Annotated in this window: 57 protein-coding genes and 1 pseudogene (1 of these 58 cut by a window edge); 42 read left to right on the top strand and 16 right to left on the bottom strand. The window is 56.5% G+C overall.

The window, feature by feature from the left end; all coding sequences use genetic code 11:
- The 7 genes in view from argH to INT33_RS12495 are tightly spaced (at most 23 nt apart) and all read left to right on the top strand, a layout consistent with a single transcriptional unit that may run on beyond the window.
- Window positions 1–516 carry the end of an argininosuccinate lyase gene (gene argH / locus INT33_RS12525; RefSeq protein ID WP_018918551.1) on the top strand. It extends 888 nt beyond the left edge of the window, so only the last 516 of its 1,404 coding nucleotides appear in the window; its start codon lies off the left edge, out of view; it ends in the stop codon at window positions 514–516.
- Entirely contained in the window at window positions 513–635 is a 123-nt protein-coding gene (lptM, locus tag INT33_RS12520; RefSeq protein ID WP_018918552.1) for an LPS translocon maturation chaperone LptM, read from the top strand. Before argH ends, lptM begins: the two co-directional genes overlap by 4 nt.
- Before the next feature lie 23 nt (window positions 636–658).
- Entirely contained in the window at window positions 659–1,930 is a 1,272-nt protein-coding gene (gene lysA / locus INT33_RS12515) for a diaminopimelate decarboxylase (protein ID WP_192537480.1), read from the top strand.
- On the top strand, window positions 1,930–2,778 hold the full coding sequence (gene dapF / locus INT33_RS12510) for a diaminopimelate epimerase (RefSeq protein WP_192537481.1): 849 nt from the start codon (window positions 1,930–1,932) through the stop codon (window positions 2,776–2,778). The genes lysA and dapF overlap by 1 nt, the downstream gene beginning before the upstream one ends.
- Window positions 2,779–2,798: 20 nt before the next feature.
- A complete protein-coding gene (locus INT33_RS12505) occupies window positions 2,799–3,509 on the top strand; it encodes a DUF484 family protein (RefSeq protein ID WP_192537482.1) in 711 nt (236 codons plus the stop codon).
- Window positions 3,502–4,413, top strand: a complete 912-nt coding sequence (locus INT33_RS12500; protein WP_192537483.1) for a tyrosine recombinase XerC — start codon at window positions 3,502–3,504, stop codon at window positions 4,411–4,413. Before INT33_RS12505 ends, INT33_RS12500 begins: the two co-directional genes overlap by 8 nt.
- Complete coding sequence (locus tag INT33_RS12495) at window positions 4,410–5,150, top strand: HAD family hydrolase (protein ID WP_192537484.1); 741 nt, start codon at window positions 4,410–4,412, stop codon at window positions 5,148–5,150. Before INT33_RS12500 ends, INT33_RS12495 begins: the two co-directional genes overlap by 4 nt.
- Here the strand turns inward: INT33_RS12495 and yihA are convergent.
- A complete protein-coding gene (gene yihA, locus INT33_RS12490) occupies window positions 5,139–5,792 on the bottom strand; it encodes a ribosome biogenesis GTP-binding protein YihA/YsxC (protein ID WP_192537485.1) in 654 nt (217 codons plus the stop codon). The genes INT33_RS12495 and yihA overlap by 12 nt on opposite strands.
- A 359-nt stretch (window positions 5,793–6,151) precedes the next feature.
- On the opposite strand from yihA, the gene INT33_RS12485 reads away from it, so the two are divergent.
- The 8 genes from INT33_RS12485 (at window position 6,152) to dtd (ending at window position 12,767) form a co-directional block, all read left to right on the top strand.
- A complete protein-coding gene (locus INT33_RS12485) occupies window positions 6,152–6,769 on the top strand; it encodes a c-type cytochrome (RefSeq protein WP_192537486.1) in 618 nt (205 codons plus the stop codon).
- A gap of 98 nt (window positions 6,770–6,867) precedes the next feature.
- On the top strand, window positions 6,868–7,500 hold the full coding sequence (locus tag INT33_RS12480) for a thiol:disulfide interchange protein DsbA/DsbL (RefSeq protein WP_192537487.1): 633 nt from the start codon (window positions 6,868–6,870) through the stop codon (window positions 7,498–7,500).
- Window positions 7,501–7,535: 35 nt separating this feature from the next.
- Window positions 7,536–8,372 (top strand): endonuclease/exonuclease/phosphatase family protein, encoded by an 837-nt coding sequence (locus INT33_RS12475; RefSeq protein WP_192537488.1) that lies wholly within the window; start codon window positions 7,536–7,538, stop codon window positions 8,370–8,372.
- A 104-nt stretch (window positions 8,373–8,476) separates the two neighbouring features.
- Entirely contained in the window at window positions 8,477–9,025 is a 549-nt protein-coding gene (locus INT33_RS12470) for a TRAP transporter small permease subunit (protein ID WP_192537489.1), read from the top strand.
- Window positions 9,025–10,440 (top strand): TRAP transporter large permease, encoded by a 1,416-nt coding sequence (locus tag INT33_RS12465; protein ID WP_318782742.1) that lies wholly within the window; start codon window positions 9,025–9,027, stop codon window positions 10,438–10,440. Before INT33_RS12470 ends, INT33_RS12465 begins: the two co-directional genes overlap by 1 nt.
- Before the next feature lie 8 nt (window positions 10,441–10,448).
- Entirely contained in the window at window positions 10,449–11,270 is an 822-nt protein-coding gene (gene thiD / locus INT33_RS12460) for a bifunctional hydroxymethylpyrimidine kinase/phosphomethylpyrimidine kinase (RefSeq protein ID WP_192537490.1), read from the top strand.
- Between the two features lie 156 nt (window positions 11,271–11,426).
- On the top strand, window positions 11,427–12,272 hold the full coding sequence (locus INT33_RS12455) for a universal stress protein (protein ID WP_193092014.1): 846 nt from the start codon (window positions 11,427–11,429) through the stop codon (window positions 12,270–12,272).
- A gap of 57 nt (window positions 12,273–12,329) precedes the next feature.
- A complete protein-coding gene (gene dtd / locus INT33_RS12450) occupies window positions 12,330–12,767 on the top strand; it encodes a D-aminoacyl-tRNA deacylase (protein WP_193092013.1) in 438 nt (145 codons plus the stop codon).
- 22 nt (window positions 12,768–12,789) lie between these two features.
- On the opposite strand, the gene INT33_RS12445 is transcribed toward dtd, so the two are convergent.
- Entirely contained in the window at window positions 12,790–14,748 is a 1,959-nt protein-coding gene (locus INT33_RS12445; RefSeq protein ID WP_193092012.1) for an ATP-binding cassette domain-containing protein, read from the bottom strand.
- 28 nt (window positions 14,749–14,776) lie between these two features.
- Here INT33_RS12445 and INT33_RS12440 point away from each other — a divergent pair, with 28 nt between their 5' ends.
- The 7 genes from INT33_RS12440 (at window position 14,777) to INT33_RS12410 (ending at window position 21,082) form a co-directional block, all read left to right on the top strand.
- Window positions 14,777–15,340 carry a TIGR02444 family protein gene (locus INT33_RS12440; RefSeq protein WP_192537494.1) on the top strand — a complete coding sequence of 188 codons (564 nt, stop codon included), beginning with the start codon at window positions 14,777–14,779 and terminating at the stop codon, window positions 15,338–15,340.
- 191 nt (window positions 15,341–15,531) lie between these two features.
- Entirely contained in the window at window positions 15,532–16,548 is a 1,017-nt protein-coding gene (locus INT33_RS12435) for a TRAP transporter substrate-binding protein (RefSeq protein WP_192537495.1), read from the top strand.
- 323 nt (window positions 16,549–16,871) lie between these two features.
- Entirely contained in the window at window positions 16,872–17,450 is a 579-nt protein-coding gene (locus INT33_RS12430) for a TRAP transporter small permease (protein ID WP_192537496.1), read from the top strand.
- Window positions 17,451–17,480: 30 nt separating this feature from the next.
- On the top strand, window positions 17,481–18,764 hold the full coding sequence (locus INT33_RS12425; RefSeq protein WP_192537497.1) for a TRAP transporter large permease: 1,284 nt from the start codon (window positions 17,481–17,483) through the stop codon (window positions 18,762–18,764).
- Window positions 18,765–18,784: 20 nt separating this feature from the next.
- Window positions 18,785–19,228 carry a universal stress protein gene (locus INT33_RS12420; RefSeq protein ID WP_192537498.1) on the top strand — a complete coding sequence of 148 codons (444 nt, stop codon included), beginning with the start codon at window positions 18,785–18,787 and terminating at the stop codon, window positions 19,226–19,228.
- A 111-nt stretch (window positions 19,229–19,339) separates the two neighbouring features.
- The gene (locus INT33_RS12415; RefSeq protein WP_192537499.1) at window positions 19,340–20,020 is read left to right on the top strand and encodes an FKBP-type peptidyl-prolyl cis-trans isomerase; all 681 of its coding nucleotides are present in this window, start codon (window positions 19,340–19,342) and stop codon (window positions 20,018–20,020) included.
- 3 nt (window positions 20,021–20,023) lie between these two features.
- Complete coding sequence (locus INT33_RS12410) at window positions 20,024–21,082, top strand: alpha/beta hydrolase family protein (protein ID WP_192537500.1); 1,059 nt, start codon at window positions 20,024–20,026, stop codon at window positions 21,080–21,082.
- A gap of 53 nt (window positions 21,083–21,135) precedes the next feature.
- On the opposite strand, the gene INT33_RS12405 is transcribed toward INT33_RS12410, so the two are convergent.
- A complete protein-coding gene (locus tag INT33_RS12405; protein WP_192537501.1) occupies window positions 21,136–21,429 on the bottom strand; it encodes a hypothetical protein in 294 nt (97 codons plus the stop codon).
- A 105-nt stretch (window positions 21,430–21,534) separates the two neighbouring features.
- Here INT33_RS12405 and INT33_RS12400 point away from each other — a divergent pair, with 105 nt between their 5' ends.
- On the top strand, window positions 21,535–22,449 hold the full coding sequence (locus INT33_RS12400; protein ID WP_192537502.1) for an AEC family transporter: 915 nt from the start codon (window positions 21,535–21,537) through the stop codon (window positions 22,447–22,449).
- Between the two features lie 283 nt (window positions 22,450–22,732).
- Here INT33_RS12400 and argE read toward each other — a convergent pair whose 3' ends face one another.
- From argE to INT33_RS12380, 4 genes are read right to left on the bottom strand one after another with little or no spacing between them, the layout of a single operon-like run.
- Window positions 22,733–23,920 (bottom strand): acetylornithine deacetylase, encoded by a 1,188-nt coding sequence (gene argE, locus INT33_RS12395; protein WP_192537503.1) that lies wholly within the window; start codon window positions 23,918–23,920, stop codon window positions 22,733–22,735.
- Window positions 23,921–23,952: 32 nt separating this feature from the next.
- Window positions 23,953–25,425 carry a tripartite tricarboxylate transporter permease gene (locus INT33_RS12390; protein WP_192537504.1) on the bottom strand — a complete coding sequence of 491 codons (1,473 nt, stop codon included), beginning with the start codon at window positions 25,423–25,425 and terminating at the stop codon, window positions 23,953–23,955.
- 24 nt (window positions 25,426–25,449) lie between these two features.
- Window positions 25,450–25,953 carry a tripartite tricarboxylate transporter TctB family protein gene (locus INT33_RS12385; RefSeq protein ID WP_192537505.1) on the bottom strand — a complete coding sequence of 168 codons (504 nt, stop codon included), beginning with the start codon at window positions 25,951–25,953 and terminating at the stop codon, window positions 25,450–25,452.
- A gap of 56 nt (window positions 25,954–26,009) precedes the next feature.
- Window positions 26,010–26,975, bottom strand: coding sequence for a Bug family tripartite tricarboxylate transporter substrate binding protein (locus INT33_RS12380; RefSeq protein ID WP_192537506.1), 966 nt, complete (start codon window positions 26,973–26,975; stop codon window positions 26,010–26,012).
- A 224-nt stretch (window positions 26,976–27,199) separates the two neighbouring features.
- On the opposite strand from INT33_RS12380, the gene INT33_RS12375 reads away from it, so the two are divergent.
- Window positions 27,200–28,126, top strand: coding sequence for a LysR family transcriptional regulator (locus INT33_RS12375; protein WP_192537507.1), 927 nt, complete (start codon window positions 27,200–27,202; stop codon window positions 28,124–28,126).
- 133 nt (window positions 28,127–28,259) lie between these two features.
- Here the strand turns inward: INT33_RS12375 and trmB are convergent, their stop codons facing one another.
- The 3 genes from trmB to thiS form a co-directional block, all read right to left on the bottom strand.
- Window positions 28,260–29,003, bottom strand: a complete 744-nt coding sequence (gene trmB, locus INT33_RS12370; protein ID WP_192537508.1) for a tRNA (guanosine(46)-N7)-methyltransferase TrmB — start codon at window positions 29,001–29,003, stop codon at window positions 28,260–28,262.
- Window positions 29,004–29,011: 8 nt separating this feature from the next.
- Complete coding sequence (locus INT33_RS12365) at window positions 29,012–29,803, bottom strand: thiazole synthase (RefSeq protein ID WP_192537509.1); 792 nt, start codon at window positions 29,801–29,803, stop codon at window positions 29,012–29,014.
- A 79-nt stretch (window positions 29,804–29,882) separates the two neighbouring features.
- Window positions 29,883–30,083, bottom strand: coding sequence for a sulfur carrier protein ThiS (gene thiS / locus INT33_RS12360; protein ID WP_018916817.1), 201 nt, complete (start codon window positions 30,081–30,083; stop codon window positions 29,883–29,885).
- Between the two features lie 160 nt (window positions 30,084–30,243).
- Between thiS and INT33_RS12355 the strand changes: the two genes are divergently transcribed.
- On the top strand, window positions 30,244–30,621 hold the full coding sequence (locus INT33_RS12355; protein ID WP_192537510.1) for a DUF423 domain-containing protein: 378 nt from the start codon (window positions 30,244–30,246) through the stop codon (window positions 30,619–30,621).
- A 26-nt stretch (window positions 30,622–30,647) separates the two neighbouring features.
- Here INT33_RS12355 and INT33_RS12350 read toward each other — a convergent pair whose 3' ends face one another.
- Both INT33_RS12350 and INT33_RS12345 read right to left on the bottom strand, forming a co-directional pair.
- A complete protein-coding gene (locus INT33_RS12350) occupies window positions 30,648–31,253 on the bottom strand; it encodes a nucleotidyltransferase family protein (RefSeq protein WP_192537511.1) in 606 nt (201 codons plus the stop codon).
- Window positions 31,243–32,217, bottom strand: a complete 975-nt coding sequence (locus INT33_RS12345) for an XdhC family protein (RefSeq protein ID WP_192537512.1) — start codon at window positions 32,215–32,217, stop codon at window positions 31,243–31,245. The genes INT33_RS12350 and INT33_RS12345 overlap by 11 nt, the downstream gene beginning before the upstream one ends.
- 188 nt (window positions 32,218–32,405) lie before the next feature.
- Between INT33_RS12345 and INT33_RS12340 the strand changes: the two genes are divergently transcribed.
- Genes INT33_RS12340 through paoC form a run of 3 tightly spaced genes read left to right on the top strand, consistent with a single transcriptional unit; the run spans window position 32,406 to window position 36,109 of the window.
- Window positions 32,406–32,978, top strand: coding sequence for a 2Fe-2S iron-sulfur cluster-binding protein (locus INT33_RS12340; protein WP_193092011.1), 573 nt, complete (start codon window positions 32,406–32,408; stop codon window positions 32,976–32,978).
- The gene (locus tag INT33_RS12335; protein WP_193092010.1) at window positions 32,975–33,925 is read left to right on the top strand and encodes an FAD binding domain-containing protein; all 951 of its coding nucleotides are present in this window, start codon (window positions 32,975–32,977) and stop codon (window positions 33,923–33,925) included. The genes INT33_RS12340 and INT33_RS12335 overlap by 4 nt, the downstream gene beginning before the upstream one ends.
- A gap of 3 nt (window positions 33,926–33,928) precedes the next feature.
- Window positions 33,929–36,109, top strand: coding sequence for an aldehyde oxidoreductase molybdenum-binding subunit PaoC (gene paoC, locus INT33_RS12330; RefSeq protein WP_193092009.1), 2,181 nt, complete (start codon window positions 33,929–33,931; stop codon window positions 36,107–36,109).
- A 77-nt stretch (window positions 36,110–36,186) separates the two neighbouring features.
- Here paoC and INT33_RS12325 read toward each other — a convergent pair whose 3' ends face one another.
- Window positions 36,187–37,230, bottom strand: coding sequence for a LacI family DNA-binding transcriptional regulator (locus INT33_RS12325; protein ID WP_226940174.1), 1,044 nt, complete (start codon window positions 37,228–37,230; stop codon window positions 36,187–36,189).
- Between the two features lie 378 nt (window positions 37,231–37,608).
- Here INT33_RS12325 and INT33_RS12320 point away from each other — a divergent pair, with 378 nt between their 5' ends.
- The 5 genes from INT33_RS12320 (at window position 37,609) to INT33_RS12300 (ending at window position 43,468) form a co-directional block, all read left to right on the top strand.
- Window positions 37,609–38,664, top strand: coding sequence for a sugar phosphate isomerase/epimerase family protein (locus INT33_RS12320; protein WP_193092008.1), 1,056 nt, complete (start codon window positions 37,609–37,611; stop codon window positions 38,662–38,664).
- Window positions 38,665–38,685: 21 nt separating this feature from the next.
- Entirely contained in the window at window positions 38,686–39,864 is a 1,179-nt protein-coding gene (locus INT33_RS12315) for a Gfo/Idh/MocA family protein (RefSeq protein ID WP_193092007.1), read from the top strand.
- Entirely contained in the window at window positions 39,861–41,402 is a 1,542-nt protein-coding gene (locus tag INT33_RS12310; protein ID WP_193092006.1) for a sugar ABC transporter ATP-binding protein, read from the top strand. The genes INT33_RS12315 and INT33_RS12310 overlap by 4 nt, the downstream gene beginning before the upstream one ends.
- Window positions 41,386–42,378, top strand: a complete 993-nt coding sequence (locus tag INT33_RS12305; RefSeq protein WP_193092005.1) for an ABC transporter permease — start codon at window positions 41,386–41,388, stop codon at window positions 42,376–42,378. The genes INT33_RS12310 and INT33_RS12305 overlap by 17 nt, the downstream gene beginning before the upstream one ends.
- Window positions 42,379–42,499: 121 nt before the next feature.
- Complete coding sequence (locus tag INT33_RS12300; RefSeq protein ID WP_193092004.1) at window positions 42,500–43,468, top strand: substrate-binding domain-containing protein; 969 nt, start codon at window positions 42,500–42,502, stop codon at window positions 43,466–43,468.
- Between the two features lie 84 nt (window positions 43,469–43,552).
- Here the strand turns inward: INT33_RS12300 and INT33_RS12295 are convergent, their stop codons facing one another.
- Window positions 43,553–43,978, bottom strand: a complete 426-nt coding sequence (locus tag INT33_RS12295) for a PaaI family thioesterase (protein WP_193092003.1) — start codon at window positions 43,976–43,978, stop codon at window positions 43,553–43,555.
- Between the two features lie 67 nt (window positions 43,979–44,045).
- On the bottom strand, window positions 44,046–46,220 hold the full coding sequence (locus INT33_RS12290; protein ID WP_193092002.1) for a malate synthase G: 2,175 nt from the start codon (window positions 46,218–46,220) through the stop codon (window positions 44,046–44,048).
- Between the two features lie 206 nt (window positions 46,221–46,426).
- On the opposite strand from INT33_RS12290, the gene INT33_RS12285 reads away from it, so the two are divergent.
- From INT33_RS12285 to INT33_RS12275, 3 genes are all read left to right on the top strand, one after another.
- Window positions 46,427–47,422 (top strand): alpha/beta hydrolase, encoded by a 996-nt coding sequence (locus INT33_RS12285; RefSeq protein WP_193092001.1) that lies wholly within the window; start codon window positions 46,427–46,429, stop codon window positions 47,420–47,422.
- Window positions 47,423–47,450: 28 nt separating this feature from the next.
- The gene (locus INT33_RS12280) at window positions 47,451–48,029 is read left to right on the top strand and encodes an NADPH-dependent FMN reductase (protein WP_193092000.1); all 579 of its coding nucleotides are present in this window, start codon (window positions 47,451–47,453) and stop codon (window positions 48,027–48,029) included.
- An 89-nt stretch (window positions 48,030–48,118) separates the two neighbouring features.
- Complete coding sequence (locus INT33_RS12275) at window positions 48,119–48,949, top strand: sulfurtransferase (RefSeq protein WP_193091999.1); 831 nt, start codon at window positions 48,119–48,121, stop codon at window positions 48,947–48,949.
- A gap of 24 nt (window positions 48,950–48,973) precedes the next feature.
- On the opposite strand, the pseudogene INT33_RS12270 reads toward INT33_RS12275, so the two are convergent.
- Window positions 48,974–49,636, bottom strand: a pseudogene (locus INT33_RS12270) (ATP-binding protein); the annotation flags it as partial.
- 141 nt (window positions 49,637–49,777) lie between these two features.
- On the opposite strand from INT33_RS12270, the gene INT33_RS12265 reads away from it, so the two are divergent.
- The 6 genes from INT33_RS12265 to INT33_RS12240 form a co-directional block, all read left to right on the top strand.
- Window positions 49,778–50,458 carry a TnsA endonuclease N-terminal domain-containing protein gene (locus INT33_RS12265; protein WP_193091998.1) on the top strand — a complete coding sequence of 227 codons (681 nt, stop codon included), beginning with the start codon at window positions 49,778–49,780 and terminating at the stop codon, window positions 50,456–50,458.
- Window positions 50,451–52,379, top strand: coding sequence for a Mu transposase C-terminal domain-containing protein (locus INT33_RS12260; RefSeq protein WP_193091997.1), 1,929 nt, complete (start codon window positions 50,451–50,453; stop codon window positions 52,377–52,379). Before INT33_RS12265 ends, INT33_RS12260 begins: the two co-directional genes overlap by 8 nt.
- A complete protein-coding gene (locus INT33_RS12255) occupies window positions 52,376–53,260 on the top strand; it encodes a TniB family NTP-binding protein (protein WP_089691204.1) in 885 nt (294 codons plus the stop codon). The genes INT33_RS12260 and INT33_RS12255 overlap by 4 nt, the downstream gene beginning before the upstream one ends.
- Entirely contained in the window at window positions 53,260–54,348 is a 1,089-nt protein-coding gene (locus INT33_RS21570; protein WP_193091996.1) for a TniQ family protein, read from the top strand. The genes INT33_RS12255 and INT33_RS21570 overlap by 1 nt, the downstream gene beginning before the upstream one ends.
- Window positions 54,349–54,866: 518 nt before the next feature.
- Complete coding sequence (locus INT33_RS12245; protein ID WP_193091995.1) at window positions 54,867–55,763, top strand: hypothetical protein; 897 nt, start codon at window positions 54,867–54,869, stop codon at window positions 55,761–55,763.
- A gap of 189 nt (window positions 55,764–55,952) precedes the next feature.
- The coding region (locus INT33_RS12240) for a transposase (protein WP_193091994.1) at window positions 55,953–56,353 on the top strand (401 nt) is incomplete at its 3' end.

Below are 56,353 nucleotides of genomic sequence, written 5' to 3'. Positions count from 1 at the left end.
CGCGGTAAAACGGGCCGGGTATATGGTCATCTGATGGGCCTTTTGACGCTGATGAAATCGCAGCCGTTGGCCTACAACAAGGATAACCAGGAAGATAAAGAGCCGCTGTTTGATGCGGTGGACACGGTGCGTGACTGCCTGAAGGCGTTTGCGGATATGATCCCTGCCATCGAGCCGAAAAAAGACAGCATGTATGAAGCGGCGCGGCGCGGTTTCTCGACCGCGACCGACCTTGCCGACTACCTGGTCCGTCGTGGCGTTGCCTTCCGCGATGCCCATGAAATCGTCGGTCAGTCGGTTGCCTACGGCTTGAAGACTCAAAAGGATCTGTCAGAAATGAGCCTGGAAGAGCTGCAGCAGTTCTCCACTATCATCGAGCAGGATGTCTTTGACGTGTTGACGCTTGAAGGCTCGGTTGCTGCGCGTAACCATATCGGCGGGACTGCACCGGATCAGGTGCGTGCCGCGGCTCAGCGTGCCCGCGAAGCGCTTTCTTTACTGCAGGGGCAGGCATGAAAACGCTGGCATGTATCGCGATCATCGCGCTATTAGTCGCAGGCTGCGGTCAGAAAGGACCGCTTTACCTGCCCGAGGATACTTCGCCCGATAACGGTGCTGCCGAGCAGGCTGGGTAAGCGGCTGCAGGAGAAACGAGTTCATGGATCACTTTAACTATCGCGACGGCGTACTCTACGCCGAAGACGTACCGCTCTCACAGATTGCCCAAGAGCATGGTACGCCTTGTTACGTATACTCCAAGGCCACGTTTGAGCGCCATTTTCGCGCTTACACCGAGGCCCTGGGCAGCCATCCGCACCTGATTTGCTACGCGGTTAAAGCTAACTCCAACTTGGCCGTATTGGGTGTATTAGCCAAACTGGGTGCCGGGTTTGATATTGTTTCGGCTGGTGAGCTTGAGCGCGTATTAACCGCTGGCGGCGACCCTGCAAAAGTGGTGTTCTCCGGCGTTGCCAAGCAGCCCCATGAGATGGCCCGCGCGCTTGAGGTGGGTATCAAGTGCTTTAACGTCGAGTCGCGCCCGGAGCTTGAGCGCTTGAACGCCGTGGCAGGCGAGCTGGGTAAAGTCGCCCCGGTGTCGCTGCGTGTGAACCCAGATGTAGATGCGGGTACCCACCCGTATATTTCCACCGGGCTTAAGGACAACAAGTTCGGCATCGCGGTGGACGACGCGCTTGAGGTCTATGAGCTGGCGGCCAGCCTGCCGAATCTTCAGGTTAAAGGGCTTGATTGCCATATCGGCTCGCAGCTAACCGAAACCGCGCCGTTCCTGGATGCTCTGGAGCGCCTGCTGGTGCTTATGGAGCGTCTGCGCGAGCAAGGCATCGAGCTTGATCATCTCGATTTAGGCGGTGGCTTGGGCGTGCCTTACCGGGATGAAAAGCCCCCGCAGCCGTTTGATTACGCAAGCCAGCTTCTGGCTCGCCTGTCGCGCTGGGAAGGCGGCGAGAATCTGATGCTGCTGTTTGAACCGGGCCGCTCGATTGCCGCCAACGCAGGGGTTATGCTGACCCGCGTGGAGTTCTTAAAGCCCGGTGAAACCAAAAACTTCGCAATTGTCGACGCGGCCATGAATGACCTGATTCGCCCGGCGCTTTATCAGGCGTGGCAGGCCATTGTTGCGGTGGATACACGCAACACCCGGCAAACGGCCACTTACGATGTGGTTGGCCCGGTGTGCGAAACCGGCGATTTCCTGGGTAAAGAGCGTGAACTGGCGATTGCCGAAGGCGATCTTTTGGCGGTGCGCTCGGCGGGCGCTTACGGTTTTGTGATGGCCTCGAACTACAACAGCCGCCCACGTCCGGCGGAGCTGATGGTCGATGGCGATACCTGTCACGTGGTACGGCGTCGGGAAACCATGGAAAGCCTTTGGGCGGGCGAGGCGTTGCTACCCGAAGGAGCACGCTGATGCTTTTACACTTCACCAAAATGCACGGCCTGGGGAACGACTTTATGGTCGTGGACCTGGTGACCCAGCGTGCCCGGCTGCGTGAAGATCAGATTCGCCAGCTCGCTGATCGCCGCTTTGGGATTGGCTTTGATCAGCTTTTGATCGTTGAGCCGCCGCGCGACCCGGAAATGGATTTTCGTTACCGCATTTTCAATGCTGACGGCAGCGAAGTGGAAAATTGTGGCAACGGCGCGCGCTGCTTCGCGCGCTTTGTGCGCGACCAGCGCCTGACCCACAAGCATGAAATTCATGTGGAAACCGCCGGTGGTCCGCTGGTATTGAAAGTGCAGCACGATGGCATGGTACGCGTAGACATGGGCCGTCCCCGCTTCAGCCCGGCGGCACTGCCCTTTGAAGCCCCGGGCGACCAGCCGTTGCACGCGCTTGACGTAGCCGGTGAAACGCTGCAGGTCGGCGTGGTATCCATGGGTAACCCGCATGCCGTACTGCAGGTCGAAAGCGTTGAGCAGGCCCCGGTTGAACGCCTTGGGCCGTTGGTAGAAGCCCACCCCCGTTTCCCCAAGCGTGTTAACGTGGGCTTTATGCAGGTCCTTTCGCCCAACCAGATTCGTCTGCGGGTATTTGAACGTGGCAGCGGCGAAACCTTGGCCTGCGGCACTGGCGCGTGTGCCGCCGTTGCCAGCGGTATTCGTCAGGGCTTATTGAAAAGCCCGGTGAGCGTCCATCTACCCGGTGGCGAATTGACCATCGAGTGGCCTGACCCGGAAGCATCTCTGGTCATGGTCGGGCCTGCTACGCGCGTCTTTGATGGCCGCGTCGCGCTAATCAATGATGGTCGCGCTTAACTGATTCAAGGAGAACGGTGATGTCTCAAGCCCCTGAACCGCGCAAGACGCTCGATCCAGATCAAGTAGCATTTTGGCTTGCTCGTCATCCCGATTTTTTTGTAGGCCGTGAAGGACTGCTTCAGCAGCTTAAAGTCCCCCATCCGCATATTGATGGCGCAGTGTCGCTGCTTGAGCGCCTGGTGCTGGATTTACGCAAACGCGCGGAAACCGCAGAAGACCGCCTTGAGCACCTGCTGGAAACGGCGAGGCACAACGAGGCGCAGTATCGGCGCCTGCGGGAAACCCTGATGGTGCTGGTAGAGGCTGATGACCGCGACGCGTTGGCACAGGCCCTGGCCACGCAGTTAAGCGAGCGCTTTGATACTCCGGCAATGGCGCTGTGGTGCCCGGCCACGCTAAGCGATAATGAGCCAGCGATGCCCCAGCCGCCGCGGCATGTGCTGGACCAGCATGCCAGCGCGCGATTAGCCGCATTGTTAGACGGTAAAACCAGCCGCTGTGCCAAGCTGAGTGTCAGCGACTGGAAATGCTTGTTGCCGCATATCAAAGCGCCGCGCAAGGCGGGTTCCTGCGCTATTTCACGCCTTTCGGCAGGGGAGCCGCTAGGCTACCTGCTGTTGGCAAGCCCTAACCCCGAGTGCTATCGCGCCAGCATGGATACCCTGTTTACCGAGTATCTGGGCGATATCGTGGCACGCTTGTTGATCCGCCTGGGTCAGCATGGCTGAGTCGCCTATTGCGGTCGCCGTAACGAGCTACCTGGAAGGGTTAGCTCGTCACGCAAGCCCGGCCACGGTGGCGGCCTATCAGCAGGATTTGCGCGCCCTGTGCCGGTTTGCCGAGCAGCGTGAAATTGATGACCCAGCCACGCTGGACACTGCGCTACTGCGCGCTTTTCTAGGCACCGAGCGTAGCCGTGGGCTGGGAGCCCGCAGCCTTGCCCGGCGCCGTGCAGCACTGTCGCGCTTTGCCGATTATCTGGTTAAACAGGGCATTTTGGCCGATAACCCGGTCGGCCTGCTGCGTACTCCCAAACAGCCTAGCCATCTGCCGCGCCCGGTCGATGTCGATGCCCTCGCGCATTTTCTGGATAGCCCCCACGATGGCTCGCCTTTGGCGGTGCGCGATCAGGCGATGCTGGAGCTTTTTTACTCCAGCGGCTTGCGCCTGGCTGAGCTTGCGGCGCTTGATCTTCATGACCTGCAGGCCAGCCGTGTTCGGGTAATCGGTAAGGGAGGCAAGCCACGCCAGGTGCCCGTGGGACAGCGTGCCCAGCATGCCTTGGCTGACTGGCTAAGCTGCCGGGCAGCGATGGCGCCGGAAGGTGAAACGGCGCTGTTTGTCGGCAAGCAGGGCGCGCGGCTGGGGCACCGGGCGATTCAGAAACGCCTGGCCCAGCTCTCTGTCAGCCGCGGCTTGCCTGAGCATCTGCATCCTCACCGGCTGCGCCACTCGTTTGCCAGCCATCTGCTCGAATCAAGTCAGGATCTGCGCGCGGTTCAGGAGCTTTTAGGCCACGCTAATCTCTCCACCACCCAGGTATATACCCGACTCGACTGGCAGCATCTGGCGACCAGTTACGATTCCGCCCACCCACGCGCCAAGCGTCGCCCTTCTGGAAGTAAACCATGACCGCATTGCAAGCCATCACGTTTGATTTAGACGATACGCTTTGGGATAACCACGGGGTGATGCTGCGTACGGAGGAGGGGCACTACGCCTGGCTGCTTGAGGCGCTGAGCATATGGCGCGCCACGCGTCATGAGGCGCCGTTACCGCTGGGTTATGAAGAAGGCATCGCGGATTATTTACAGCGCCGTCAGCAGTTCGCCAAGGATGTGCCCGAGCGGCGCGGCGACTTTACCTGGCTGCGCCTGCGCGCGTTGGAAGCCCAGCTGGAAGCCGAAGACCTGCCGCGTAGTGCAGCTATTTTATGGGCGGCGGCGGCGATGAATGAGTTTCATCGCCTGCGCGTGCAGGTATCACCGCATCCAGAAGCGGCGGGGTTGCTGTCGGCGTTAAGCGAGCGCTACCAGCTTGCCGCTATCACCAATGGCAATATCCACCTCAAGCGTCAGCCGTTGGCGGCCTACTTTCCGGTGGCCATTGCCGCCGGCGAGCTTTTGGCCCCCAAACCTGATCACACGCCTTTTCTGACCGCACTCTCAAAGCTTAACGTCTCGCCAGAATGCGCCATGCATGTGGGTGACTCCTGGTCGGAAGACATTCTGCCTGCCCAGCAGCTGGGTATGCATGCGGTGTGGGTTTCAAGTGATACCGACCAGCCTTTGCCGCCCAGAGTGCACCGCATTGCGCATATTAAGGAACTGCCGGACGTGCTTGACCGGGTGGAAAGCTCACTGGCCTGAGGTGTCTTCCTCGGGCGTGTACAGCCACTGGTCGAGTTTCTGGGACAGCGTATCGACGCCATCACGCTTAAGCGACGAGAAAAGCTGCACTGACACTAAGTCTTCCCACTCTTTAAGCCGCGAGCGGACCTTTTGCAGCGCGGCGCTGGCGGGGCCTTTTTTCAGCTTGTCGGCTTTGGTCAGCAGAATATGCACCGGCATATTGCGTTGGTCGGCATAGCTCAGCATCATTTGGTCAAATTCGGTCAGCGGATGGCGAACATCCATTAACAGCACCAGGCCGCGCAGGCTGAAACGCCCGCGAAGGTAGTCAGACAGGTGCTTTTGCCATTCGATTTTGACGGCCTCGGGCACTTTCGCGTAGCCATAGCCGGGTAAATCGACTAAGCGTAGCGATTCATTGTTCATTACGCTGAAAAAGTTGATCAGCTGGGTGCGACCCGGCGTGCGCGAGGTACGTGCCAGGCCGTTTTGCTGGGTTAGCGCATTGATCGCGCTGGATTTACCTGCGTTCGAGCGTCCCGCAAACGCCACTTCAGCACCCGTGTCGTCCGGGCAGGTCGCCAGCGTCGGCGCGCTGATGACAAAGCTGGCGGTGTGGTAGTTCAGCCGAACGACGGGGCTATCTTGGGGGGTGGACATGAAATGAATCCTGAAATCGAACCTATAAAACAGTTTGCGTTAACCACGCGTATAATGGCGCGGCACGCTGCGCTGCGACGAATGACCCCGTCAGGCAGGTCAAGCGTTCTGCCAAAGCGGTGATACCTGTGGCCTGGGGCGCTAGTGTACCACCGCGCTTAAGCCAACCGCGACTAATCGGCATGCTGTTGGTTTGGCTTGAATCGGGATGGGTAAACGGTGCCTACCCAGGCGGCGCGAGAACCCTCCATCATTCAACAGGCTAGTGAGTTTGTATGCTAGTTCTCATGCGAGTTGTGATGAGGGTTGTGATGAACGTTTTTATGAAAGTATTTATGAAAGTATTTATGAAGGTTTTTATGAAAGTATTGTCGGCGGGTTTAGTGGCTATCTTGAGTAGTGCGGCAAGCGCCTATGCCCAGCCCGAGGCCGACCCAGTTGCGGGTCAGCAAAAAGCCCAGACGTGTGCGGCTTGCCATGGCCCAGCCGGTATCAGCCCTGTTGAAATCTTTCCTCACCTGGCGGGCCAACAAATGTCCTATCTGGCCAAGCAAATCATGGATATTCGTGATGGCGAGCGCATCGTGCCTCAGATGATGGGCATGGTGGATGATTTTTCCGATCAGGATGCCTGGGATGTGGCGGCCTATTACGCCGAGCAGCAAGCCAACCTGGGCCATGCCAAGGCCGATGATGCGGCTCTGTTGGCACGCGGAGAAGCGCTTTACCGCGCAGGCGACAGCCGCCTGGGTATCCCTGCCTGTAGCGCGTGCCATACGCCTACCGGGGCGGGCATCGGTAGCGCCGTTTATCCAGCCATTGCCGGGCAGTATCCTGCCTATACCATTGCCACGTTACGCGCCTTTGCCTCAGGCGATAGGACTAACGATCCTAATGACAGCATGCACGATATTGCTACAAAACTAAGCGATGCTGACATGCAGGCCTTGGCTAACTATCTCTTGGGTCTGCATTAAGGTTTGTTTACTTAATTAATCCGGTTTCCTATCAGCAGGGGAACCTGATAGCGTTATTAGTAGTCCCAGCTTTCGCTTACCCTTGGAGAATTGTCGCTATGATCAAAACGTTATTGGTTGCCCTGACGGGTTTAAGTCTTTCGGCGGCCGTCAGTGCTCAGGAATTGGTAGAAGGCAAAGACTACACGCTGCTGGAATCACCGGTCGCGACCCAGGCCGATGAAGATCAGATCGAAGTTACCGAAGTTTTCTGGTTTGGCTGCCCGCACTGCTACCGCCTGCAAACACCCGTCAACGAGTGGTATGACACATTGGAAGACGATATCAGCGTAGTCCATATGCCGGCGACCATGGGCGGCAACTGGAACACTCACGCCACGGCTTTTTACGCGGCGGAGTCGTTAGGCATTGAAGAAGACCTGCATGCTGATTTTTTTGATGCGATCCATCAGGATGGCCGCAAGCTGACCGATTCCGACGAGATTGCCGAGTTCTTTTCCGACTACGGGGTAAGTGAAGAGGACGCTAAAAAGGCGTTAACGTCTTTTAGCGTACGTAGCGACGTCAACAAGGCCAATAGCCGCATGCGCGAAATGCGCCTGATGGGCGTGCCTGCGCTGGTGGTTGATGGCCGCTTTGTGGTAACGCCAAGCTCAGCCGGTAGCCTTGAGAACATGCCGCAAGTCGCTGAAGCGCTTATCGAGCGTGTACGCACGGAGCGCGAGCAATAAGGTTTTTTTAAACCAGGGAGTCAGGTGATAAGCAGATGGTCGATATGACAGCGATGAACCAGGGAGCCGGGCCATTGCCTCTGCGAGAGCGGGGGCATCTTCGCCTGCTGACCTTTAATTTACAGGTCGGTATTCAGACGTCTGCTTATCATCACTATTTCACTCGTAGCTGGCAGCACTTCTTGCCTAATCCTCAGCGGGTAAAACGCTTGGATATCATGGGGGATGTGCTGGGTCAGTTTGATGTGGTGGGCCTTCAGGAAGCCGATGGCGGCAGCTTTCGCTCCAGCCGTATTAACCAGGTAGAGTATCTGGCAGCCAAAGCCGGATTTCCCCACCACTTTCAGCAGTTGAATCGCAATTTGGGGCGTATTGCCCAGCACAGTAACGGGCTGCTTTCGCGTCTGGTGCCCTCCAAAATTGAAGAGCATCGCTTGCCTGGTATGCTGCCTGGCCGCGGGGCGATACATGTGCGGTTTGGCAACGGCCCCGATGCGCTGCATATCTTTATTGCGCATCTGGCACTTAGCCACCGGGGACGGGTACTCCAGCTTAACTACTTAAGCGAGATTATTGAGCCACTTCGTCATGTGGTCGTCATGGGGGATCTCAACTGTACTCCGGATCAGTTGCATGCCCATGAGCGATTCAGCACCTCGCTGCCGTTGCACCCGGTCAAGCCGCTGCTCAGCTACCCCTCCTGGCAGCCCCGGCGTGCGCTTGACCATATTCTGCTCTCGCAAACTCTGGAAGCGGCGGAAGTGCGGGTGATGGATCATCTATTTTCCGACCACTTGCCTATCGCCGTGGATTTACCGCTTCCAGCGGCCTGTTTGCTGGCTATTGAACAGGCCGCGCCTTCGGTTTCATAAGTCGCTTAGCGGTAATAAAAGGTCGCACAAGCGCGCTTGGGGGATGACGTTCGGCCCAGAATCAGCGATGATTCTGGGCCGTTTTCTTTTCCAGGACATTTAACATGCTCGTCAATGCCCATGAGCCGCGCCTGCTACGCTGGCTCGACTGCGTGACTGAGGGAGTGGGTCGGGCCATTGCCTGGCTGGTTGTGATCATGATGCTTGTGCAGTTCGCCATCGTCGTGCTGCGCTATATCTTCGGTATCAACAGTATCGTGATGCAGGAATCCGTGATGTACATGCACGCCGCTGTGTTTATGCTCGGTGCGGGATGGACGCTACGCCACGATGGTCATGTACGGGTGGATATCTTTTACCGCAAGATGTCAGACCGGGGCCGTGCATGGGTCGACCTGCTCGGCACGCTGTTCTTGCTGATTCCGGTCATGTCGTTTATTGCCATTTCAAGCTTCCACTATGTGATTACCAGCTGGGCCATTATGGAGCGCTCGGGGGATGGCGGCATTCCGGCCGTGTTTCTGCTTAAAACGCTGATTCTGGTCATGGTGGGACTGCTGCTGTTACAGGCGGTCGCGCAGCTTATTCGTCAGGTACTGATTATTCGCGGCAAGCTATCCGGTTCTGCCCCTGTGCATGAGGAGATGGTCTAGTGCTGGCGACTCTATTGGAAGGTATGCCGCTGTTGCTGTTTGCCACGGTATGCGGCGTCTTGATGCTGGGTTATCCGGTGGCGCTTTCACTGGCAGGAACGGCGCTGGCCTTCGCCGGATTAGGCTTTCTGCTCCAGTCGATGGGTGTGCCGGTGCACTTTGAGGCGCGCTGGATGGGCTCTATGCCTAATCGGATTTACGGCATCATGACGAATAACACCTTGCTGGCGGTGCCTTTATTCGTGCTGATGGGCGTGCTGCTTGAGAAGTCACGGGTGGCAGAAACCCTGCTGGACGCGATGACCATGGCGTTTGGTGCCCTGCGCGGCGGCTTGGGTATTGCCGTGGTATTGGTGGGCATGCTGCTGGCGGCGTCTACCGGTATTGTGGGGGCCACAGTCGTTACCATGGGCCTGCTCTCGCTACCTACCATGCTCAAGCGCGGCTACTCGCCGTCACTGGCGACTGGCACTATCTGCGCGACGGGCACCCTAGGCCAGATCATTCCGCCCTCCATCGCCCTGGTGCTGCTGGGTGACGTACTAAACAATGCCTACCAGCAGGCCCAGCTCTCCATGGGTACCTGGAGCCCCAAGACACTCTCTGTGGGCGATTTGTTTATCGGCGCGCTGGTGCCCGGCCTGCTGCTAGTGGTCGCCTATATTATCTATCTGCTTGTGGTGGCGTGGCTAAAACCCAGCACGGCTCCGGCGGCGGATCGAGAAGCGTTGATGGAAGAGCTTGGGCATACCGGCAGCATCTGGCCGCTACTGTTGAAGGGGCTTTTACCGCCCGTGCTGCTGATTATAGCCGTGCTGGGCTCGATCTTGGGCGGCTTTGCAACGCCCACGGAAGCTTCGGCAGTGGGCGCATTCGGTGCGTTGGTGCTGGCTGCGGCCAACCGGAGGTTAAGCTTTTCAATGCTGGGCGAAGTGGTGCGTTCCACCGCTCAGGTGACCAGCATGGTGTTTTTGATCCTGATTGGTGCGGCGCTATTTTCGCTGGTGTTCCGGGCGTTTGGCGGCGAAGAGCTGGTCAACCATATGTTTGATTCCATGCCGGGTGGCGTTTTGGGCGCGACCATTGTGGTGATGCTAGTGATCTTCTTACTCGGGTTTATTCTCGACTTTATCGAGATCACCTTTGTGGTGGTGCCAATTGTCGGCCCGGTGCTGCTCGCCATGGGGCTTGATCCTATCTGGCTAGGCATCATGATCGCCGTTAACCTGCAAACGTCGTTTTTGACCCCGCCGTTTGGGTTTGCGCTTTTCTATCTGCGCGGCGTTACTCCGCAAAGCGTGCCTACTTCGGCCATCTACCGTGGGGTTATTCCGTTTATCGTCATGCAGCTGGCAATGCTGCTGGCGCTGGCGCTATTCCCAGGGCTCGCCACCTGGCTTCCGTCGGTTATTTAGGAGACCCCATGACAAATAGTGTCAATGTATTGACGATTGCGGGCTCCGACCCTTCGGGAGGTGCCGGACTGCAAGGGGATCTAAAGACATTTTCGGCGCTCGGTGTCTATGGTACGAATGTTATTACCGCCGTGATTGCGCAAAATACCTGTGGTGTTGCTTCAGTGTATCCGGTGTCGCCTCAGGCAATCCGCGAACAGCTCGAGACGCTGCTCAATGACGTTAAGCTGGATGCAGTTAAGATCGGTATGGTGGCCAGCCGTGAAGTGGCTGAGGTAATTGCCGAGGTACTAGGCCAACGCCGTCCGCGCTGGATTGTGCTCGACCCAGTCATGGTCGCCAAAAGCGGTGATATTTTGGTCGATGATGCGGGGATTCATGCGGTGCGCGATATCCTGGTGCCGCTTGCCGATGTCATCACGCCTAATCTGCCGGAAGCGGCGGTGCTGCTGGATACCCCCTCTCCCGAGAGCCTTGAGGCCATGGAGTTGATGTTGCCGGGCCTGACTCGCTTGGGTGCGCCCTATGTCGTACTCAAGGGCGGGCACCTGCGCGGCGAAACCTGCCCCGATCTGCTAGCGACACCGACTAGCCATGAATGGCTGCCTGCCTCACGCATTCAGACCGATAACCTGCATGGCACCGGCTGTGCACTGTCGTCTGCGATTGCCGCCTGTTTGGCAAAGTTGCCGGCTGACGCCCCTGACGATGCGACTGTCGCCGCCATTGGTGATGCCAAGCGGTGGCTGCATGCCGCGCTTGAAGCCAGCGTGCGTCTTAGCGTGGGTAAAGGCCGTGGGCCGGTACATCACTTTCATGCCTGGTGGTAATGCGCTTCAAGTGCGCTTTAAAAACTAAATGCACTTTAAAACGTACTTTGAAACGTACTTAGCTTGCGGGATATGGCTTCGCCCACCATGCTGAGGGGTGTCTGTGTGACGACGACTGCCTAACGGTTTGGATGCTTGTTCGAGGAGCGTTATGCCATGACCCGCACGTTTGTGTTTGCCACCGACCTCTCCGCTGATAATCGCGCTGGCTTCGCCCGCGCACTGCGCCTTGCGTATGCCCAGCACGCCCAGCTAGACGTACTGCACGTACTCGACCCCTATCTACCGGCCCATCTGCTTCAGGCGCTGGAGCAGGCGGTAAACGAGCATATTGGCGCCACACTGACCGATATCCGCGAAGACTATGCGCTTGAAGCGCCCAAAACCGTAGTGCAAACCGTGATTGGTGAGCCCCATGTGGAAATTGTGCGTAAGGCCCATGAGCAGCAGGCAGAACTCATTGTGCTGGGCATGCACCGTAAGCGGGGCCAGCCAGAACTGCTGGCGGGCACCACGCTGATGCGCGTATTGCGCAGCGCGCCATGCCCGGTGGTGGTAGTGCGCCACGTACCTACCCAACCCTGGCAGCACATCCTGATTCCGGTAGATTCCTATTTGGCCGCACGCCAGACCCTGATCGAGGCGTTAAACCGCTTCCCCGAAGCCAAGTTGACGTTGCTCCACGCCTGGACGCTGCCGGGTGAAGGCGAGCTTGGCTCAGAGGTCTATTACGCTCAGTGGCGCGAGCAGGAAGTGGCGCGCTTGCGTGAGATGCTCAACAGCGAAATAGCGTGCCTGGTACAAGATAGAGACGGCGCCCCCGATATCGAGCTGGTACTCGAACCTGGCACACCGTGCGATGTCGTCAAAGACTATATCAAGTGCCACTCGCCTGATTTGGTGATAATGGGCAGCCGAGGCCAGCCTTATCACACCAGCCAGCTAACCCTGTCGCTGCTGAGTGAGCCGCACTGTGACTTGATGCTGTATCGTGCCTGGTAAGACTGGCGAGAAAGGTATAGGTACACTAAACCTTTTAGCTTATCAGGAGAGGGAGCGTTGAAGGTACTCATACAGCGAGTTAAGCAGGCGAGCGTAGTGGTGGAAGGGCAGACAATCGGCGCCATTGATCAGGGGCTTTTAGCGCTGGTCGGCGTTGAGCGAGACGACAGCGACGCCGCGGTTGAAAAAATGCTGCATAAGCTTTTGCACTACCGCGTGTTTAGCGATGCCGACGGCAAGATGAACCTAAATCTTCAGCAGATCAACGGCGGATTGCTGCTGGTCTCGCAGTTTACCTTGGCCGCCGAGACGCGAAAGGGCCTGCGCCCCGGCTTTTCCAGCGCCGCTGCCCCGGCTGAGGGAGAGCGGCTATTTAATCAGCTGGTTGCCAAGGCCCAGTCAGCCTGGCCGAACGTCGCCACCGGACAATTTGGCGCCGATATGCAGGTGGCGCTGGTTAACGACGGGCCGGTTACCTTTTTACTAGAAAGCTAGACTGAGTGCGAAAAGCCCTGCGCTAAGCGTTTTCACTGGCAAGAAGCTCCGCCTCCATGGCTTCCAACGACTCTTCAGCCGCTAACCACTGCTGCTCGGCACGGTCTAATCCGGCCTTGATATCAGCCTGTTTAGCGAGCACTTCCGTCAGTTGGGCTTTGCGGCTGCTGTCGGTGTATAGCTCGGGGTCGGCCAGGATGGTTTCTACTTCTTCCAGCGCTGCCTGCGCCTTTTCCATGGTTTTCTCAGCCTGGTCGCGCTCCTTTTTCAGCGGACGCAGCTTTTCGCGCAGTTCAGCGGCCGCCTTGCGTGAGGCTTTGCGCGCCTCGCGGCTATCGCCACTGGGCTGCTGGTTCTGGCGCTCGGCTTTTTCGCTGCGCGAATCGCGGCGGCTCTCTTCAAGGCGCGCTTTTAACCACGCGCGATAATCCTCAAGGTCGCCGTCGAACGGTTCAACCCGATTGTCCGCCACGCACCAGAACTCATCGACCGTAGCTCGCAGCAGGTGACGGTCGTGAGATACCAGAATGACCGTGCCTTCAAAACCGGCCAGTGCCTCGGTAAGCGCTTCGCGCATTTCCAGGTCCAGGTGGTTGGTAGGCTCATCCAGCAGCAGCAAATTGGGCTTTTGCCAGGCGACCAGCGCCAGTGCCAGGCGCGCCTTTTCACCGCCTGAGAACGTGGCCACTTCGCCAAAGGCGTCATCGCCCTTGAAGCCAAAGCCGCCCAGGAAGTTGCGAATCTCCTGGTCGCTGGCTTTAGGGGAAAGGCGCTGGACATGCACAAACGGGGTCGAGGTGACGTCCAGGCCTTCCAGCTGGTGCTGGGCAAAGTAGCCAATCGCCAGGTGCTCGCCGGGGATGCGCTTGCCGTTTAACAGTTCAAGCTCACCGGTCAGGGATTTGATCAGTGTCGATTTGCCTGCCCCGTTAGGCCCCAGCAGACCAATACGGCTGCCCGGCAGCAGGGTGATATTGACCTTGTCGAGCTGAACGGTGTCGCGCTCTTTGCCCCGGTAGCCCAGCTGGGCCTGGTCGAGCACCAGTAGCGGGTGCGAGGTCTTATCGGCGGCCGGTAGCGTAAAGTGAAAGGGCGAATCAACGTGGGCGACGGCAATGTCTTCCATGCGCTCCAGCATTTTTACCCGGCTTTGCGCCTGCTTCGCTTTGGTTGCCTGCGCCTTGAAGCGGGTAATAAACCGCTCGATCTCTTCCCGGCGGGCCTGCTGCTTTGCCGCTTCCGCCTGCTGCAACGCCAGCTTCTCGGCACGGGTGCGTTCAAAGCGGGAGTAGTTGCCTCGGTACAGCTCCAGCGTTTGGTGGTGCATATGCACGATGTGGTCACATACCGCATCCAGAAAATCGCGGTCGTGAGAAATCAGCAGCAGCATGCCGGGGTAGCGGGTCAGCCACTGTTCAAGCCAGAGCAGCGCGTCGAGGTCCAGGTGGTTGGTAGGCTCATCGAGCAGCAGTAAATCCGAGGGCATGAACAGCGTACGCGCCAGATTGACGCGCATCCGCCAGCCGCCGGAAAAGTCGGATAGCGGGCGCGCCAGGTCAGCCTGCATAAAGCCAAGCCCCACCAAAAGCTGTGCGGCGCGAGACTCGGCGCGATAGCCATCCAGGGTTTCGATTAGCCCGTGAAGCTCGGCTTCGCGATGTGCTTCGCCCGCCTGTTGGGCGGCCAACAGCGCGGCCTCTGCTTGACGCAGGGCATGATCACCGTCGAGAACATATTCAATAATCGGGCGGTCAAGCGCCTCTACTTCCTGCGCCATATGCGCAATGCGCTGGCCGCCGCTCATTTCAACGTCGCCTTGGTCAGGGCCCAGTTCATTCAGCAACAGCTTGAATAAGCTCGATTTACCAGCGCCATTTGCCCCGATAATGCCTGCCTTGATGCCATCATGTAGCGTTAGGTCAGCGTTATCGAGTAGCGTTTGCTTGCCGCGTTGCAGGGCGACTTGGCGCAGTGCGATCATGCTCTCTCCCTAAAAAGTGGGTAAACCAATGCTTGATTCTAACCGATTGCGCCGCTTGGAGCAGGCGCCGCTATGGGATTTTGCCCTAGCGTTTTATGCCGAGCCCGGTATAGAGAGCGCCTGCCTGACATTGCAGGACTCGCTTGGTGTGGATGTATGCGAGATTTTATTGCATAGCTGGCTGTTTGTGCATGGGTTTGAGGCGCGACCCTATGCCCTTGCAGTAGAGCGTGAAGAGCGCAATATTTGGCAGCGCGAGATAACCCAGGTATTGCGTCATTTGCGGCGCACGTTAAAGCCACAGGCGCTGCAAAGTTCATCTATTGCCACTCTTCGCCAAACCATTCAGCAGGCCGAACTCCAGGCCGAACGTGAGAACCTTCAACGCTGGCAAACATGGGCGATGCAGATGTTTGAAAACAATCCGCATTTAACAAAACGTGCTGAAAATATACAAAATGTTGCACAATGGCTGCAGGATAGGCTGTTTTTCGGCGAACTTGACAAGCATTGTCCGTCTGGGCAAAGCGCGCGCGAGAGCGTGTCGCAAGCCTGGCAAACCCTGGCCGCCCGGCTTGACCGCTTTGAATGAGCGCGCTAGCCTAAAATCAAGCTGCTTTTGATTAACCATTCGTTATACGTCCGCTGGCTGACAGCAGTGAATAACGTTTATGCAGGTCAGCGAAGGTAAAACCAATCGTTAAAGTGCGTTTCTCAACGCTGAAAACAAAAGCAGAATCTTGCGCACTCGTATCGCGCTTACCACTGCAAGGGGAACATCGCATGAAGGCAAGCAAGTTAATAACGACGGCTAGCGTCGGCGCATTGCTGTTGGGCATGACAGCAGCTGCACAGGCGGATAACTGGCGCTACGCGCATGAAGAGTACGAAGGCGATGTACAGGATGTGTTCGCCTACGCGTTCAAAGAATATATCGAAGAGAATTCCGACCACACGCTGCAGGTTTACCGTTTTGGCGAGTTGGGCGAGTCGGACGACATTATGGAGCAGACGCAAAACGGCATCCTCCAGTTTGTTAATCAGTCGCCTGGTTTTACCGGTGCGCTGATTCCTGAAGCGCAGATTTTCTTTATTCCCTACCTTCTGCCTACGGATGAAGAAACGGTCCTCACGTTCTTCGACGAAAGCAAAGCCATCAATGAAATGTTCCCTGAGCTTTACGCCGAGCAAGGCCTTGAGCTTTTGAAAATGTATCCTGAAGGTGAAATGGTCATCACCACTAACGAGCCGATCAGCTCGCCAGAGGATATGAACAATAAAAAAATCCGTACCATGACCAATCCGCTGCTTTCCGAAACCTACGATGCATTTGGCGCAACACCGACGCCGCTGCCGTGGGGTGAAGTGTATGGCGGTCTGCAAACCGGTATTTTGGATGGTCAGGAAAACCCGATTTTCTGGATCGAGTCAGGCGGCCTGTACGAAGTCTCTCCGCACCTGACGTTTACCGGCCACGGTTGGTTCACAACCGCGATGATGGCAAACCAGGACTTCTATGAAGGTCTTTCTGAAGAAGACCAGCAGTTGGTTCAAGACGCATCCAATGCTGCTTACGACCACACTATTGAGCACATTAAAGGCTTGGCCGAAGAAGCGCTGGAGAAAATTCAGGCCGCTTCCGATGAAGTGACCGTTACTCGTCTGGATGAAGAGCAGATCCAGGCATTCCGTGATCGCGCGCCGCAAGTGGAAGAAGCCTTCCTCGAAATGACCGGAGAAGACGGTGCTGAGCTGCTTGAGCAGTTCAAAGCCGACCTTGAAGCCGTCAGCAACGAGTAACCGTAACATTTCCGCTTTGGCGGATAGGGTGACTCATCAAGGGGCAGCCAGGCTGCCCCTTTTTTATGGGCCTAAGGGCGCTGAGAGCAGGCTTGAAAAGTGTAGAAAGCGTTGGAGAATAGTTTTCCAATCTTGACGCAAAAAAGCCAAGCACCCGTTACGCTAAGAAAGTGGCGATGCGGTTTCATCACTACTGGTTTCATCACTACTTTTTCACTATCGCTATTTCATCAATGCAATCGTGAGCGTGGAATGATCATGATGTTGAGCGGGCTGTGAGCGGTTGTAAGCCACAGCCATGCTGCCAAAGGGGGAGTCCTGCCATGACCGATGAAGAATCCGAAAAGAACTACCACTCAGGTTTACCCGGCATATTAGGGATAATCGACAATGCAATTAGCAAAATCGAGTCAGTGATTCTGGCGCTAGGGGTTTTGCTAATGGCGCTGAATACGGTTACCAACGTTGTGGCCCGTTTTGTGTTTGGCAACAGCATTATGTTTTCCGGCGAGCTTAACCGCATTCTAATCATCATGATTACGTTTGCCGGTATTGGCTATGCGGCGCGCCATGGGCGTCACATTCGTATGTCGGCAATTTATGATGCGTTGCCGGTAGGTGGGCGCAAAGCTCTCATGATCTGTATTGCGCTATTTACCTCGATGATCATGTTCTTTCTACTTTATTACTCTGTCGTTTATATCCTGGATCTGTATAGCAAGGGGCGGGTGCTGCCCTCGCTAAGCTTGCCGGTCTGGATTATTTACCTGTGGGTGCCAATGGGTTTTTTGATCACCGGTATCCAATACCTGCTGACCGCGATCAAAAACTTCACTTCGCATGATGTGTATCTCTCAACCGGCGTTGTGGACGGTTATAAAGATACTGAAACCGAAGTTTGACGTAGGGCATCGCACTCTAGGGGAATAGTTATGACGACAATAATGGTAGTCACCATGATTGCCCTGCTGCTGCTGGGCTTTCCAATGATGGTGCCGCTGATTACGGCGGCAATCATCGGCTTTTATATGATGTTTAATGGCTTCGGCCAAATGGATACGCTGATCCAGCAAATGATGGCGGGCATTCGTCCAGCGTCGCTGATTGCCGTGCCCATGTTTATTCTCGCCGCGGATATTATGACGCGCGGCCAGTCAGCTAACCGTCTGATCGATATGGTGATGTCGTTTATCGGCCATATTAAAGGCGGGCTTGCGGTAAGCACGGCGGCGTCTTGCACGCTTTTTGGCGCTGTGTCCGGTTCCACCCAGGCTACAGTGGTGGCGGTTGGTTCGCCGCTGCGCCCGAAAATGCTGAAAGCGGGCTACTCCGACTCATTTACCCTGGCACTGATAATCAATGCCAGCGATATTGCGTTTCTGATCCCGCCGAGTATCGGCATGATCATCTACGGGGTTATTTCAGGCACTTCGATTGGTGAGCTGTTTATCGCCGGTATTGGGCCAGGATTGCTGATTTTGTTCATGTTTTCAGCCTACTGTATCGTTTACGCGATAGTCAAAGACGTACCCACGGAAGAGCGTGCCAGCTGGAAGGAGCGCGGCGTTGCCGTGCAAAAGGCGCTTTGGCCGCTGGGCTTCCCGGTTATTATCGTCGGTGGGATTTATGGGGGTATTTTCAGCCCCACCGAGGCCGCTGCCGCCTGTGTGCTTTACGCCATTCTGCTGGAGTTTGTGGTATTTCGTTCGCTCAAAATGAACGATATCTATGCCATCGCCAAGTCCACCGGTTTGATTACGGCCGTGGTGTTTATCCTGGTGGCGGTAGGCAACAGTTTCTCGTGGATCATATCCTTTGCTCAGATCCCCCAGGCGATTTTGGAATCGGTCGGGGTGAATGACGCAGGGCCGACCGGCGTTCTGATCGCGATTTGTATCTCCTTCTTTATCGCGTGCATGTTCGTTGATCCTATCGTGGTCATTCTGGTTTTAACGCCTATCTTTGCTCCCGCTATTGCGGCGACAGGCCTGGACCCCGTACTGGTGGGTATCCTGATTACATTGCAGGTGGCCATAGGATCGGCGACACCGCCGTTTGGGTGCGATATCTTTACCGCCATTGCGATCTTTAAGCGGCCTTACTGGGAGGTTATTAAAGGCACGCCTCCGTTTATCTTTATGCTGATCCTGGCGGCCGCACTGCTGATTATGTTTCCGCAAATTGCGCTGTTCCTGCGTGATGTGGCCTTTCGCTAACTTTCCACAAGGAGAATTGCATGTTTAATCGCATTTTAGTCCCGGTGGATGGATCAAAAGGGGCCATCAAAGCACTCGACAAGGCGGTTGGGCTACATATGCTAACGGGCGCCGAGCTGTATTTCCTGTGTGTATTCAAGCATCACAGTTTGCTTGAGGCGTCGCTTTCTATGGTACGCCCAAGCCAACTGGATATACCCGATGACGCGTTAAAAGAGTACGCTACCGAGATTGCCGTGCATGCCAAGTCCTACGCGATCGATAGGGGAGCTGAAAGTAGCTGCGTTCGCGCTTTTGTGAAAGGTGGGCGCCCGTCACGCACAATCGTCCGCTTTGCCTGGAAGCGGGAGTGCGATTTAATTGTGATTGGTGCGCAGGGCACCAACGGTGAAAAAAGTATGCTGTTAGGTAGCGTTTCTCAACGGGTGGCCGGTGCGGCCCACTGTCCGACGCTCGTTGTGTAATCTGGTGCAAACCTCTGGATAAACACGCTGTCCTATTTTTTGAAGTACTCTAAATATTTTTGAAGCACCCTAAATATGGCGTATCACGCCGACGAATAAGGTTATTTTTTAATGAAAACACTGCTCTCTACAACGGCCCTGACCAGTCTGCTTTTGGTGGCGCCTTTTGTTGCCGCCGCCCCTGATACAGACGAGCAGCGTCTTGCCTACAGCCTTGGCGTTACGCTTGGCGAAAGCATGAAGGCCGATATCGAAGACCTGGACCTGGACGCGTTTAACGATGGCATGCGCGACGTGTTCGAAGACAATGACTTGGCACTCAGCGAAGATGAGATGGTTGAGTCGATCATGGCCTTCCAGGCACGCTCGCAAGAAGCGCGTGAACAAGAAGCGGCCGAAATGGCCCAGCTAAACCAGGAAGAAGGCGATGACTTCCTGGCGGAAAACGCCGAGCGTGAAGGTATTGAAGTAACCGAGTCGGGCCTGCAGTACGAAGTGCTGGAGTCGGGCGATGGTGAAACACCTGGGCCTGAAGATACCGTGGAAGTGAACTACGAAGGTATGCTGCTCGATGGCACCGTATTTGATAGCTCGTTTGAGCGTGGTGAACCGGTAAGCTTCCAAGTCAATCAAGTGATTGAAGGCTGGCAGGAAGCCCTGCAGCTGATGAGCGTTGGCGACAGCTGGATGCTATACATTCCCGCTGACCTTGCCTACGGTGAACACGGCCAGGGCCCGATTGGCCCCAACGAAATGCTTACCTTCCGCGTTGAACTGCTAGGCGTCGAATAACCTATGTTCCTGGCCCCAGTGGTTGCCCGTTACACCAGTTTCATACTCTTGGTAGGCGGGCCTCTGGTGGCCAGTGCTGCTGAAACACCTGATCGCTTGCCTGCGCTAAATGCAATGGCTGAACAGGCAAGCGTAGTAGGCGTATCTTCGGGTGGTTATATGGCCACCCAGTTAGCGGTTGCCTGGCCTGAGCGCTTTAGTGGCGTTGGGGTACTGGCGGCGGGGCCTTGGGGGTGTTCCCAGGGTTCGCTAAGCGTGGCGCTTAGTCAATGCATGATGACGCGTGGTGGCCTGCCTGATCTTGAGGATCTTGAAGACCGCCGCGAGCGTTATACGCAAAACGAGCAGGCGGGCGATCAGGCAGCCCTTGGCAAGCTAAGAGCTTTTATCTGGCATGGCGGTGCGGATAACGTTGTTGATCCCGAACTGGTTGAGCTTTTGGCCGGGCAGTGGCGGCAGTGGCTGGCAGCGCCTGAACAGTTAAAGGTCGTGCGCAATCCAACAGCAGGACACGGCTGGCCGGTGCGTCTTCACGAAGAGGAGACGGTTGGCCCCCATGAGCTGGGGAACTGCCGTCAGGGCGGGGGAAGCCATGTGCTCGCCTGCGATGAAGACGTCGCCCGCGAAATGCTCGACTGGCTATACCCAGAGCGCGAAACGGTGAGTCCAGAGTCAGGTGAACTGGTCGCGTTCGATCAGTCAGAGTTTGCCGTCAAGGGGCTGGCGGATACCGGGTATCTATTTATCCCCGCTTCCTGTGAAGATGAAGCCTGCCCGGTCACGATTGCCCTGCACGGCTGCCAGATGAGCACTAATGCCATCAATGACACCTTCGTCAGTCACAGTGGATTAAATCACTGGGCCGCAAGGCATCGCCAGGTAGTGCTTTACCCGCAAATCGACAGTAGCTTATCCAATCCGCAAGGGTGTTGGGATTGGTGGGGATATGCCGAAAGCCTTTGGCAGCAGAATCCGCTCCACGATACCCGTGAAGGCAGCCAGGTGAGCGCGCTGATAGCCATGCTCGACCGATTGCAAACGGCCTCTATCGACGCCGACTAAGCTTTTTTCTGGCACATTAACGTCAAGCCGACTTTGATCTCCCTTTTGGGATATCAAGGATGACGCGTGCCTGCCATAGGCATAATGGCTTGAGAGGCGGCTTTTGCCGATCTGTCGATATTGATCTGCAGTGTTAACCTCCCCCCATCGCCCAAAATAGCTGAGCAGGCCTGACCATTAAGGTCGCAGATAGCCATTGTGAGGTGCCCCGCAGTCGGGTGGCCATCGTGCAGACGATGAAAAAACACATACCAAGTACAGGCCGCCAGCGCTAAGGCGGTGGTCAAAATCAGTACCTTGAGTCCCTTAAAACCCGCAAAGTAAGCAGGTTGAGGCAGTATTTTCATGGCAGAATATCGCTACGCAAGCCGTCAGACGGGGATTCGTCTCATGGTAACAGTAAATGTGTCGATGTCGTTGTGCTGTGATGTCGCAGGTCATAAGGAAACCCCATGGAGAGTATTACCGCTGCGTTAGGGCCTTTGTTTCTTTTGATACTTTTTGGCGCAGCGCTGGGTTACTGGCGTTGGCCGTCCCCGGGTTTTTGGCCCGCTATGGAGCGATTAATCTACTTTGTGCTTTTTCCAGCCATGCTGGTGGGGACACTTGCTACCGCCGATGTCAGCCAGGTACCCGTGGGGCGCTTAGCCCTAGTATTGTTAGGCGCAATAGCATTTTTTGGGTTGCTGATCTGGTGGCTACGCCATTGGTTACAGCTAACACCCGCAGCGTTTACCTCCGTGTTTCAAGGAGCGGTGCGCTTTAACACCTATGTTGGCGTAGCAGGGGCGGCAGCGTTGCACGGCGAGTTAGGAGCAACGACTGCTGCTGTAGCCGTGGCGTTAATGGTGCCCGTGGTTAACGTGATATGTGTAGCAAGCTTTGTCGCTGCGGGCACGTTAGGCAGTGCCAGTATGGGAAAAAGCGTGATGGCGCTGGTGAAAAACCCGCTGATACTCGCTTGCTTGACGGGCATTGCGTTAAACCTGACCGGTATTGGTCTGCCTGGGTGGAGCCAGGATACCGTGGGCCTTCTGGGACGAGCCGCCTTGCCGCTGGGGTTGATTGCCGTGGGGGTAGCCCTGCGCCCGGCAGCGCTATTGCGGATCGACCGCGGCCTGCTCGCCACCAACAGTATTAAGCTAATGCTGATGCCTGCATTGGTATTGGTACTGGCGTGGGCATTAGGGCTGGACACGATTAGCCGAGACGTTGCGCTATTGTTCGCTGCCCTACCTACTGCCACTTCAGCCTACATTCTGGCCCGCCAGCTGGGCGGCGATGCCGAGCTAATGGCGGCCATTATTACCGGGCAGACCTTGCTCGCCATGCTCTCACTACCGCTATGGCTACAGTTAGCCGGCTAAGATGCAAAAATAAATAAAAAGTATTCGCATTTGTATTGACGAGATAAATACGAATGCTTATATTGTCTGTGTAGCGTTTAATGAGTCGCTACAGACCACGACAGATAACCGCCAGTTTTTTGTCATGGTTTCTCCCTCTCATTGCTAGTCACGGTCTTTTGCCACTCCCTTGGAGTGGCTTTCTTTTTTCTAGGCCTGCAAATTTCTATGCAATGAGAAAATGTTTATCTTCTGTCGGAAAGTACTTCCATCTGTCGGAAAGTACCTAGCTTCTGTCGATATATTAACGTTCCATCCAGCCATTTAGTTCGTCTAGAAACTCAAGGCACTGATTAAGCTGCTCAATTTCTATAAACTCATCGGGTTTATGGGCTTGGCGAATAGAGCCTGGGCCAAGAATGACCGACGGGATGCCGCCATCGATCTCGAACACCCCGCCTTCAGAACCATAAGAAACCTTGCCGCCACGCCCCGGAAGAATGGGTTCAAGCTTTTTAAACATCGCGCTGCCAGTGGCATCGCCCATGGCAGGGTAGGCAAACAGCTCTTGCCATTCAATGGCGGAATCTGATGATTGGCGCTGCATTTCGGGCAGTAGGGCCGACTCAATATCGTTGATCAGGGTTTGAATATCCGTGGCGGCTGCTTCTTGATCAATGCTGCGCAGCTCGAAGATAAAGCTACACGTGTCGGGGGTAACGTTGGTTGCCACACCGCCTTCAATAATGGTGGTAAGGGTGGTGGCATGAGGAACGGTAAAGTCGTGATCGAAAGGGCCATCCTGCTCATATCGTCGTGCTCGTTCAGCGATCATGGTGATGATACGTGAGGCATACTCGACGGCATTGACGTGCTGGGGAGAAAACGAGGAGTGACCGCCTTCGCCGCGCACCGTCACTCGCATGGCGATCTTGCCTTTCTGGCCGTTGATCAGCTTCATTTCGCTGGGCTCGCCAATAATCGCCAACGCCGGTGGTGCTTTCAGTTCTGATAAATAGCGTGCGATGGCGGGTGCCCCCAGGCAGCCCACTTCTTCATCGTGAGAGAAACAGAAATAGACGGGGCGCTGTAGTTCAGCGTTGGCAAACGCCGGTGCTGCCGCCATGACGCACGCTGCAAAACCTTTCATGTCGCAGGTGCCGCGACCAAACAGGCGACTGCCGCGCTGCTCCATTTTGAAAGGGTCGCTTTGCCAGCTCTTCGGGTTGGCAGGCACCACGTCCGTATGACCAGAGAGAACGATGCCAGGTAGGTCGGCTGGGCCCAAGCGAGCGACCAGATTGGCTTTCTCACCGCTCTTATCCGGTAACACCGTCACGTCCGCGCCTAGATTGGTGAAGAATCTCTCCATGTAGTCAATAATTTCGAGGTTGGAGTACGCGCTCGTTGTGTCGTAAGCGATCAGGTCGGCAAGGTGTGATATTGAAGCTTCCAACTGCGGATGAGCATTCGGCATGGCACTAGCTTGCATGGTTAATCCTCGGCAATAGGGGAATCGTTGGCTCAAACCTGGGTTTTTTTAAGTTGCTGACGAATCGTTACTACCACCACAAATATCGCCAAACACGCGAATAACCAGGTGATCGGCGATGACACCAGAATGCTGGGATCACCACGAGATAGAGCAAGGGCGCGACGCAGGTTTTCTTCCAGCATTGGGCCAAGAATGAACGCGATTAAAAAGGGCGCGGCGGGAATGGCGAACAGGAACATGAAAAAGCCAAATACGCCCATCGCCAGCAGCACGATGACGTCATACATGCTGTTGGAGATCGAAAAAATACCGAATACGCACAGGGCGAGGACAATCGGCGCCATCAAGCCAGGCGGAATACGTGAGATATGCGAGAAAAAGCGCATCGTTGCCTTGCCGGCCCCAAACAGCAAAACGGATGAGAACAGCATGCCAATAAACAGCATGTAAACCTCATGAAGGTTGTTCTCAAACAGCATGGGGCCTGGGGTCATGCCGTGAATCATAAAGGCGCCCAGCATCACGCCCGTAATCACATCACCTGGTACGCCCAGGGCTAATAACGGAATCATGGTGGAGCCACAGCAGCCATTATTGGCAGACTCTGATGCCGCAATGCCTTCCAGTTCGCCTTTACCAAAGTTTTCGCGGTTCTTTGAACTACGCTGTGCTTCGCCGTAGGAGGAGAAAGCCGCCGCCGAAGGGCCAATGCCGGGAATGGCCCCCATCACGACCCCGATCATGCTGCCTTTGAGCATTGCCTTTAATGAACGGCGCAGCTCATCGCGTGTTACCCGGTTATCGCCCAGCTGCATGGGCTTATGGCTTTGGTTGTTGCGAAACACAATAATCTTTAGAAGCTCAGGAATCGCAAACAGGCCAATCAGCACGGGTGCCACGGCCAGGCCGCTCTGCATATCCACCGTCAGGTCAAAGCGGAAAGAACCGTACATATCTTCCCCCACGGTGGCCAACAAAAGCCCCAGGCATGCAGAAACCAGCCCAAGCAGAAGTGAGCGCCCGGATACGCCAGCCACGGTAGTAAGCGCAAAAATCATCAGCATGAAATATTCGGGAGGACCGATACGCAGTGCGAGAAGCGCCAGTGGCGCGGCGATAAAAATCAGTGAAAGGTTGGAAATAAAATCCCCGGTACATGAGGAGTAGAGCGCCATGTTAAGGGCTTTGCCCGCCTTGCCCTGTTGGGCCAGGGGATAGCCATCAAGGGTGGTGCAAGCGGCTGAAGCAGTACCTGGGGTCTTGATCAATATCGCCGATACCGAACCGCCGTAGGTCGAGCCTTTATAAAGCGCGACAAGCAGCAAAATACTTGGAATAGGCTGCATGTAAAACGTGAAGGGCAGCGCCAATGTAACAGCCATGGTGCCGGTCATGCCGGGAATCGCGCCAATAATCACACCTCCCCAGATACCGGCGGCCATGATCAGGAAATTCTCCATGGTGGCCACCGCCTGAAAGGCAACCAGCAGATCGTTGAGCATAGTGGTCAGTCCTGTACGCGACAGTTAAATTCCGAAAGCCCTGAAAAGGCTGCCAACCGGGAAACGCGTATTGAGTGCGCTGGAGAAAAACAGGTAGAGAAGCAGTGGAAGCACGATGGCTACGATGGTCGCCACTATTTTGTGGCGCCAATAACCCGTCAGTACCAGCATTGCCATTAACAGCAGGATGCTTGATAACAAGAACCCTAATAGCGACACTGCGCCGATAAAGAGCGCAAAGGCCAGTACTGTCCAGGCGAAGCGAGTGAGCAATGTGGCAAGGGGTGTACCGCCGCGAAGGGTACTGGCATCTTCAGGGTCAGCGAGTGCTTCGGTTTTGCGCGAAAACGATAGCCCGACAAGCAGCATTCCCAGCGCCATGCCCAGCATGGAAACCGTTCGTGGCCACATATCAGGCGGTGGTGCAAACCCCGGAATAAAGCGCGGGCGGGGCACATAGGCGGGGATAAGTAAAAAAAGCACGACCCCGAACAGCGCTGTAATAACCAAGCCGCGTGTTATACCCATGACCCCTCCAGCGATGAAATGATGTATGCAGTTGTTACGCGGTGTTTAGCGCGGACTCACTCCAGGTAGCCAAACTGTTCAGCCAAGGAGCGATAGAACTCGTATTGCTCTTCTGCATACGTCTCCATATCGACACTGCCGATGGTAGAAATCGAGCCACGGCCTTCGGCACGGCTGAGCCACGTTTCATCTTCGGCAACCTGCTCCATTACCTGGCTCCAGGTATTCATCACTTCTTCGGGCAGATCAGGCGGGCCGTACAAAGCGCTCCAGCCAATGACCTGGCCTGCCAGCTCATAGCCCAGCTCTTCAGCAGTGGGCACTTCCGGCAATGCTTCCATGCGCTCGGGTGAGAACACCATTAATGGGCGCATATCGCCGCTCTCGATATGCGGCATCAGTGACGCTGCCGCGATGGCGAGAAAATCAACGTGTCCACCTAGCAGGGCCGTTGCCAGCTCGCCGCCGCCCCGATAAGGAATCAACGTTGCCGCCGTCAGTGGATCCATTTCCGCATCAGCAAGCAGAGATTGCACCGTAAAACCATCAATGGCGGTGGCGCCAGAGGCGGCGTAGCTCATTGCCCCAGGGTCGTTTTCGATGCCTTCCAGCAGATCCTCAACGCTTTCGTAGGGGGAGTCATCGGCGACGGCCAGAATCATGGGAGTGGCTTCAAGCGGGCTGATAAACGTGTACTCATCCCAGTCAACGCTGCTGTTTTCATTGACTGCTGGTGACAGCGCCATGCCGACGCGAGCCAGTAAGAGGGTGTAACCATCGGCCTCGGCCTGTGTCACGTCGCGAGCACCGGTCATTCCACCGGCGCCGGCTTGGTTGACGACGGTGACAGGCTGGCCTAGATATTCGCGCGCAGACTCCGCCAGGGCCCGGCCCGCAAGGTCAGAGGCGCCGCCCGGGCCATAAGGAACGACAAGCGTTACGGGTTCGGAAGGATAGTTTTGAGCATAGGCGGTGGATGCAGCGAGAAGCGTTGCCGCCGTTAAGCTTAGGGTGAGTTTCATACTTGTCTCCGCAGCAGTTGTTAGAGGTTTTATTAAACGGCGTTGCCAGCAGCAGTTTTAAACCTAGCTTATTCAACATAGACAAGTATGAAAATTGTTTCAATAATTCAATTAAGTATGCATAAATGTTCTAGTAGAGGGCTGAAATTGCAAGCTTACGGCTTATAACGTCTGTTTTAATCTGCCAATGATTTAGCTAACGTTTTTAAAGCGAGTTTAAGGTAATGAAAATAAAAGAGATTGAAGCATTTGACGCGTTTATGAAGCACGGCACGACCAAGGCGGCCGCAGAGATGCTGGGCATTAGCCAGTCAATGGTGAGTCGCTTGCTTACTGGGCTTGAGGAGGCGTTGGGTTTTGCATTATTCAAACGAACGCGTAATCAGCTTTCACCCACATCCGAAGCATTTTTATATCACGCCTCTGTCTTACGGCTGATGGCGAGTATTCGAGATACTCAGAAAGATGCGGATGCAATTTCCAACAATCAGTTGGGCAGTATCGTCGTCGCTGCTCAACCCATTTTTTGCGATACTTTTTTACTCGACGTTATTAAGCGCTTTAAACAAAAACACCCCAATGTAGGCGTGCGATTGATTGATGCAGGTTTGCAAGAGTTGCTTAAAATGATCGACAACAATACCTGCGACGTAGCATTGGGAATTACGCTTGAAGCGGATACCTACGGCGCAAAGGTCACAAGTCTGGCGCGCTGTTCTGCGCGCTGCATCATGCACCGCACCCATCCACTCGCGAAGCAGGACGTTATATCGCTGTCTAGTTTGCAGAATCAGACATTTGTCGAGCTGATGGCAGATAGCCCTCTGCGTGTCCGTGTAGATTACATGATGCAAACAGTGAATATTAAAAGACATATGGCGGCTGAAATGCGCCATATGCGAGGGGTGTGTGCACTGGTTGACCGAGGGCTTGGCGTCGCTGTCATTGATCCTGTTGCAGAGCTACTGCTGCCGGGAACAGCCGTCGTGTCAAAGGCGATGGACCCCACCATCGAATGGGAAATTGCCTTGCTTAAATCTAAACACAAGCCGTTAAGCAACGTAGCTGAATCCTTCTGCGAAGAAATATACGCCGAAATCGACACCTTGCACAAAATGGAAATATTAACGTCCCTTAATGTAAAACAGTAAAGGGAAGCATAAAGCAGTAAAGAGAAAGATAGGGCAAAGAGACGCAACGGGTGGAGCGCCTGCCGACGTTGCATTGGAGGTATCACTTGCCCAACGTCACGCCTGACAGGCGAAGGCGGCCGAAAGCGGGAGCTTACGCCTCGCGCCGATAGATCAGATCCCATACGCCGTGACCCAGCTTCTCGCCGCGGGCTTCAAACTTGGTTAGCGGGCGGAAGGTGGGGCGGGGCACGTAAGGTGTCGTGTCGGCATTGGCCGTGTTGGTGTAGCCGGGGGCGGCTTCCATTACTTCGGCCATCCACTCGGCATAGGCTTCCCAGTCTGTCGCCATGTGGAAGGTGCCGCCGGGCTTGAGGCGCGTGCGAATCAGCTCGACAAACGCGGGCTGCACGATGCGCCGTTTGTGGTGCTTTTTCTTCGGCCAGGGGTCGGGGAAGAACAGCTGCACGGTGGTCAATGAGCCTTCCGGCAGGCATTTTTCCAGTACGGCCAGGGCGTCTTCCTTGTAGATACGCAGGTTGGTCAGGCCGCGCTTGTCCACTTCATCCAGCAGCTTGCCGACGCCCGGCGAATGCACTTCGATACCGATAAAGTCGGTGTCCGGGTGGGTTTCGGCCTGCTCGATCAGCGAGTTGCCCATGCCGAAGCCGATTTCAACCACACGCGGGGCTTCCCGGCCAAACAGCGCGGTCAGGTCCTGCAGGCCGTCGTCAATCGTCAGACCAAAGCGTGGCCATACGTCTTCAAGGCCCCGGTTCTGCGCCTGGGTCATGCGCCCGGCACGGATTACATAGCTTTTAATCCCCCGACGATGCAGCGGCGCTTCAGCGCTTTCCGGCCCGGTTGAGGACTCGTCGGTACTTTTAATATCAGTCATAAAATCTCTTAACCGTTAATGCGGCCAGCAAAAGGTGATGATGGGTCTGCCGTTTGGCGGCGCGGCATGCGTCCGGCCAGAAAAGCATCACGCCCGGCTTCTACGGCGCTTTTCATGGCACGCGCCATGCGCAGCGGCTCGCGGGCGTGGGCGATGGCGGTGTTCAGCAGCACGCCGTCGCAACCTAACTCCATGGCCATAGCCGCGTCGGATGCTGTGCCGATACCGGCATCGACGAGTACCGGCACGCTGCTTTGTTCCACAATCAGGCGCACGTTGTGCGGGTTCTGAATGCCGTGGCCCGAGCCAATCAGTGAGCCCAGCGGCATGATGGCGCAGCAACCCATGGCCTCAAGTTCGCGGGCTACAATGGGGTCGTCGCTGGTGTACACCATGACGTCAAAGCCATCGGCCAGAAGCGTTTCGGCGGCTTTCAGGGTTTCGACGACGTTGGGGTAGAGCGTGGTCTCATCGCCCAGCACTTCCAGCTTGACCAGTTTATGCCCGTCGAGCAGTTCGCGGGCCAGACGACAGGTGCGCACGGCGTCTTTGGCGGTGTAGCAGCCTGCCGTGTTGGGCAGCAGGGTATAGCGCGACGGTGAAATCACGTCGAGCAGGTTAGGCCCCGCTTCCTGGCCCAGGTTGGTACGGCGTACGGCAAAGGTGACGATCTCGGCGCCGCTTTCGGCAATCGCCGCGCCGGTCTCGTCGAAGTCTTTATATTTGCCGGTACCCACCAGCAGGCGAGAGCTAAAATTACGTCCGGCAATGGTAAACGGCGTATCGTTTTGAAGTGTCATAGCGAATCCTGGATAAAACGAGAGAAATAGAACGCGAAAAAGAGGGCGTAGCCAGTCAAAGAGCCATAAGTGCTGCGGGCTAGCCACCGCCGATGGCATGCACCACTTCCACCTGGTCGTCTTCAGCCAAGCGGGTGGTGGCCAGCTGGCTGCGCGGTACGATCTCTTCGTTGATCTCTACCGCGACCCGCCGGCCGGTGAGCGCCAGTTGATCGATTAGATCCGCGGCCGTCAGGCCCGCTTCCAGCGTGTAAGGCTCGCCATTGAGTTGAATGTGCATAAAACTGTCTCGTCTATCGAGGCATAGGGTCTATAAGAGTTAGGGCTAACCCTAGCAAAATGCTTAAAAGTGCCTCTATTGTAGCGGTTTCCCGCGGTGCAAGGTATGCCGAGTCGCACGCGAGCTTTACAGGTGCGGTAACACCTTGAAAGGAGCAGCAATGCAACGTAACGAACGAATCATTTGGTGCCTGATCGCGCTCTCTGGGGCTGTCACGGTCATGGTGGGAGCTTACGCGGCCCACGGTCTGGCGCTACGGGCCAGTGCCGAAATGGTGCATGCGGCCGAAACCGGCGTGCGCTACCAGGCCTGGCACACGCTGGCGATGATGGCAGTGCTAATTGGTCAGCGCGTGTTTGGTTTCAAGGGCTGGCAGTGGTCGGTTGCGCTGTGGGGCTTGGGAGTCGTGGGTTTCTCCGGCTCGCTTTATGCCATGGCGATGGCCGGTTTGAATGCGGGTATCGTGACGCCTATTGGTGGCGTTTTGCTGATTGGCGGGTGGCTGATGCTGGCGGTGGCGGTACTAAGAAGTCCTTGACTGGTCTCTAGCTAACAAGCCTTTAACTAAACGGCCCTTGATAGATCTGCTGGCGCGTCGATATCACGCAAGATGCCTGCATCTGCGACCGGGCATTCCCGCAAGCGCGAGGCGTACTGCTTGATCACGCCCTTGGCGCCGTCACTGCCGCTAAGTCTCTCAAGCGCAGGCCACATTGCCCGCCCGAAAATCACCGGGTGGCCCTGCTGGCCTTCAAAGCAGGGCCGCACGATGGTATCGCGAGAAGCCCGGCGTTGCAGGGCCAGCAAGGTTTCTTGCTTAAGGTAGGGCATATCACCGAGCAGGATTGCCACGGCGTCAATGTCATCAAGGTCAGGGTCACAGCCCAGAGCGCCTACCGCTTCGGCCAGGCTTGCCCCCAGGCCAAGGTGCGCCTTACGAACGCACACCAACGCCACATCCTCGGGAATGCCCAATAACGCCGGATCTTCCTCTTCACGCACGGCCACACGCAGGTGGATAAATGCTTTTTGGACGTTGGCAAGCGAGGCGGCCAGCAGCGTTTGGCCATTCGGCATAAGCGCACAGCGTTTATCGCTAGGCCCAAAGCGGCGCGAGTAGCCGGCGGCCATCACTAGGGCGACCACGTGACAGGCGCGGTTAGAGCTCATCGAGAGGTCTTCCGTGCTGAACGCGCACAATATCGGCCATCACGGCCAGGGCAATTTCGGCCGGCGTCTTGCTGCCCAGCGCCAGGCCGATCGGCATATGGATACGCGCGATTTCTGCCTCGCTCAGCCCGCCGGAGCGGACCAGCCGTTCGGCTCGCGCCGCCGAGGAGCGCAGTGAGCCCATGACGCCGATATAGAAGGCGCTCGTGCGCACGGCTTCCATCATTGCCAGATCATCAATACGTGGGTCATGGGTGAGCGCCACCACCGCGGTGGCGCCATGGCAGGTGTTCGGTGAAATATACGCTGAGGGCAGGCGTGTCTCCACCCGGGCGCCGGGCACGTCAAAGCCCGCGCAGGCGGCCTCGTTCGGGTCGCAGACAATCACCTCATACCCAAGCGTCACGGCAAACGCCGCACACGGCGTGGTAATCGGCGAAATACCTGCGATGACCAGCCGGTGAGCCGGGGAGACGCGCATGCTGATAGCGTCACCTTGTCTCTCGACACGCGGCCCGGTGGGTGGGGCCGGGTGAAAACCGCGCTCGCCGCTTACTGTATCGACCCTACGCATCAGCGGCTCGTGGCCCTTGAGCGCGTTTAAAACCACGCTCAGGTGTTCGCGGGTCTCGGCGGTGGGCGCCAGCCGCTCGACCAGTACATCCAGCACGCCGCCACAAGGCAGCGCTACGCCTGGAGCATCGCTATCTGCCGTATCGCCGTAGCGGGTGGTGGTGATGGGCTGCTCAAAGGCGCCGTTGTTGAGCCTTTCGAGAAAATCCTCCTCCACGCAGCCGCCGGAGAGCGAACCGATATGCTCGCCACGCGAGGTGGCGACCAGCCAAGAACCTGGTGCCCGAGGCGATGAGCCGAAGGTTTCAAGCACCGTGCAGAGCCAGATCGTCTCGCCCTTTTCACACCATGTCAGCGCTTGTTCGATGACCTTGAGGTCCAGGTGTTGCATTGATTCACGCGTTCCTTGTTCAGTGACCTGCAAGCCGGGCCGGGGTCTATGTGCCCTTTAGCGTAGACCAATTGTGCGCTGGGGCGGGCGTATCATAAGAATTGGGCTGCTGGCTTTAATTGTGACTATGCTTATTTCGTCATGACCGTGACCAGGCGATAGCAACGAAAAAATTAAAGGCAATCCAAATGACCTCAACGACGACGTTCGAGAAGCATCGTGACAGCGCCACGACCCGCTCCGCGGTTGCCCTGTCGATCAACGGCCAACGCCACGAGCTGGAACTTGATAATCGCACCACGCTGCTGGACACCCTGCGCGAACACCTGAAGCTCACCGGCTCCAAGAAAGGCTGCGATCTTGGCCAGTGTGGGGCATGTACGGTTTATATCAACGGCGAACGGGTGAATTCCTGCCTGACGCTGGCGGTAATGCACCAGGACGACGAGATCACCACCATCGAAGGCGTGGGCGATGTCGAGCATATGGACCCGATGCAGCAGGCGTTCATCGATAACGACGCCTTTCAGTGCGGCTACTGCACGCCGGGCCAGATCTGCTCGGCCAAGGCGACGCTTGATGAGATCCGCGCCGGTATTCCGAGCCACGTGACCAAAGAACTCAATGGGCCCATCGAGATCAGCGATGAGGAGATCCGCGAGCGCATGTCCGGCAATCTGTGCCGCTGCGGTGCCTACGCCAACATTTTGAAAGCCATCAATCAGGTTGCCAACGATCAAACTGCCAGGGAGCGCTCATGAAAGCCTTTTCCTATGAGCGCATCGACGATGCCGCCCAGGCGGCGGCGCGCGCCTTTGAAGTGTCAGGTTCCAAATTCATTGCTGGCGGCACCAATTTACTCGATCTGATGAAGCATGAGATCGAAGTGCCTGCACACCTGATCGATATCAACGGCACTGGCCTTGATGACATTGTCGCGACCGACGACGGCGGCCTGCGCATCGGCGCGCTGGTCAGCAACACCGCCCTTGGCGCCGACGAGCGCATCAAACGCGACTACCCGGTGCTCAGCCGGGCGCTGTTCGCCGGTGCATCGAGCCAGCTTCGCAACAAGGCCTCCACCGGCGGCAATCTGTTACAGCGTACCCGCTGCCCTTACTTCTACGATACGGCGATGCCGTGTAACAAGCGCGAGCCCGGGGCTGGCTGCGCCGCGCTCGACGAGGGCGCCGATACCCGCCAACTGGGCGTGATCGGAACGTCGGATCACTGCATCGCCACGCACCCCTCGGACATGGCAGTGGCCCTTCGCGTGCTGGATGCCGAGGTGGAAACCGTCAACCCCGAAGGGCAAACACGCAGGCTTACGCTTGATGAGTTCTACCAGCTGCCCGGCGATACCCCGAACGTGGAGAACGCGCTGGAGCCCGGTGAAATCATCACCGGCGTGGTGCTTCCTGCGCCGGTCGGCGGGCGCCAGCAATATTACAAGGTACGCGATCGCGCCTCTTACGCCTTTGCGCTGGTATCCGTGGCACTGATCGAAACCGACGACGGCAAGGGCCGCGTGGCGCTGGGCGGTGTAGCGCCCAAGCCCTGGCGGCGTGACGAGGCGGATGCCGAGCTTGGCAACGGCGCCAAAGCGGTGATGGCCAAGCTTCTGGACGGCGCGCGCCCCACCGATGAGAACGCCTATAAGCTGACACTTGCCGAGCGTACGCTGGCCGCCCTGCTGGCAAAGGAGTGATGTATGGATTTTAATCAATCAGCCGACGAGAACCTCTTTGACCACGCCCGGATCATCGGCAAGCCCCATGCCCGGGTCGATGGCGCACTGAAAGTGACCGGCACGGCCCCCTACGCCTACGAGCGCCATGATGTAGCGGATAACCCGTTGGTAGGTTACCCGCTGGGGTCGAGTATCGCCAAAGGGCGTATTACCCGCATGGACGCAACGGCGGCGCGTAACGCCGAAGGCGTGGCGGCGGTGATCACGGCGCTGGATATCGACGAGCTGCCGCGTGCCAAAAGCAACGTCGCCAAGCTGTTTGGCGGCGATATGGTTGAACATTACCACCAGGCGATTGCCGTGGTGGTGGCCGACACGCTGGAGCAGGCCCGGGCGGCCACATCGCTCATCGAGGTAGAGTACGAAGAGATTCCAGGCGAGTTCGATCTGGATGATGCCTGGAAGCGGCTACAGGATAGAGACGTGGTTTCGCACGTGGGCGATGTGGACGCGGCCTTTGACAGTGCCGAGGTCACGCTGGATGAGACCTACCACACCGCTTCGCAAAGCCACGCCATGATGGAGCCCCACGCGACGATTGCGGACTGGACTGATGGCAAGAACATGACGCTCTGGACCTCGAATCAGATGATCAAGTGGACCCGCAAGGCGCTGGCCACCACGTTTGAGCTCGACCCGGCCAATATCCGCCTGGAAAGCCCCTACATCGGTGGCGGTTTTGGGGGCAAACTGTGGCTTCGCGCCGACGCGGTGCTCGCCGCGCTGGGCTCAAGAGAGACTGGCCGCCCGGTGAAGCTGGCGCTGCCACGCTCGTTTATCTTCAATAATGCCACCCATCGCTCCGGCACCGTGCAGCGGCTGCGCATCGCTGCGGGCAAGGACGGTCGGATCACCGCCTTCGATCACTCGGCGATCTCCCATACGCTGCCCGGCGGCAGTGGTGAAGATGCGGTCAATCAGACGCGCTGCTTCTACGCTGGCGAAAACCGCCGTGTGGCGCACCACGCCATCGACATGAACCTGCCCGAGTCCGCCGACATGCGCGCTCCCGGCGAAGCTTCGGGCTTGGCCGTGCTGGAAATCGCCATGGATGAAATGGCCGAAAAGCTCGGCATGGACCCGGTGGAGTTTCGGATTCTCAACGATACCCAGGTCAACCCCGAAGAGCCTTCCAAACGCTATAGCGACCGCCATTTCGTCGAGTGCTTGCGCAAGGGCGCCGAGGTATTTAACTGGAGCGCGCGTAACACCACGCCAGGCGGTAAGCGCGAAGGGCAGTGGCTGATTGGCCAGGGCATGGCCGGTGCCTACCGCGGTGCGCCGACGATGGATTCCGGTGCGCGGGTACGGTTGAGCGAAGGGCGGCTAATCGTCGAGACTGACATGACCGATATCGGCACCGGCTCCTACACCATCATCGCCCAGACCGCTGCCGAAACCATGGGCCTGGAGATGGACGATGTGGAGGTGCGCCTGGGCAATAGCGCCTTCCCGGCGGCGTCCGGCTCCGGCGGCCAGATGGGCGCGGCCAGCTCTACCGCGGGGGTTTATGCAGCGTGTGTGGCACTGCAAGGCGAGATTGCCAAGCGCCTGGGCGTCGAGTCGGCGCGGTTCGAAAGCGGCCATGTGGTGGCCGATGACAAGCGCGTGGCGCTACGTGACGTGGCCCCGAATGAAGAGCTGGTGGGCGAAGATACGCTGCACTTTGGCGACTTCAAGGACGAGCTTGAGATCGGTACCTTCGCGGCGCACTTTGTCGAGGTGGCGGTGCATGCCTATACCGGCGAAACGCGCCTCAGGCGTACGCTCTCGGTCGTGGATGCCGGGCGCATCCTGAACCCTGTCACCGCGCGTAGCCAGGTGATTGGCGGCATGACCATGGCCACAGGCGCGGCCTTGACCGAGAGCCTGAACATCGACTCACGGCGAGGGTACTTTACCAACCACGACCTGGCCGGTTACGAAATAGCCGTACACGCCGACATTCCCGAGCAGGAAGTCATCTTCCTTGATACTCAAGACGGCGCCTCCACACCCTTGAAAGCCAAAGGGGTCGGTGAGCTGGGTATCTGCGGCGGCGCGGCGGCGGTAGCCAATGCCATGTACAACGCCACCGGCATACGCCTACGCGATTACCCCATGACGCTGGACCGCATGCTTGATCGACTGCCCGACGCGTAAGCCAGCGAGGTAACCATTAAAACGCGGGAGCAGGCAACTGCCCCCGCGTTTTTTTATGCAGGCATATAACGCGATGGCTAACCTTTAAGCCGCCCGGTGCTTTTACGCACGATCAAGTGGCTGCTTAGCGTTTGATGGCGTATGGGCTGCTCGCCACGCAAAAGGTGAAGCAGCAACTGCATGGCCTGCTGGCCGATTTCATTGCGCGGCTGGCTAATGGTCGTCAGTTCCGGATCGCAGTATTCGCTCAGGCCGATATTGTCAAAGCCGACAACGGACAGCTGGTCGGGCACGCTAATACCCAACTGGCGGGCGGCTTTCAGCACGCCAACCGCCATCTCGTCACTATGACAAAAAATCGCGGTGGGTCGGGGCGTTTTCCCCTCCAGCAGGGCTAACCCCTGCTGATACCCGGAGCGAAAGCCAAAGTTACCCTCTGCAATACGCGCTTCACTACTCAACTGATGGGCCGCTAGCGTATCGCGATAGCCGCGATTGCGTTCCTGGCAAATAGGGTTATGCGCTGGGCCAGAAAGCGTTGCGATACGTTGGTGGCCAAGCGACACCAGGTAATCAATCGCCTGGCAGCTGGCTTGATGGTTATCGATGGCAATCAGGGGAAGATCGATATCGCTAAAAAATTCACATGCCATGACCAACGGAAAGTCCGCCTGCTTATCCGCTTGCTTGACCAGCGCTCTGGGAATCTCGGAGGTCAACAGCACAATACCATCGGCCTGGTTGGTGGAAAGCAGCCGAAAGTAGGCTTCTGCACGTGCTGGGTCGTGTTCGCAGTCGCCAATCAGTATCTGGTAACCCGCCTGATGGGCAACATCCTCCATGCCGCTAATAATCTCGGAGAAGAACGGATTGGAAATATCCGGCAAGAGCGCCACGATGGTTTTGGACTCCGCACGGCGCAAGTTGCGTGCGGCAATATTGGGTGAATAACCCACCTGAGCAATTGCCTGATTTACCCGCTTGCGGGTGGCATCGCTGACTTTTTCAGGCGTTGCCAGGGCGCGTGATACGGTCGCTGTCGAACAGCCCGCCGCTTTCGCCACGTCTTTAATCGTCGGCACGCTATGCGGCTGTTTGCTCGTTACCTGGGTGTTAAGCATTGAACGATGGTCCTGAAAAAAACGCGCCTGAAAGCGGGCGGTTAAAGACAATATTGGCGCGCTACTCGCTAAAATGTAAATGTTTACATTCAAATTCTAGCAGTGTTAACCAGAACATTTAAACGCACCTTTACTATTAGCGCGTTAATTATATGGCTATTTATTTCCTATTCTTGTTTATTCTTTAGTCTAAATTATAAGCGCTTAGCGAGAATTTTAAGATTTAAAATCCTTTTGTAGCAGTGCGTTATCCATTTTATTTCATCCTTTTTGTCATGCTTGACCGATGTACTTTGCTCTGCTGAAATGTAATCCATTACATTGTGTTTTTCAGTACTGATTGCTGACGCCAAAACAACAAAATAAATGAGGTCGATGATGAAGACACTTAAAGGGCCCGCGCTCTTTCTAGCCCAGTACATTGGTGACGAGCCGCCTTTCGATAGCCTGGAGCATATTGCGCGCTGGGCATCGGAGCTGGGCTTTAAAGCGCTGCAAATGCCCACGTTGGATAAGCGGTTTTTTGATCTTGAGCGAGCGGCAGAAAGCCAGGCGTATTGCCAGGAGATTCAGGCCCTTTTAGCGGGGTATGGTCTAGAGATTTGCGAGCTTTCCACTCATCTCCAAGGCCAATTGGTGGCCGTGCATCCGGTTTATGACAGCCTGTTTGACGGCTTCGCCCCGCCTGAACTGCACGGCGACCCGGTCGCACGTCAGGCCTGGGCTGTCGAGCAGCTAAAGCTTGCCGCGCAGGCCAGCGCCAATCTGGGGTTGAAGGCCCATGCTACGTTCTCAGGCTCGCTGCTTTGGCCGTTTCTTTACCCGTGGCCACAGCGCCCCGCTGGGCTGGTTGAAGATGGTTTTGCCGAGCTTGCCAAACGCTGGCGCCCTATTCTGGATGCCTTTGATGCCGTCGGTGTGGACTTGTGCTTTGAAATTCATCCCGGTGAAGACCTGCACGATGGTGCGACCTTTGAGCGTTTTTTAGCCGCCGTGGACCATCACCCGCGCTGCTGCATGCTGTATGACCCTTCGCATTTGGTGCTTCAACAGCTTGATCACCTTGCCTTTCTTGATCGTTATCACCCGTATATCCGCATGTTTCATGTCAAGGATGCCGAGTTTCATCCTACCGCCCAGCAGGGCGTTTACGGCGGCTACACCTCTTGGGTCGAGCGGGCAGGCCGCTTTCGCTCCCTGGGCGATGGGCAGGTGGATTTCAAAGCGGTGTTCTCGAAACTGGCCCAGTACGATTTTGACGGCTGGGCGGTCATCGAGTGGGAGTGTGCGCTCAAGCATCCTGAGCAGGGCGCGGCGGAAGGCGTCACGTTCGTGAATGAGCACATTATCCAGGTGACCGACCGCGCGTTTGATGACTTTGCCGATGCCGGGACGGATCGTGAGGCTAATCGCACGCTGCTGGGTCTCGGCTAAACCACGCTCAGGGGTTAGATAATGACAACAACCAACGACACGCCACGCAGACTTCGCCTCGCCATGATAGGCGGCGGCCAGGGCGCCTTTATTGGCGGTGTGCACCGTATGGCGGCGCGGCTGGACGACCGCTTTGAGCTGGTGGCCGGGGCTTTTTCATCCCAAACAGAGCGCAATCTGGCGACCGCCAACGAGTTAGGCATTGATGGCCAGCGCTGCTATGCCGACTACGCAGCGCTGTTGGCAGGCGAAGCCGCCCGCGAAGATGGCGCCCAGGTCGTGGCGATTGTGACGCCTAACCACCTGCATTACCCGGCGGCGCTGGCAAGCCTGGAAGCGGGCTTTCATGTGGTATGTGAAAAACCCATGACGCTCAGCGTTGAGGAAGCCGAACAGCTGGCGCAAGCGGCTGAGAAAAGCGCTCGCCACTTTGTATTAATGCACAACTATGCGGGTTATCCACTGGTTCAGCATGCCCGTGAAATGATTGCCCAGGGCGCGCTGGGACAGCTTCGCCATGTGCAGGTCGAATATATTCAAGAGTGGTTAAGCGAACCCCCGGAAGCCGATAACCGCCAGGCCGCCTGGCGTTTAGACCCCACCCAGGCGGGGGCTGCTGGCTGCCTGGGAGATATTGGCGTGCACGCGTTTCAACTGGCCCAGTTTATTAGCGGCCAGCGCGTCAGTGAGGTAAGCGCTGAGCTGGTGACCACGGTGCCGGGGCGGGCGCTTGATGATAACGTTCAGGCGCTGCTGCGCTTTAACGGCGGTGCGCGGGGCATGCTGTGGGCAAGCCAAACGGCCGCTGGTTATGAAAACGCGTTAACCATTCGTGTCATCGGCGAGAAGGCCAGCCTGCAATGGGCCCAGGAGCAGCCCAACGAGCTGTGGCTGAAACCGCTTAACGGACCAAGCCAGCGCTTAACGCGGCGTGGTGATTGGTTAAGTGCAGGTGTTGGCCAGGGCGTTCGCGTACCGGGCGGGCACCCGGAAGGCTACATTGAAGCCTTCGCCAACCTGTATCAGGCGTTGGCCGATGGGCACGCGGCTGGTGAATATCCCGCTTGGCTACCGGGCATTGAAGACGGTGTGTATGGCATGCGCTTTATTAAGGCGGCGATTACTTCACACCAAGCGGCAGGCAGCTGGACGCCGCTGCATCTGACTAAAGCGCCAGACGCTTCCGGGAGCGCCCCATGAGCGAGCCTATTTTAACGCTTGAAGGGATCGGTAAAGCCTTCGGCCCCGTTCAGGTGCTAAATGATATTTCCCTTTCCGTTATGCCGGGCGAAGTGCTGGGTATTCTGGGGGAAAACGGCGCCGGGAAATCCACGCTGTTAAAGATCATCAGCGGTATCTACACGCCAACGGTGGGGTCGATCCACCTGAATGGTCAGATATTTAGTGCGTTGGACCCGATTACGGCGCGTTTTCACGGCGTGGCGATGATCCCCCAGGAATTCAATTTAATCCCCACGCTGCGTGTTTACGAAAATGTCTTTTTGGGCCAGGAAGTACGCCGTCATGGTTTTCTGGATCACGCAGGCATGCGTAAGCGCACCCAGGAACTGCTCAGCTCGCTTGAAGTGGACCTGGACCCTGAACTTCCCATTGAGCGGCTAAGCGTTGCCCAAAAGCAGATGGTAGAAGTGGCCAGGGTACTGGTTAACGACGCGCGACTGCTGATTCTGGATGAGCCCACTACGGTACTGACCGACCGCGAAGTCGCGGTGCTGTTTAACGTGGTGCGCGCGCTGGTCGCCAAGGGCGTCACGATTTTATTTATTTCTCACAAGCTAAAAGAGGTCAAAGATCTCTGTGATCGGCTGCTGATTTTACGCGACGGCCAGCAGGTAGAGCTGTGCGAGACCGCGACGCTTAATGAGGAGGACATGGCGCGCAAAATGGTCGGGCGCGAGCTGTCACAAATTTACCCTGAGAAGCTTGCGCAACGTGCTGACAATACGCCGCCCGCGCTGCGTGTGCAGGGCTTAAGCCTTAAAGGCAAGCTCAAGGGCATCAACCTTGAAGTACGCCGTGGCGAAGTGCTGGGGCTGGCCGGGCTAGTGGGCGCGGGGCGCACCGAAATTGCTGAAACCATCATGGGGCTGCACCGCAAAGAGCAAGGCGAAATATTTATCGATGGCGAGCCTGTAGATCTTCGTTCGCCCAACGAAGCCCATGCCCACGGTTTGGCGTATCTGTCAGAAGACCGCCAAGGCAAGGGGCTGATTCTCTCGTTTAACGTCATGCAGAACATTACCGCTCTCAGCCTGAAACGCTATGTGCGCGGCTTCATAAAGCATCGCGCTGAACGTCGCCAGGCCGAACATTACCAGCAACGTCTTTCTATCAAGGCATCCAACCTGGCGGCGCCGGTAAGCCTTCTGAGTGGCGGCAACCAGCAGAAGGTTTACTTCTCGAAGCTACTCGATATTGAACCCGATATCCTGATGCTCGATGAGCCCACTCGCGGCATCGACATCAGCGCCAAGCAGCAGATTTATCAGCTGATCCGCGACCTTACCCAACAAAATAAAGCCGTTATCGTGATCTCTTCCGAGCTTGAAGAGGTCATTGGTATTGCGGATCGGGTGTTAGTGATTCGCGAAGGGCAAATAGCCGTTGAGCTTAACGGTGACGATATCAACGAAGAACAAATAATGCTGTATGCCGCTGGCGCACGGCAGCACGCCAACCGTGAACAAGTGGGGAATCAAGATGGCTCAACCGCCTAATACCAAGACAATGGGGAGCGTTGCACGCCAAGGCCTGCGCAGACTGCCCCTTAACGCGACGATTCTGGCCCCGCTGGTGGCGCTGATTTTGCTGTTTGTGGTGTCGTCCATCGCCAGCGAATATTTTCTCGATACCCGCAATATCTCCAACGTGATGCGTCAGGTTTCCTATACCGGCATTATCGCCATCGGCATGACCTTTGTGATTATCGCCGGTGGCATCGATTTGTCGGTGGGGTCAATGGTGGCGCTGGTGGGCGTGGTTATCCTGTACATCATTAATAGCATTAGTGACCCCGTCCAGGCGGTGCTTCTCGGCCTGTTGGCCGCTATCGCGGCGGGCGGGCTGTTAGGGCTATTCAACGGTTTGTTAGTTACCCGGGGGCGCATAGCGGCTTTTGTGGTAACGCTTGCCAGCATGTCGATCTTTCGTTCGCTGGCGCTCTACTTCACTGATGCAGCGGTGGTTTCTACTCCCAATCCGCACTTCTCAAGCGTGGGCGGCGGTTACTTTCTGGGCATTCCAATTCCCGTGCTAGTGTTCTTTGGCTTGGCGATCATCGCACATGTGCTGCTGTTTCATACGCCCTACGGGCGGCATGTGTGCGCGGTAGGCGCTAACCCTCAGGTAGCACGCTACTCGGGCATTCGGGTCGAGCGCATTGTGCTCTCCACCTTTGTGATTGCGGGCATTTGTGTGGGGCTTTCGGCCATCATGCTGACCTCGCGGCTCAACTCGGTCAGCCCGAGCGATGCAGGCTACTTTTATGAGCTGGATGCCATTGCTGCCGTCGTCATCGGAGGCACGGCGCTTTCCGGCGGACGCGGTTCGGTATGGGGCACGGTCATCGGTGCGCTGATTCTAGGCATTATCAACAACATGCTTAACCTGACCGGCGTCTCCCCTTATTTACAGGGGCTGGTCAAGGGCGGCGTCATTTTGTTGGCGGTACTGCTGCAGTACAAGCGTGCCTGATTCGTTAATACGGGGTTTAAGAACGGTCTTTTCGGTCGCTATGCCCAAACAGGGCCGACGATCACACTGGGCGGGGTTGGCTCGCCCATCCACGATGTACGTTAGAAAGGGAGCAATAACAATGACACTATCACGCCTTTTCAAGACTGCCGCGCTGGCAACGGCCATGGCAAGCACATCCAGCCTGGCGCTGGCCGACGACTACCATATTGGCGTCACCGTACCCTCCGCTGACCATGGCTGGACCGCAGGCCTTTTGTGGTGGGCACAGCAAGCTGCCGACGACCTGAGTGAGAAGTATCCGGATGTGAGCTTTACCGTGCTTTCCGCCAACTCCGGCACGACTCAGGTCTCTAACGTGGAAGATTTGATGATTCGCAATCTGGATGCGCTGGTCATTTTGCCACACGACCCGGCAACGCTTCAGGCGGTTATTTCCGAAGCTTATGATGAAGGCATCTACACCGTTGTGGTCGACCGCGAGCTTGAAACGCCTGCGCAAGACGTCTTTATTGCGGGCGATAACCCCGGCCTGGGCGATCACGCCGCGCGTTATATTGCTGAAGAGCTGGGCGGCGAGGGCAATATTTTGGTGCTGGAAGGCCCGCCTATTCCCATCAACAGCCAGCGTGTCGATGCCTTTAATCGAGTGATGGAAAACTATCCCGATATCACTATCCTGGCCTCCCAAACGACCAACTGGAACCCACAGCAGGCGCTTAGCGTAACGGAAGACCTGCTGGGCAGTAACCCGGAAGTGGATGCCATTTGGGCGGGTGACGATGACGTATTGATCTCGGCGCTTCAGGCAGTGGATGAAAACAACCGCGACGATATAAAGCTGATTGTGGGCGGTGGCGGTTCTCAGCGCGTGATTGAAATGATCCGTAACGAGCACCCGATGGTTAAAGGCACCGTAACCTATCCGCCGAACATGATTGCCTCTGCCATGGCGCTAGCGGTGCACGGTGTTAAAGGCGAGCATCTGGGTGATATGTACCACGGCGTGCCTTCACGGCTCATTCTTAACGCTGACCTGATCACCCTCGACAATGTAGAAGAGTACTACGAGCCAGAAGCGTCCTACTAAACGCCCCGGCCGCTAAACGCCCCGCCCTTGAGCTAGTGAATGGCCAAGGGCGGGGCGTTTTTTGTCTTGAGAGCGGCTTTAACGTTAGCGCTGTTCGCGTTCCAGGGGCAGAGCGTAGCTTGCGGTGATATGGGCAACCGGGCGGGTGTCATCCGCGGCGGAGAAAACCTGTACCTCGCCAACGCCTAATCGGCGGCCCAGCTTGATCAGTTTGGCGTGGGCGATAATGTCGTGTTCGCCTGAAGCGGCGCGCAGGAAGTGACAGTTGAAATCGCTGGTCACCGCCATGGGTTCCGGGCCGATTTGGGCCAGAATCGCCACATACAGCGCTACATCGGCAAAGCCCATCATCGTGGGGCCGCTTACTCGGGGGCCGGGGCGCAGGTGTTCATAACCTACCGTTAAGCGCATCGTGGCACACATCTCGCCTACGCTCTCGATTCGGCCCATCCGCTGAGGAAATACTTCATCCAGGAACTGCTCGATCTGCTCGACGTTCATCACTGTCATTATTGTTATCCTTCATAAAAAAGCCCCAAGGCATGTGCCTTGGGGCTAGTTGTACCACGAAACCGATTTACTTGGCTTTATGCACCTGGCGCCACTCGTGAAGTAGCGGCTCGGTGTAGCCTGACGGCTGCACGCGACCCTTGAAGATCAGGTCAGAGGCGGCCTTGAAGGCGGTAGAGTCTTCGAAGTGACTGCTCATCGCGGTGTAAGTGGGGTCACCGGCGTTTTGCTCATCGACGACCTTGGCCATGCGCTTGAGGGTTTCTTTCACGCGAGCCTCATCGACAATGCCATGATGCAGCCAGTTGGCGATGTGCTGGCTGGAAATACGCAGCGTGGCGCGGTCTTCCATCAGGCCCACGTCGTGAATATCCGGCACCTTCGAGCAACCCACACCGTGCTCTACCCAGCGCACCACGTAACCCAGAATGCCCTGGCAGTTGTTGTCCAACTCCTGCTGCTTCTCGTCATCGGACCAGTTGGCGTTTTCAGCCACCGGCACGCTGAGTAGATCATCCAGGAAGTCAGGCTCGCCCAGGTCTTCAAGCTCGCGCTGAACGTCGGTCACGTTCACCTGATGATAGTGCAGCGCGTGCAGGGTAGCGGCCGTGGGCGAAGGCACCCAAGCGGTGTTGGCACCGGCTTTCGGGTGGCCGATTTTCTGTTCGAGCATGTTGTGCATTAAATCGGGCATGGCCCACATGCCTTTACCGATCTGGGCGCGACCGCGCAGGCCGCAGGCAAGGCCTACCTGCACGTTGCTCTTCTCATACGCCGCGATCCATTTGGCGCCTTTCATATCGCCCTTGCGAACCATCGGGCCCGCTTCCATCGCGGTATGCATTTCATCGCCGGTCCGGTCGAGGAAGCCCGTGTTGATGAATGCCACGCGTGAAGAGGCCTCGGCAATACACGCCTTGAGGTTAACCGTCGTGCGGCGCTCTTCATCCATGATGCCCATTTTCAGGGTATCGCGGCTCATGCCCAGCAGGTCTTCCACGCGGCCAAACAGCTCGTTGGCAAACGCTACTTCAGCAGGGCCGTGCATCTTGGGCTTGACGATATACACTGAGCCGGTGCGCGAATTGCGCGGCTGATCGGCGTCTTTTTTCAGATCGTGCAGGGCAAGCAACGAGGTCACCACGGCGTCGAGAATACCTTCCGGCAGCTCGTTGCCATCCTCATCCAGAATCGCTGGTGTGGTCATCAAGTGGCCCACGTTACGCACGAACATCAGCGAACGGCCGGGCAGTGTCACCTTGCCGCCTTCGGTGGTGTCCCAGGTGCGGTCCGCGTGCAGCTTGCGTGCGAAGGTTTTGCCGCCCTTGTCGATGCTCTCTTCCAGATCGCCCTTCATCAGGCCGAGCCAGTTGCTATACACACCGACCTTGTCTTCGGCGTCCACGGCGGCCACGGAGTCTTCGCAATCCATAATGGTGGTCAGCGCGGCTTCCACTACCACATCTTTCACGCCCGCTGGGTCGGTTTTGCCGATGGCGTGACTGGCGTCGATCTGGATTTCCAGGTGTAGGCCGTTATTGGCCAGCAAAATAGCTTCAGGTGCCGTCACTTCACCGGTAAAGCCAATCAGCTTGGCTGAATCTTTTAGCCCGGTTTCCCGGCCGCCTTCCAGCGTAACCACCAGATGGCCGTCGCGGATCGCGTATTTAACCGCATCGCGGTGAGAGCCGGTGGCCAAGGGCGCAGCACGATCCAGAACGCCTCGCGCATAGGCAATGACTTTGGCGCCGCGCTTGGGGTTAAAGCTGGTGCCTTTTTCCGCGCCGTCTTCCTCGGAAATAGCGTCGGTGCCATAGAGCGCATCGTAAAGACTGCCCCAGCGCGCATTCGCCGCATTCAGGGCGTAGCGGGCGTTACTCACCGGCACCACCAGCTGCGGGCCGGCTTGAAGTGCCACTTCACGGTCCACGTTGGCAGTATTGGCTTTCACGTTGGCCGGTGCATCTACCAGGTAACCGACCTGTTTTAAAAACGCACGGTAAGCCGACATATCGCTTATCGGGCCGGGGTTTTCACGGTGCCAGGTATCGAGTTTTTCCTGCAGCGCATCACGCTCTGCTAGCAATTGACGATTTTTTGGGGTCAGATCATGAAACAGAGCATCGACACCGGCCCAAAAAGCGCTTTTATCCACACCCGTTCCGGGTAGCGCCTGTTCATTAATAAAACGGTCCAGCTCGGCGGCCACCTGTAAACGGTGGTGCGTGATACGCTCGCTCATGGGGAGTTCTCCTGTGAAGATGCCCGTGGATTGTTTGAAGGCCACAGTTAGAGTGAAAATATATTTATGGAAAATACTTCCATATCTGGTTGGGCATGTAAACAGCGTAGACCTTAAAGCAGTAAAATGCTCGACCAAATGATGAGAAGAGGCCCAGAGTGGCCTTCTTAAAATAATGGAAGTAGGGCGTTCACGGAGAGACAGGGATGCAGGATTTCCAACAGCTGGAAGGCTTGTTTCGGCAAGCATCAGGCGAATCAGCGTTCTCTCGATTAATACCGGGTGAGGCGCTGTGGAACATAGTGCAGGACTATTTCCTGCACTATGATCTTGAAAAACTCCTGAAAGGCACCGATGAGGTGCATGCAGGGTTTATCGATACCGGGCGCTTTAGCCTGTGGTGCCAGGTCTGGAGCCCGCCCAAGCCGTCCGGCACGGCGTTTGTGGTGCACGGCTACTTCGATCATTTAGGGCTTTATCGACATTTATTGGCGCACCTATTGGCGAAAGGCTGGCGGGTAGTGCTATGGGACTTACCGGGTCACGGCCTTTCAAGCGGCCCACGGGCGGAAATTGAAGATTTCGACGACTACCAGCACTGCCTGACACATATGCAGAATACTCTGCAAACATTGGGGATGGCCCCTAAGCCTTGGCTGGGGGTTGGGCAAAGCACCGGGGCCGCCATTTTGGCCACCGACGCGTTAACCCGCCGTGAGGAATCCGGGTGGGATGGTTTAGTGCTATTGGCGCCGTTGGTGCGCCCCTGGCGGTGGAGCCAGGCCAGCTGGGTGCATTTAATCGCGAGCCCGTTTTTAAAAGAGCTGCCGCGTAAATATCGACCCAACTCGACCGATGAAACGTTTACCGAATTTCTACGTGACCGCGACCCGCTGCAGCCCGAGCGATTGAGCGTTGCCTGGGTGAGCGCCATGCGCCGCTGGATGCCACGCCTGCTGGCGCTCGCGCCTGTGGATATACCGGTGTTGATTTTGCAGGGGCAGCAGGATTTAACGGTGGATTGGGAATGGAACCTGAACATTCTGGCGGAAAAATTTACCGCCGCCGAGGTTCACTACCATCCAGATGCGCGCCACCATTTGGTGAACGAGGCAGAGCCGATTCGCCAGGTGCTGTTTGAAGCCATCAATACGTTTATTGATGGGATGCCCGCCGGTAATCCTGAGGCTACCGACCAATAAGCCATTGACTTAACAGGAGTGTTAACAGATGACAGCAGTGCCCAAGGTATTAGTATTTGCAGGCAGTAGCCGCCAGGACTCACTCAATAAGCAGCTAGCCCAGCTAGTGGCCAAGCGTATTGAAGCGCTGGGCGGTGTAGCAACGTTCGTGGATTTAAAAGACTACCCGTGCCCCTTGTTTGATGAAGATATCGAAACCCAAGGCATGCCCGAGAACGTGCTTAAACTGCGTAAGCTATTGGCCGATCACCAGGCGCTGTTTATTGCCTCGCCCGAATACAACGGCTTTATCACCCCGCTTTTGAAGAACACGCTGGACTGGCTGTCTCGCCCTTATGAAGACACGCCGGGCCTGGCACTTTACTCAGGTAAATGGGCCGCGCTGGTATCGGCATCCCCTGGTGGCCTAGGCGGCATTCGCGCTATGCCACTGGCCCAGCAGCTGCTCGCCAATCTGGGTTTGATCGTACTGCCCCAGCCCATGTCACTATCCAAAGCGCACACTGCTTTTGATGAAACGGGCGCGCTTATCGAAGAAGCCAATAGCGAAAAGCTTGATGCTCTCTGCCAGCGGCTAGTGGATATTCTGGCGCGTGCCAACGCGTAACTTCTACCTCCTCATCATCAAGCGCGCAGGCGGTTTCCAGTGTCTTGGCCACCGAGGGCGCCCGCCCCAACTCAAAGGAGTTTCCTCTTATGTCGGATATTCTGATTAGTGCCCATGATCTGTTGGATCGCTTAGCGAGTGATACACCACCCAAGGTGTTGGATGCATCGCTACCTAACAGCCCCATTGCGGCTCATGTACCGGAAGATGATCGAAAAATACCCGGCTCACTTGAGTTCGATATCGAGCAGGTCTTTTCCGACCGCGAGGCGGCATTTCCACATACGCTGCCCGCAAAAGAGGCGCTGGAGGCGGCGTGCCAAGGCCTCGGCCTGGCTCCTGATGATGAGATCGTCATTTACGATAATCGAGGCGTTTACTCCTCCCCGAGGGCCTATTGGCTGCTTACCCAAGCGGGCTTCAAGAAGGTAAAACTGCTGGATGGCGGTCTGCCTCACTGGCTTTCGCTGTCGTTGCCAGTCCAGCACGGTTATTCAGCGCCAGCGCCGCTGTCTTCCCGCCCTGTGCTACAGGCCAACGAGAGCGTGGTCAGTGTGGACGAGGTCTACGCCAATATTTCGCAGCAGCGCTTTAAACTGGTAGATGCCCGAAGTGCCGAGCGCTTTTCAGGGGCGGGCCCCGAGCCCCGCCCAGAATTCCCCAGTGGGCATATCCCTGCCTCTTTTAATCTGCCCTTTACCGAGGTTCTGGAAGACGGACACTTCAAGAGCCGGGAGGAGATTGCAGCGCTCATGCGCAGCAAAGAGCTTGAGCCGTCGGATCATCTGACCTTCAGCTGTGGCTCCGGCATCACCGCCTGCATTGTGTGGGTGGCCGCGGAGCTTGCCGGGTACGAGCATCTTGCGCTGTTCGATGGTTCATGGACGGCGTGGGTGATGAGCGGCCGCCACGAAAGTTGAGGGCAGGCCTTACTTCATGCGCCTTCAGCCTTTGCCCAGCATTCGATCCAATTGTCGATAGCCGATGGCCTCGATCAGGTGCGCTTGGGAGGGCTTGGGCTCACCCTGCAAATCAGCCAGCGTTAGCGCCACGCGCAGCACTCGGTGGTAGGCGCGGGCGGAGAGCTTGAGCTTTTCCAGCACGCTGGCAAGCCAGGTGCGCTCCTCATCGTTCAAGTCGCAGGCGGCTTCCAGTGCCTTGCCGCCTAGCTGGCTATTGAGCGCGCCACGTGCCATTTGACGCTCTCTTGCCGCCATCACACGCTCGCGCACCGCCTCGGACGATTCACCTTGGGTTTGGGCGGTGAGCTGTTCAGGCGGTAGCGCGGGGACTTCGACCTGTAGGTCAATACGATCCAGCAGCGGGCCGGAAAGCCGCGCTTGATAGCGCTGAATCTGGCTGGCGGTGCACTGGCAGCGCTGGCGTGGGTCGCCTAAATGCCCGCAGGGGCAGGGGTTCATGGCGGCTACCAATTGAAACTGCGCCGGGTAACGGCGTTCATGGCTTGCCCGGGCCAGATGTATTTCGCCCGTTTCCAGCGGCTGTCTTAAAACTTCTAACACGTTGCGGGAAAATTCCGGCAGCTCGTCTAAAAACAGCACGCCGTGGTGGGCAAGCGAGATTTCTCCCGGCTTGGGTTTTGAGCCACTGTCATTTTCAGCAATTAATGCGACCCTCAGAGCGTAATATCGGGCTATTATGGTAGTCTGTGCAGGATTGAATGCGACAGAATTAATAGCAATTACTGCGACAGGTCACGTTTTATTCAATATTTGGTGCGACTGCTCATGCCACTGCCTACTTCCGTTCGTAAAATCGGCCCTACCCGACGAAGTGTGTCTGGCTACTATGCCTTTCGCGGGGAGGAGTCTATTGCGTTCGAGTCGACGCTCGAACGTGATTTCCTCATCAAGGCTGACTTTGATGTAAGCGTCCTTGGTGTGATTTCCCAGCCGTGCGAGATTCCGTTTCATCATCCCGGGACCGGTAGGCGCTACACCTACACGCCGGATTATTTGGTTTATTACCGTCTCGGTAACCGTGATTACAGGGATTACCCAAAACCTCTCCTGGTGGAGGTCAAACCACGGGAAAAGTGGCAAGCACATTGGCGTGAATGGTCGCCTAAATGGAAGGCGGCGATGCGGCATGCCAGCAACGAGGGGTGGTCGTTTAGCATTCATGACGAGAGCCGCATTCGTGATAAGACCCTGGACAACATCACCTTCTTGGCGCGCTACAAACGAATGGTGTTTCCCTCGGTTGAAAGCCAGGCAGTGCTCAATACGGTGAGGGAGATGGGGGTGGCGACCTTGGATTACCTGCTGTCTCGGCACTTCATGGGTGACATTTATCGGGCAGAGGGGATTGCACACTTATGGCACCTGCTGGCGACTCGGCAACTAGATTGCGATATGGCTCAATCCTTTAGCCCTCTATCAGAGGTGTGGATACCCGATTATGAATAATCATCGTGACATCACAGCTGAACCCAGTAACGGTGTTGCCCAAACACGCCAACACTTGCAAATCACGGTGGGCGAGCAGGTTCAGAAAGATGACACCGTTTACCGAATTTCTCAGGTGCTCGATTTTGAGACGGTCATTGGTATTGCCGTTGAGTCCGGGCGTAGTTGTCCGCTTCGCATCAGTGAATTAACGCCTTTCCATAGCGGACCTGCCCCCCTTGAGCAGGATATGTCTGAGATTGGGGATGCCGATTGGCGGGAGGCTGAGCATCGCCTCTCCATCATTAAGCCCTTGGTGGATCGTCATACCGTAGGGCGAGATGCAGCGGAAGAGCGTGCTAAACAAACGGGGGTGGATACGGCCACGATTTATCGTTGGTTGAAGCGGTACAAGGCGACGGGCTCGGTGCTTGCATTGATTCCTCGAAAGCCAGGATGGAAGAAGGGTAAGTCGCGTATCCCCGCGCATGCCGAGGCGGTCATTCAGGAAGTCATCAAAGAGGTGTACCTGACGCTGCAGCGTCCCTCCGCGCAAAAAGCGGTACAGGAAGTGATGCGGCGTTGCCATGAACGGCGCATCGACCCGCCGAGCCCTGGTACCGTTCGTGCTCGTCTGCGGGATATTCCAGAGCGTGACCGGTTGCGTGGCCATGGCTTTAGAGACAAAGCCATTAACAAGTTCCAGCCAGCGGCTGGGAAGTTTCCCAATGCGGACTACCCGCTAGCGGTCATGCAGATTGACCACACGCCTGCCGATATTATTTTAGTCGATGACGTGCATCGCAAACCGATTGGTCGACCATGGATCACATTGGCCATGGACGTGTGTACCCGTGTGGTCACGGGGTATTACTTATCGTTTGATCCACCCTCTGAAACATCCGTCGGCATGTGTGTGGCTCAATCAATGCTGCCTAAAGATGAATGGCTGCTGCTGCATAACGTGGAGGCTGAGTGGCCGGTATGGGGCACTCCCGCCACGATTCATGTCGATAACGGCCCCGATTTTCGCTCAGAGACGTTTCGGCGCTCATGCCTAGCCTATGGAATCAATCTTGAATTTCGGCCTGTTAAGCAGCCTCGTTACGGTGGCCACATCGAGCGGTTGCTGGGCTCTCTTCTCAAAGAGATCCATAACCTGCCTGGGACGACCTTCTCCTCCATTAAAGAGAAAGAGGGGTACGATCCAGAGAAGCACGCGGCCATGACGAAAAGCGAGTTTGAAGAGTGGCTGGTGACGTTGATTTGTAAGGTTTACCACCAGCGTCTTCATTCTGGGATTGGTATGTCACCGATGCGGAAATGGGAAGTCGGTGTGTTTGGCAATGCCGATGTGCAGGGAGTGGGCTTAGCGCCACGGCCTGCTGATAGACTTTCTGTACTGCTCGATTTTTTGCCCAGCTTTCAGCGCACGATCCAGACTTTTGGTGTGACCATCGATGGCATGAACTATTACGATGAGGCGCTCAGGCCATGGATCAATGCCAAAGATCCAGACACGCCGAACAAGAAACGCACCTTTGTGTTTCGGCGTGACCCTCGTGACATTAGCGTCATTTGGTTCAAAGACCCGGAGCTCGGGCAGTATTTTCGTGTGCCCTTTGCCAATCTCGCTCTCCCCTCAATGAGTGTTTGGGAGCATGCCCAGGCCAAAGCACGCCTTCGCCAGGAAGGCAGGAGTTCGGTCAATGAGTCTGAAATTCTACGCGCTATTAGTGAACTGCGAACCCATGTGGAGGAGTCGCAAGCACGTACCAAGCGAAGTCGCCGTCAGGCACAACGACGTAAAGAGCATGAGAAAAAGGTGACGCCTGCCGATCCCCTTTTACATGCGCCCTCAACCGCGGCCCCCAAAGAGTCACCCGCTCAGGCAGACGGTCTCTTATCGGGTGATATCGATGTGAACTGGGACATATCATGAGCACACACCTTCATCCTGATCTTCGTCATGTCTTGGGGCTGTCCGCTAAAGAGCGAATGGAGTTTATGGATCAACCTCGATGGTTGGGGTATCCATTGGCCAATCGTGTCATTGAGGTCATGCGTGGGCTGATGGAGAAGCCTAGTCGTCCTCGTATGCCTAACCTTTTGCTCGTGGGTGACTCCAACAACGGAAAGACGACCATCGTTCAACGGTTTCGTAAACAGTACGGTGAAGGCTATGTGAATGAAGACGTAGAACCGGTGAAACCAGTGATCGTCACTCAAGCCCCACCGAGTGCCGATGAGAAAAGTCTTTATATCGCAGTGCTAGAGAGCTTTTGGGCTCCCTACCGGCCTTCAGACCCGGTACCCAAGCTACGCTACCAAGTGATTCATCAACTGCGGGCTTGCCATACCCGCTTGTTGATCATTGATGAGTTCCACTCATTGTTAACCGGTGGAGCCGTCAAGCAGCGGGAAACGATGAATGCCATTAAGCTCCTATGCAACGAGTTAATGATTCCCATCGTTGGTGTGGGTACGCAGGATGCTGTGCGTGTGCTGCATTCAGACCCGCAGCATGCGAGTCGCTTTGATGTGGTTGCATTACCGAAGTGGGAGCTCAATCAGGAGTTTCAGAAGCTGCTTGCTGGCTTTGAGAAGATCCTACCGCTCAAACACCCTTCCCAACTGCATGAGCCACAATTAGCTACTCAGCTCCACGCGATTTCTGGCGGTAATTTGGGTGACCTGCACCGGCTGCTGATTGAGTGTGCAAATGCCGCTATTTTGTCTGGAGCTGAGTGCATCGATGAGAAAATTATTCAGAGTAAATCATGGGTGCGGCCCACCCGTGGCATTAGGGAAGTGATGCTGTAATGCCCTGGGCGCTGAGTGTGCCCCTGCTGCCTGAAGAGTCCCTTTCATCATGGCTAGTTCGGGCGGCGTTGCGACAGGGGTGTGATCCTTTGTCGCTCACCGGGGCTATTTGGCCAACATGGCGTATATGGACGAGGGACATTGATAGGGAAATACCCCTTGCAAGAATGCGCCCATTAGTGAATGCCTCGGGGAATGCTTCCGCTAAGTTTCAGAAAGCGGGGATGCGGGACGATTGTGAGAAAGTGGTCGGTTACTCGTTACCGGAAACCCGGACTTGGCCCTGGTTGTTGGCACTCGGCAGCCGAAATCGAACCCGCCATGGAGGACAACAGGTATGCACGTTGTGCTTGGCAGAGGACTCAACCCCCTACTTGCGCCGGCACTGGCGATTCGCTTGGCACACTGGGTGCCGCTTTCATGGGGTGCAGCTGGTAGATGAGTGCCCGGCATGCAAGGCCCCTATAGAGCCCCATCGCCTGACAGCGGAAGATCAACATTTAGCTCAATGCAGTCGGTGTCATGAGGATTTTAGAAAAGCAGTATGCACGTCCCCTTTACCTGAAGCGCTCAGTTTCCAAGTGATGGCTGATCGTGTTTTAGAACAGAATAAGGTGGCGTTTAGGCAGGCCTCTATCACACCCGCCGATTGGTTTTCTATGGTGACTTTCTTTATTGGCGTTGTACGGCGTGCAAGTCGGCGGCCTGCCTCACCCCTCGGCGATGCGCTTCTGTCATTGGGCGTTTCGGTTACGAATAGCCAGATGCCTTTGTCTGGGTTAGCGTTTGAGCTTTTGCCTGTCAGCGAGCGTCGTGCTTTATTGGCGGCGGTTGAGCGGTTAATGAGCATAGGGGTTGAGGAAACGTTCAGTGCGTTGGTCGCGTTCAAAGTGAAAACGAGCACGCTTCATGATCCCCGAAAGTCACCCCCCATTGTGTTGTTACCACTGTTATCGCGGTTGTCTCACCACCCTCATGGGCCGCATCGCCGCCGCGTTTCACTAGCTCATCGCCCCATGTCGGAGCGCGCAGTTAGAGCCTCATGGGCGCGTTTAAAACGGAGAATGAAAGCGGAGCCAACCTCTTGAAGCAACATCAAACGGTAGACTGCGATGAGTGTGGTCGAGATGTCTCCAAATTGTGGCGACGCCATAAGGGTCATGGTTACTGCTCAACTTGCTATGCTCGTGTGTTTAAGCGGCGGATGTGCCCACGATGTGGCGAGTTAGCCCGTCTGCCTAAAAATGACCCAGACGCCGTCTGTCGTCAGTGCGATGTTGACAAACCGTGTGCACGATGTGGAAAAGCCAGTTCAGACTACAACATCGGCAAGGTCACTCCCTACGGCCCTGTCTGTAGCGCCTGCGCTCCCTATTTCAAAGAACCAGAACCCTGCGAGGCATGTGGGAAAGCATCTCAACGTCTTACCCGAGTGACACGTATGGGGCATGATCATCGGTTATGTCCAAGCTGTGCGACGGCAGATCACGGTACCTGCTCTGCGTGTCGTCGGCATCGCTTATTGGTCATGACATCCAGCGGTGACGCATTGTGTAAAGCCTGTTATGAGCAAGGTGAGATCGCCTGTCCATCGTGTGGCCATCCTATGCCAGCCGGTCGAGGCGATGTCTGTGAGCCCTGCTACTGGACACGAACATGCCGCAAGCGGATTTCCATTGGCCAAGCCGGTCTCACCACCAAAGCGTTACGTGAGGCATTTGGGAAATTTGGTGAATGGCTGATTCGTACCACAGGGCCGCATAAGGCTGCCCTCAAGATCAATCATTTCTTCTCGTTCTTCCTTGAGATTGACCAGGCATGGTCACGGATACCGAGCTATTCGGAGCTGCTCCATCACTTTGGGGCAGAGGGGTTGCGGCGTGTTAGGCTTCCCATGCGATGGTTGCATGAAGAGCAAGGGGTAGAGCCGGATCACCAAGCAAAGAAGATCGACTCTGAGAAAAGACGTATTCAAGCGTGTCTCAGTTCTATGCCGTCCGCTTCGCTATCAGACCAAGTGCTGCAAGCCTATTGGCTGCAATTGGAAACCCGTATAGAGGCGGGCAAAACGTCCCACACCTCCGCACGACTTGCACTAAGAGCAGCAGCCGCATTGCTACTCGCTACTGACCGGGAGGGGCAGCGGCTACCTCAACAGGGTGATGTGGACAACTATTTGCAGGCGGTGCCCGGACAAGCAGCCTCGGTGACGGGGTTTACCAATTTTTTAAATCGCCAACATGCCACCACACTAGCCCCTAGAGTGGATGAGAAGCGAGTAAGAAAACGGCGGAAAGAAAAGTTGGCTCGCTCCATGATGAAAATGGCGAAGTGTGCTGATCAAGGAGAGGACTGGAGGGAGCAATGGATCGTCACAGCCATGGAATATTTTCATGACAAGAAATTGTCCAAAAAAGCACTACGTCGTCAGACCATAGAGCTTTCAGGAGACGGGGTACAGGTGACCATGAACGGTGTGAGCTACTGGCTGCCTGCTTTATAAAACCATCATCGACTCCCACTAGCCGTCTTAAGTGGCTTTTAGTGTCAAATACATGAGGAGCTTAGCCAGCACCTCATGCAGGACAAGGGAGCCTAGCCCGGATTTCTCACAGGGTATAAAAGAAAGCGGCTGAAAGTGTTAACGTTTCAGGGCCTTACACCAAAACCAACACCAACAGCCGCTTCCAAAATGGTACCTGAAAAGCTGACCTTCTCGCCACTCTCTCGCCGCCAAATTGAAGCCGACTTCTCCGGGGGCCACATCACGTCGGACGCCGGATTACTCCTGCTTCGTGAAGTCGATAAACACCATCGCCTGACACGCCGCTTGGCCACCGTGCTTCATGACCCCCGTGCACCGAAACAGGTTCGTCATAAGCTCGACACTCTGGTTCGTCAGCGGGTGTTCGGTGTCGCTGCTGGCTACGAAGATTTCAACGACCATGAGGCCCTGCGCTATGATCAGGCCCTCCAGACAGCGCTCGGTGAAGAGGATACGCTGGCAGGCAAGTCAACGCTGTGCCGGGTGGAGCAGAACGCCGATCGGCAAGCAATAGTGAAGGCCCATGAGTTGCTGTGGCATCACTTCAT

It is taken from the genome of Halomonas colorata (assembly GCF_014897985.1).
In the GTDB taxonomy this organism is placed as follows: domain Bacteria; phylum Pseudomonadota; class Gammaproteobacteria; order Pseudomonadales; family Halomonadaceae; genus Vreelandella; species Vreelandella colorata.
This window is presented reverse-complemented; position numbering and strand designations above follow the sequence as displayed.

Coding starts and splice junctions, on each gene's coding strand:
- INT33_RS12435 (WP_192537495.1), top strand. CDS start 15,532: ATGAAGGCAAGCAAGTTAATAACGACGGCTAGCGTCGGCGCATTGCTG.
- INT33_RS12320 (WP_193092008.1), top strand. CDS start 37,609: ATGAAGACACTTAAAGGGCCCGCGCTCTTTCTAGCCCAGTACATTGGT.
- thiD (WP_192537490.1), top strand. CDS start 10,449: ATGACAAATAGTGTCAATGTATTGACGATTGCGGGCTCCGACCCTTCG.
- INT33_RS12425 (WP_192537497.1), top strand. CDS start 17,481: ATGACGACAATAATGGTAGTCACCATGATTGCCCTGCTGCTGCTGGGC.
- INT33_RS12440 (WP_192537494.1), top strand. CDS start 14,777: ATGCTTGATTCTAACCGATTGCGCCGCTTGGAGCAGGCGCCGCTATGG.
- INT33_RS12285 (WP_193092001.1), top strand. CDS start 46,427: ATGCAGGATTTCCAACAGCTGGAAGGCTTGTTTCGGCAAGCATCAGGC.
- yihA (WP_192537485.1), bottom strand. CDS start 5,792: ATGTCCACCCCCCAAGATAGCCCCGTCGTTCGGCTGAACTACCACACC.
- INT33_RS12445 (WP_193092012.1), bottom strand. CDS start 14,748: ATGATCGCACTGCGCCAAGTCGCCCTGCAACGCGGCAAGCAAACGCTA.
- INT33_RS12260 (WP_193091997.1), top strand. CDS start 50,451: ATGAATAATCATCGTGACATCACAGCTGAACCCAGTAACGGTGTTGCC.
- INT33_RS12280 (WP_193092000.1), top strand. CDS start 47,451: ATGACAGCAGTGCCCAAGGTATTAGTATTTGCAGGCAGTAGCCGCCAG.
- INT33_RS12355 (WP_192537510.1), top strand. CDS start 30,244: ATGCAACGTAACGAACGAATCATTTGGTGCCTGATCGCGCTCTCTGGG.
- lysA (WP_192537480.1), top strand. CDS start 659: ATGGATCACTTTAACTATCGCGACGGCGTACTCTACGCCGAAGACGTA.
- INT33_RS12495 (WP_192537484.1), top strand. CDS start 4,410: ATGACCGCATTGCAAGCCATCACGTTTGATTTAGACGATACGCTTTGG.
- INT33_RS12380 (WP_192537506.1), bottom strand. CDS start 26,975: ATGAAACTCACCCTAAGCTTAACGGCGGCAACGCTTCTCGCTGCATCC.
- INT33_RS12310 (WP_193092006.1), top strand. CDS start 39,861: ATGAGCGAGCCTATTTTAACGCTTGAAGGGATCGGTAAAGCCTTCGGC.
- INT33_RS12420 (WP_192537498.1), top strand. CDS start 18,785: ATGTTTAATCGCATTTTAGTCCCGGTGGATGGATCAAAAGGGGCCATC.
- INT33_RS12375 (WP_192537507.1), top strand. CDS start 27,200: ATGAAAATAAAAGAGATTGAAGCATTTGACGCGTTTATGAAGCACGGC.
- INT33_RS12480 (WP_192537487.1), top strand. CDS start 6,868: ATGATCAAAACGTTATTGGTTGCCCTGACGGGTTTAAGTCTTTCGGCG.
- INT33_RS12390 (WP_192537504.1), bottom strand. CDS start 25,425: ATGCTCAACGATCTGCTGGTTGCCTTTCAGGCGGTGGCCACCATGGAG.
- INT33_RS12405 (WP_192537501.1), bottom strand. CDS start 21,429: ATGAAAATACTGCCTCAACCTGCTTACTTTGCGGGTTTTAAGGGACTC.
- INT33_RS12245 (WP_193091995.1), top strand. CDS start 54,867: ATGCCAGCCGGTCGAGGCGATGTCTGTGAGCCCTGCTACTGGACACGA.
- INT33_RS12305 (WP_193092005.1), top strand. CDS start 41,386: ATGGCTCAACCGCCTAATACCAAGACAATGGGGAGCGTTGCACGCCAA.
- INT33_RS12325 (WP_226940174.1), bottom strand. CDS start 37,230: ATGCTTAACACCCAGGTAACGAGCAAACAGCCGCATAGCGTGCCGACG.
- INT33_RS12505 (WP_192537482.1), top strand. CDS start 2,799: ATGTCTCAAGCCCCTGAACCGCGCAAGACGCTCGATCCAGATCAAGTA.
- INT33_RS12410 (WP_192537500.1), top strand. CDS start 20,024: ATGTTCCTGGCCCCAGTGGTTGCCCGTTACACCAGTTTCATACTCTTG.
- INT33_RS12275 (WP_193091999.1), top strand. CDS start 48,119: ATGTCGGATATTCTGATTAGTGCCCATGATCTGTTGGATCGCTTAGCG.
- INT33_RS12475 (WP_192537488.1), top strand. CDS start 7,536: ATGGTCGATATGACAGCGATGAACCAGGGAGCCGGGCCATTGCCTCTG.
- INT33_RS12290 (WP_193092002.1), bottom strand. CDS start 46,220: ATGAGCGAGCGTATCACGCACCACCGTTTACAGGTGGCCGCCGAGCTG.
- INT33_RS12415 (WP_192537499.1), top strand. CDS start 19,340: ATGAAAACACTGCTCTCTACAACGGCCCTGACCAGTCTGCTTTTGGTG.
- INT33_RS12500 (WP_192537483.1), top strand. CDS start 3,502: ATGGCTGAGTCGCCTATTGCGGTCGCCGTAACGAGCTACCTGGAAGGG.
- INT33_RS12455 (WP_193092014.1), top strand. CDS start 11,427: ATGACCCGCACGTTTGTGTTTGCCACCGACCTCTCCGCTGATAATCGC.
- lptM (WP_018918552.1), top strand. CDS start 513: ATGAAAACGCTGGCATGTATCGCGATCATCGCGCTATTAGTCGCAGGC.
- INT33_RS12350 (WP_192537511.1), bottom strand. CDS start 31,253: ATGAGCTCTAACCGCGCCTGTCACGTGGTCGCCCTAGTGATGGCCGCC.
- INT33_RS12295 (WP_193092003.1), bottom strand. CDS start 43,978: ATGACAGTGATGAACGTCGAGCAGATCGAGCAGTTCCTGGATGAAGTA.
- argE (WP_192537503.1), bottom strand. CDS start 23,920: ATGCAAGCTAGTGCCATGCCGAATGCTCATCCGCAGTTGGAAGCTTCA.
- INT33_RS12335 (WP_193092010.1), top strand. CDS start 32,975: ATGAAAGCCTTTTCCTATGAGCGCATCGACGATGCCGCCCAGGCGGCG.
- paoC (WP_193092009.1), top strand. CDS start 33,929: ATGGATTTTAATCAATCAGCCGACGAGAACCTCTTTGACCACGCCCGG.
- INT33_RS12470 (WP_192537489.1), top strand. CDS start 8,477: ATGCTCGTCAATGCCCATGAGCCGCGCCTGCTACGCTGGCTCGACTGC.
- INT33_RS12345 (WP_192537512.1), bottom strand. CDS start 32,217: ATGCAACACCTGGACCTCAAGGTCATCGAACAAGCGCTGACATGGTGT.
- INT33_RS12430 (WP_192537496.1), top strand. CDS start 16,872: ATGACCGATGAAGAATCCGAAAAGAACTACCACTCAGGTTTACCCGGC.
- INT33_RS12400 (WP_192537502.1), top strand. CDS start 21,535: ATGGAGAGTATTACCGCTGCGTTAGGGCCTTTGTTTCTTTTGATACTT.
- INT33_RS12255 (WP_089691204.1), top strand. CDS start 52,376: ATGAGCACACACCTTCATCCTGATCTTCGTCATGTCTTGGGGCTGTCC.
- INT33_RS12385 (WP_192537505.1), bottom strand. CDS start 25,953: ATGGGTATAACACGCGGCTTGGTTATTACAGCGCTGTTCGGGGTCGTG.
- dapF (WP_192537481.1), top strand. CDS start 1,930: ATGCTTTTACACTTCACCAAAATGCACGGCCTGGGGAACGACTTTATG.
- thiS (WP_018916817.1), bottom strand. CDS start 30,083: ATGCACATTCAACTCAATGGCGAGCCTTACACGCTGGAAGCGGGCCTG.
- INT33_RS21570 (WP_193091996.1), top strand. CDS start 53,260: ATGCCCTGGGCGCTGAGTGTGCCCCTGCTGCCTGAAGAGTCCCTTTCA.
- INT33_RS12265 (WP_193091998.1), top strand. CDS start 49,778: ATGCCACTGCCTACTTCCGTTCGTAAAATCGGCCCTACCCGACGAAGT.
- INT33_RS12315 (WP_193092007.1), top strand. CDS start 38,686: ATGACAACAACCAACGACACGCCACGCAGACTTCGCCTCGCCATGATA.
- INT33_RS12340 (WP_193092011.1), top strand. CDS start 32,406: ATGACCTCAACGACGACGTTCGAGAAGCATCGTGACAGCGCCACGACC.
- INT33_RS12300 (WP_193092004.1), top strand. CDS start 42,500: ATGACACTATCACGCCTTTTCAAGACTGCCGCGCTGGCAACGGCCATG.
- trmB (WP_192537508.1), bottom strand. CDS start 29,003: ATGACTGATATTAAAAGTACCGACGAGTCCTCAACCGGGCCGGAAAGC.
- INT33_RS12365 (WP_192537509.1), bottom strand. CDS start 29,803: ATGACACTTCAAAACGATACGCCGTTTACCATTGCCGGACGTAATTTT.
- INT33_RS12485 (WP_192537486.1), top strand. CDS start 6,152: ATGAAAGTATTGTCGGCGGGTTTAGTGGCTATCTTGAGTAGTGCGGCA.